This window comes from Listeria rocourtiae subsp. hofi, from assembly GCF_963575615.1.
Lineage (GTDB): Bacteria > Bacillota > Bacilli > Lactobacillales > Listeriaceae > Listeria_A > Listeria_A hofi.
This window is the reverse complement of the sequence record NZ_CAUYTL010000012.1, coordinates 1-57,671: the sequence shown is the minus strand read 5'-3', so window position 1 is coordinate 57,671 and position 57,671 is coordinate 1. Positions and strand designations below refer to the sequence as shown.

Annotated in this window: 58 protein-coding genes and 1 riboswitch (1 of these 59 running past the window's edge); of the genes, 40 read left to right on the top strand and 18 right to left on the bottom strand. The window is 40.2% G+C overall.

All coding sequences use genetic code 11. The features are described from left to right. The 14 genes from R8925_RS07390 to R8925_RS07325 all read left to right on the top strand — a co-directional run. On the top strand, nt 1–194 hold the 3' end of the coding sequence (locus R8925_RS07390; RefSeq protein ID WP_430535246.1) for a Crp/Fnr family transcriptional regulator. It extends 466 nt beyond the left edge of the window; 194 of the gene's 660 nt are visible here — the last part of the coding sequence; the start codon falls outside the window, past its left edge; its stop codon occupies nt 192–194. A gap of 116 nt (nt 195–310) precedes the next feature. After that, nucleotides 311–3,952: a toxin Cry1Ac domain D-VI-related protein gene (locus R8925_RS07385; RefSeq protein WP_430535245.1), complete on the top strand. Its 3,642-nt coding sequence runs from the start codon at nt 311–313 to the stop codon at nt 3,950–3,952. A gap of 66 nt (nt 3,953–4,018) precedes the next feature. Next, nucleotides 4,019–4,519, top strand: a complete 501-nt coding sequence (locus R8925_RS07380) for a DUF4352 domain-containing protein (RefSeq protein WP_430535244.1) — start codon at nt 4,019–4,021, stop codon at nt 4,517–4,519. Nucleotides 4,520–4,521: 2 nt separating this feature from the next. Beyond that, nucleotides 4,522–5,187 carry a YveK family protein gene (locus R8925_RS07375; protein WP_430535243.1) on the top strand — a complete coding sequence of 222 codons (666 nt, stop codon included), beginning with the start codon at nt 4,522–4,524 and terminating at the stop codon, nt 5,185–5,187. 17 nt (nt 5,188–5,204) lie between these two features. Next, nucleotides 5,205–5,894 (top strand): CpsD/CapB family tyrosine-protein kinase, encoded by a 690-nt coding sequence (locus R8925_RS07370; protein ID WP_430535242.1) that lies wholly within the window; start codon nt 5,205–5,207, stop codon nt 5,892–5,894. A 22-nt stretch (nt 5,895–5,916) separates the two neighbouring features. After that, nucleotides 5,917–7,356 carry a polysaccharide biosynthesis protein gene (locus R8925_RS07365; RefSeq protein ID WP_430535241.1) on the top strand — a complete coding sequence of 480 codons (1,440 nt, stop codon included), beginning with the start codon at nt 5,917–5,919 and terminating at the stop codon, nt 7,354–7,356. 12 nt (nt 7,357–7,368) lie between these two features. Then, complete coding sequence (locus tag R8925_RS07360) at nt 7,369–8,541, top strand: glycosyltransferase family 4 protein (protein ID WP_430535240.1); 1,173 nt, start codon at nt 7,369–7,371, stop codon at nt 8,539–8,541. 17 nt (nt 8,542–8,558) lie between these two features. After that, a complete protein-coding gene (locus tag R8925_RS07355) occupies nt 8,559–9,830 on the top strand; it encodes a nucleotide sugar dehydrogenase (RefSeq protein WP_430535239.1) in 1,272 nt (423 codons plus the stop codon). A 1-nt stretch (nt 9,831) separates the two neighbouring features. Beyond that, a complete protein-coding gene (locus R8925_RS07350) occupies nt 9,832–10,995 on the top strand; it encodes a glycosyltransferase family 4 protein (RefSeq protein WP_430535238.1) in 1,164 nt (387 codons plus the stop codon). A gap of 1 nt (nt 10,996) precedes the next feature. After that, nucleotides 10,997–11,581 carry a sugar transferase gene (locus R8925_RS07345; RefSeq protein WP_430535237.1) on the top strand — a complete coding sequence of 195 codons (585 nt, stop codon included), beginning with the start codon at nt 10,997–10,999 and terminating at the stop codon, nt 11,579–11,581. Next, a complete protein-coding gene (locus tag R8925_RS07340; protein ID WP_430535236.1) occupies nt 11,574–12,722 on the top strand; it encodes an aminotransferase class I/II-fold pyridoxal phosphate-dependent enzyme in 1,149 nt (382 codons plus the stop codon). The genes R8925_RS07345 and R8925_RS07340 overlap by 8 nt, the downstream gene beginning before the upstream one ends. Before the next feature lie 22 nt (nt 12,723–12,744). Continuing rightward, nucleotides 12,745–14,175: a hypothetical protein gene (locus R8925_RS07335; RefSeq protein WP_430535235.1), complete on the top strand. Its 1,431-nt coding sequence runs from the start codon at nt 12,745–12,747 to the stop codon at nt 14,173–14,175. Then, nucleotides 14,168–14,695 carry an acyltransferase gene (locus tag R8925_RS07330; RefSeq protein ID WP_430535234.1) on the top strand — a complete coding sequence of 176 codons (528 nt, stop codon included), beginning with the start codon at nt 14,168–14,170 and terminating at the stop codon, nt 14,693–14,695. Before R8925_RS07335 ends, R8925_RS07330 begins: the two co-directional genes overlap by 8 nt. Continuing rightward, entirely contained in the window at nt 14,692–16,575 is a 1,884-nt protein-coding gene (locus tag R8925_RS07325; RefSeq protein WP_430535233.1) for a NeuD/PglB/VioB family sugar acetyltransferase, read from the top strand. The genes R8925_RS07330 and R8925_RS07325 overlap by 4 nt, the downstream gene beginning before the upstream one ends. A gap of 39 nt (nt 16,576–16,614) precedes the next feature. Here R8925_RS07325 and gdhA read toward each other — a convergent pair whose 3' ends face one another. After that, nucleotides 16,615–17,988, bottom strand: coding sequence for an NADP-specific glutamate dehydrogenase (gene gdhA / locus R8925_RS07320; protein ID WP_430535232.1), 1,374 nt, complete (start codon nt 17,986–17,988; stop codon nt 16,615–16,617). A gap of 257 nt (nt 17,989–18,245) precedes the next feature. Between gdhA and R8925_RS07315 the strand changes: the two genes are divergently transcribed. Continuing rightward, nucleotides 18,246–19,046, top strand: coding sequence for a 2OG-Fe dioxygenase family protein (locus R8925_RS07315; protein WP_430535231.1), 801 nt, complete (start codon nt 18,246–18,248; stop codon nt 19,044–19,046). Between the two features lie 26 nt (nt 19,047–19,072). Beyond that, nucleotides 19,073–19,408, top strand: a complete 336-nt coding sequence (locus R8925_RS07310) for a hypothetical protein (protein WP_430535230.1) — start codon at nt 19,073–19,075, stop codon at nt 19,406–19,408. Between the two features lie 877 nt (nt 19,409–20,285). Here R8925_RS07310 and hisC read toward each other — a convergent pair. From hisC to hisZ, 10 genes are read right to left on the bottom strand one after another with little or no spacing between them, the layout of a single operon-like run. Beyond that, nucleotides 20,286–21,368 (bottom strand): histidinol-phosphate transaminase, encoded by a 1,083-nt coding sequence (hisC, locus tag R8925_RS07305; RefSeq protein ID WP_430535229.1) that lies wholly within the window; start codon nt 21,366–21,368, stop codon nt 20,286–20,288. A 14-nt stretch (nt 21,369–21,382) separates the two neighbouring features. Then, entirely contained in the window at nt 21,383–21,697 is a 315-nt protein-coding gene (gene hisE / locus R8925_RS07300) for a phosphoribosyl-ATP diphosphatase (RefSeq protein WP_430535263.1), read from the bottom strand. A gap of 2 nt (nt 21,698–21,699) precedes the next feature. Further along, on the bottom strand, nt 21,700–22,020 hold the full coding sequence (gene hisI, locus R8925_RS07295) for a phosphoribosyl-AMP cyclohydrolase (protein WP_430535228.1): 321 nt from the start codon (nt 22,018–22,020) through the stop codon (nt 21,700–21,702). Then, nucleotides 22,017–22,778, bottom strand: a complete 762-nt coding sequence (hisF, locus tag R8925_RS07290) for an imidazole glycerol phosphate synthase subunit HisF (protein ID WP_430535227.1) — start codon at nt 22,776–22,778, stop codon at nt 22,017–22,019. Before hisF ends, hisI begins: the two co-directional genes overlap by 4 nt. Next, nucleotides 22,768–23,493 carry a 1-(5-phosphoribosyl)-5-[(5-phosphoribosylamino)methylideneamino]imidazole-4-carboxamide isomerase gene (gene hisA / locus R8925_RS07285; protein WP_430535226.1) on the bottom strand — a complete coding sequence of 242 codons (726 nt, stop codon included), beginning with the start codon at nt 23,491–23,493 and terminating at the stop codon, nt 22,768–22,770. Before hisA ends, hisF begins: the two co-directional genes overlap by 11 nt. Continuing rightward, nucleotides 23,472–24,092 (bottom strand): imidazole glycerol phosphate synthase subunit HisH, encoded by a 621-nt coding sequence (gene hisH / locus R8925_RS07280; RefSeq protein ID WP_430535225.1) that lies wholly within the window; start codon nt 24,090–24,092, stop codon nt 23,472–23,474. Before hisH ends, hisA begins: the two co-directional genes overlap by 22 nt. After that, nucleotides 24,093–24,677: an imidazoleglycerol-phosphate dehydratase HisB gene (hisB, locus tag R8925_RS07275; protein ID WP_430535224.1), complete on the bottom strand. Its 585-nt coding sequence runs from the start codon at nt 24,675–24,677 to the stop codon at nt 24,093–24,095. Next, the gene (gene hisD / locus R8925_RS07270) at nt 24,664–25,962 is read right to left on the bottom strand and encodes a histidinol dehydrogenase (protein WP_430535223.1); all 1,299 of its coding nucleotides are present in this window, start codon (nt 25,960–25,962) and stop codon (nt 24,664–24,666) included. Before hisD ends, hisB begins: the two co-directional genes overlap by 14 nt. Continuing rightward, a complete protein-coding gene (gene hisG, locus R8925_RS07265) occupies nt 25,959–26,597 on the bottom strand; it encodes an ATP phosphoribosyltransferase (protein ID WP_430535222.1) in 639 nt (212 codons plus the stop codon). The genes hisD and hisG overlap by 4 nt, the downstream gene beginning before the upstream one ends. Continuing rightward, nucleotides 26,594–27,766 (bottom strand): ATP phosphoribosyltransferase regulatory subunit, encoded by a 1,173-nt coding sequence (gene hisZ, locus R8925_RS07260; RefSeq protein WP_430535221.1) that lies wholly within the window; start codon nt 27,764–27,766, stop codon nt 26,594–26,596. The genes hisG and hisZ overlap by 4 nt, the downstream gene beginning before the upstream one ends. A gap of 218 nt (nt 27,767–27,984) precedes the next feature. Here hisZ and hisJ point away from each other — a divergent pair, with 218 nt between their 5' ends. Beyond that, nucleotides 27,985–28,815 (top strand): histidinol-phosphatase HisJ, encoded by an 831-nt coding sequence (hisJ, locus tag R8925_RS07255; protein WP_430535220.1) that lies wholly within the window; start codon nt 27,985–27,987, stop codon nt 28,813–28,815. 122 nt (nt 28,816–28,937) lie between these two features. Here hisJ and R8925_RS07250 read toward each other — a convergent pair whose 3' ends face one another. Beyond that, complete coding sequence (locus R8925_RS07250) at nt 28,938–30,233, bottom strand: NCS2 family permease (protein WP_430535219.1); 1,296 nt, start codon at nt 30,231–30,233, stop codon at nt 28,938–28,940. A gap of 88 nt (nt 30,234–30,321) precedes the next feature. Then, a riboswitch (purine riboswitch) is annotated at nt 30,322–30,423 on the bottom strand. A 160-nt stretch (nt 30,424–30,583) separates the two neighbouring features. On the opposite strand from R8925_RS07250, the gene R8925_RS07245 reads away from it, so the two are divergent. Together R8925_RS07245 and R8925_RS07240 are read left to right on the top strand one after the other, a co-directional pair. Continuing rightward, nucleotides 30,584–31,981 carry a glycoside hydrolase family 1 protein gene (locus R8925_RS07245; RefSeq protein ID WP_430535262.1) on the top strand — a complete coding sequence of 466 codons (1,398 nt, stop codon included), beginning with the start codon at nt 30,584–30,586 and terminating at the stop codon, nt 31,979–31,981. 42 nt (nt 31,982–32,023) lie between these two features. Continuing rightward, nucleotides 32,024–32,752, top strand: a complete 729-nt coding sequence (locus R8925_RS07240; protein WP_036070369.1) for a GntR family transcriptional regulator — start codon at nt 32,024–32,026, stop codon at nt 32,750–32,752. Between the two features lie 26 nt (nt 32,753–32,778). Here R8925_RS07240 and R8925_RS07235 read toward each other — a convergent pair whose 3' ends face one another. Next, nucleotides 32,779–33,837 carry an Lmo2079 family surface lipoprotein gene (locus R8925_RS07235; RefSeq protein WP_430535218.1) on the bottom strand — a complete coding sequence of 353 codons (1,059 nt, stop codon included), beginning with the start codon at nt 33,835–33,837 and terminating at the stop codon, nt 32,779–32,781. A gap of 367 nt (nt 33,838–34,204) precedes the next feature. On the opposite strand from R8925_RS07235, the gene sufC reads away from it, so the two are divergent. From sufC to R8925_RS07180, 11 genes are all read left to right on the top strand, one after another. Then, on the top strand, nt 34,205–34,990 hold the full coding sequence (gene sufC / locus R8925_RS07230) for a Fe-S cluster assembly ATPase SufC (RefSeq protein ID WP_430535217.1): 786 nt from the start codon (nt 34,205–34,207) through the stop codon (nt 34,988–34,990). An 18-nt stretch (nt 34,991–35,008) separates the two neighbouring features. Continuing rightward, a complete protein-coding gene (gene sufD / locus R8925_RS07225) occupies nt 35,009–36,301 on the top strand; it encodes a Fe-S cluster assembly protein SufD (protein WP_430535216.1) in 1,293 nt (430 codons plus the stop codon). Nucleotide 36,302: 1 nt separating this feature from the next. Further along, the gene (locus R8925_RS07220) at nt 36,303–37,529 is read left to right on the top strand and encodes a cysteine desulfurase (RefSeq protein WP_430535215.1); all 1,227 of its coding nucleotides are present in this window, start codon (nt 36,303–36,305) and stop codon (nt 37,527–37,529) included. Further along, nucleotides 37,526–37,969, top strand: a complete 444-nt coding sequence (gene sufU, locus R8925_RS07215; protein ID WP_430535214.1) for a Fe-S cluster assembly sulfur transfer protein SufU — start codon at nt 37,526–37,528, stop codon at nt 37,967–37,969. The genes R8925_RS07220 and sufU overlap by 4 nt, the downstream gene beginning before the upstream one ends. 24 nt (nt 37,970–37,993) lie before the next feature. Further along, on the top strand, nt 37,994–39,388 hold the full coding sequence (sufB, locus tag R8925_RS07210) for a Fe-S cluster assembly protein SufB (protein ID WP_430535213.1): 1,395 nt from the start codon (nt 37,994–37,996) through the stop codon (nt 39,386–39,388). A 336-nt stretch (nt 39,389–39,724) separates the two neighbouring features. Beyond that, the gene (locus R8925_RS07205) at nt 39,725–40,213 is read left to right on the top strand and encodes a hypothetical protein (protein WP_430535212.1); all 489 of its coding nucleotides are present in this window, start codon (nt 39,725–39,727) and stop codon (nt 40,211–40,213) included. A 78-nt stretch (nt 40,214–40,291) separates the two neighbouring features. Continuing rightward, nucleotides 40,292–40,975 (top strand): ATP-binding cassette domain-containing protein, encoded by a 684-nt coding sequence (locus R8925_RS07200; protein ID WP_430535211.1) that lies wholly within the window; start codon nt 40,292–40,294, stop codon nt 40,973–40,975. Next, nucleotides 40,920–41,894 (top strand): hypothetical protein, encoded by a 975-nt coding sequence (locus tag R8925_RS07195; RefSeq protein ID WP_430535210.1) that lies wholly within the window; start codon nt 40,920–40,922, stop codon nt 41,892–41,894. Before R8925_RS07200 ends, R8925_RS07195 begins: the two co-directional genes overlap by 56 nt. 413 nt (nt 41,895–42,307) lie before the next feature. After that, nucleotides 42,308–44,182: a glycosyl hydrolase family 18 protein gene (locus R8925_RS07190; protein ID WP_430535209.1), complete on the top strand. Its 1,875-nt coding sequence runs from the start codon at nt 42,308–42,310 to the stop codon at nt 44,180–44,182. Nucleotides 44,183–44,368: 186 nt separating this feature from the next. Beyond that, the gene (gene uvrC, locus R8925_RS07185) at nt 44,369–45,457 is read left to right on the top strand and encodes an excinuclease ABC subunit UvrC (RefSeq protein ID WP_430535208.1); all 1,089 of its coding nucleotides are present in this window, start codon (nt 44,369–44,371) and stop codon (nt 45,455–45,457) included. A 103-nt stretch (nt 45,458–45,560) separates the two neighbouring features. Continuing rightward, entirely contained in the window at nt 45,561–47,801 is a 2,241-nt protein-coding gene (locus R8925_RS07180; protein ID WP_430535207.1) for an ATP-binding cassette domain-containing protein, read from the top strand. 41 nt (nt 47,802–47,842) lie between these two features. On the opposite strand, the gene R8925_RS07175 is transcribed toward R8925_RS07180, so the two are convergent. Beyond that, complete coding sequence (locus tag R8925_RS07175) at nt 47,843–48,133, bottom strand: antibiotic biosynthesis monooxygenase family protein (RefSeq protein WP_430535206.1); 291 nt, start codon at nt 48,131–48,133, stop codon at nt 47,843–47,845. Nucleotides 48,134–48,189: 56 nt separating this feature from the next. On the opposite strand from R8925_RS07175, the gene R8925_RS07170 reads away from it, so the two are divergent. The 4 genes from R8925_RS07170 (at nt 48,190) to R8925_RS07155 (ending at nt 50,377) form a co-directional block, all read left to right on the top strand. Next, entirely contained in the window at nt 48,190–48,594 is a 405-nt protein-coding gene (locus R8925_RS07170) for a DUF6157 family protein (protein WP_430535205.1), read from the top strand. Between the two features lie 17 nt (nt 48,595–48,611). Next, the gene (locus R8925_RS07165; RefSeq protein ID WP_430535204.1) at nt 48,612–49,457 is read left to right on the top strand and encodes a DUF72 domain-containing protein; all 846 of its coding nucleotides are present in this window, start codon (nt 48,612–48,614) and stop codon (nt 49,455–49,457) included. Nucleotides 49,458–50,022: 565 nt separating this feature from the next. Next, nucleotides 50,023–50,208 (top strand): hypothetical protein, encoded by a 186-nt coding sequence (locus R8925_RS07160; RefSeq protein ID WP_430535203.1) that lies wholly within the window; start codon nt 50,023–50,025, stop codon nt 50,206–50,208. A 46-nt stretch (nt 50,209–50,254) separates the two neighbouring features. Then, a complete protein-coding gene (locus R8925_RS07155) occupies nt 50,255–50,377 on the top strand; it encodes a hypothetical protein (RefSeq protein WP_430535202.1) in 123 nt (40 codons plus the stop codon). A 39-nt stretch (nt 50,378–50,416) separates the two neighbouring features. Here R8925_RS07155 and R8925_RS07150 read toward each other — a convergent pair whose 3' ends face one another. After that, nucleotides 50,417–50,791, bottom strand: a complete 375-nt coding sequence (locus tag R8925_RS07150; protein ID WP_430535201.1) for a DUF1634 domain-containing protein — start codon at nt 50,789–50,791, stop codon at nt 50,417–50,419. Beyond that, nucleotides 50,792–51,631, bottom strand: a complete 840-nt coding sequence (locus tag R8925_RS07145) for a sulfite exporter TauE/SafE family protein (protein WP_430535200.1) — start codon at nt 51,629–51,631, stop codon at nt 50,792–50,794. A 150-nt stretch (nt 51,632–51,781) separates the two neighbouring features. Here R8925_RS07145 and R8925_RS07140 point away from each other — a divergent pair, with 150 nt between their 5' ends. The 4 genes from R8925_RS07140 (at nt 51,782) to R8925_RS07125 (ending at nt 55,606) form a co-directional block, all read left to right on the top strand. Then, nucleotides 51,782–53,158 carry a bifunctional metallophosphatase/5'-nucleotidase gene (locus R8925_RS07140; protein ID WP_430535199.1) on the top strand — a complete coding sequence of 459 codons (1,377 nt, stop codon included), beginning with the start codon at nt 51,782–51,784 and terminating at the stop codon, nt 53,156–53,158. Continuing rightward, nucleotides 53,155–53,433, top strand: coding sequence for a YutD family protein (locus tag R8925_RS07135; protein WP_149024253.1), 279 nt, complete (start codon nt 53,155–53,157; stop codon nt 53,431–53,433). Before R8925_RS07140 ends, R8925_RS07135 begins: the two co-directional genes overlap by 4 nt. A gap of 27 nt (nt 53,434–53,460) precedes the next feature. After that, on the top strand, nt 53,461–54,225 hold the full coding sequence (locus R8925_RS07130) for a TIGR01457 family HAD-type hydrolase (RefSeq protein ID WP_430535198.1): 765 nt from the start codon (nt 53,461–53,463) through the stop codon (nt 54,223–54,225). Nucleotides 54,226–54,298: 73 nt separating this feature from the next. Next, a complete protein-coding gene (locus R8925_RS07125) occupies nt 54,299–55,606 on the top strand; it encodes a hemolysin family protein (RefSeq protein WP_430535197.1) in 1,308 nt (435 codons plus the stop codon). Nucleotides 55,607–55,629: 23 nt separating this feature from the next. Here R8925_RS07125 and R8925_RS07120 read toward each other — a convergent pair whose 3' ends face one another. Both R8925_RS07120 and R8925_RS07115 read right to left on the bottom strand, forming a co-directional pair. Next, nucleotides 55,630–56,130, bottom strand: coding sequence for a phosphatidylglycerophosphatase A family protein (locus R8925_RS07120; RefSeq protein ID WP_133621027.1), 501 nt, complete (start codon nt 56,128–56,130; stop codon nt 55,630–55,632). A gap of 43 nt (nt 56,131–56,173) precedes the next feature. Beyond that, nucleotides 56,174–56,410, bottom strand: a complete 237-nt coding sequence (locus R8925_RS07115; protein ID WP_430535196.1) for a NifU family protein — start codon at nt 56,408–56,410, stop codon at nt 56,174–56,176. 580 nt (nt 56,411–56,990) lie between these two features. On the opposite strand from R8925_RS07115, the gene R8925_RS07110 reads away from it, so the two are divergent. Continuing rightward, nucleotides 56,991–57,314, top strand: a complete 324-nt coding sequence (locus R8925_RS07110; protein ID WP_036073652.1) for a YuzD family protein — start codon at nt 56,991–56,993, stop codon at nt 57,312–57,314. An 18-nt stretch (nt 57,315–57,332) separates the two neighbouring features. Next, the gene (locus tag R8925_RS07105; protein WP_430535195.1) at nt 57,333–57,566 is read left to right on the top strand and encodes a YuzB family protein; all 234 of its coding nucleotides are present in this window, start codon (nt 57,333–57,335) and stop codon (nt 57,564–57,566) included. Nucleotides 57,567–57,671: the final 105 nt, after the last annotated feature.

Sequence of the window (57,671 nt, the reverse complement as noted above, 5' to 3'; positions counted from 1 at the left end):
TTGAACAATTAGGGACACAAGTTAGTCAGTATAAGTTTATTCTACCAAAAGGCTTAAATACTCATTACATTGCAGCATATTGTGGTATGAGCAGAGTGAGTGTTAATAGGATAATAAGAGAATTAAGAAAAAACAAAATGTTAGAAAAAAATAGAAAAAATATTTTGGAATTCAGAAAATATAAAACGATATAGTGTATACATGGGTTTATAAGTATATCCCAACGCGCCTAAAAAACTTAAATATAAAGAGAGGATAAAGGCTTATAAAAAATAGCCGGGCGGGAAAATATAAATCTAAGGAGAAAAAAATGCAAAAAAAACAAATTCCATTTAATGTAGTTCCAACTAAAAAGGTTAAGAAAATTTTCTTTTCAACAATTGCGACAGTAACTGTACTATCACAAATGTTAACAGTGTACCCCGCAATTAGCTTTGCCGCAGAGATAGATTCTGAGGCAACCACAGCAACAGTAGCGACAGAAGTAGGAGATTTTGCGACGCTGAAGCAACTTATTGAAACAGATAACGGTATTACTAATATTATTTTAACTGCCGATATTACGATGACATCAGCTATTCAAATTAACAGTAAAAAAACTGAGCTAACGATTGATGGGAATGGTCACAGCTTAACTGAAAGTAAGACAACTGTTAACGGTCAGGCACAAACAATTTATACCTACACTGGCGCTTCTCTAAAAACGCTGAATGTGAAAAACATGGTTATTCGTGGAACACATTACTATGGTCCATTTACGGTATATGACGGCGTCCAAGGTGTAACTCAGAATTTTGAAAATGTTGATTATGCTGGGCCACAATTTGTCTACAATTTGCATGGTTATGTGAATTTTACAGGCACAAACAAAATTGTTACTAGTAAACCAATCGATAACTTAGGTACATTGAATGAAATGGTAGAGGCAACGGGTGTTACGATTGCAGGTGATTTTACGGCAGAGCATAATACAACTGGGAAAACAGCATTTTCACTATATAGTGCGGTTGGTACAGTCGGAGATCCGTATTTCATAATTAAAGACGGCGCAAAAGTGAATATAGATTCTAAAGGTAGCTCTGTTTTTTGGGCTACTGCTGATAAAGCAGATTTTACAGTAGGGAAAAATGCTCAATTAAATGTAACGACATCTGACGAACTATTTCAAGCAGCTATGGAAAATGTTTTATTTGACACTAATTCTACAACGTTAATTAATCGTATTGGTGTGAGTTCAGCAGCACTTATGCCTGTATCACGTACTTTTACAGTTAACCAAAATGCAAGTTTAAAAGCGATTCAACCAGCAACAAGCACTTCACACGTTATTACTACAACATTAGCAGATGCAGCAATTACTTTTAATAATCCAAGAGATTTAGACTTAGACGCGAATGGAACTGGATCAGGACGTGTATTCTCGACAGCTAAAAACACAATGATTAAATTCAATAATCTTGATGAAATTGCAGTATATGGTCAAACTAATAAAACTTCTATCCCAGACAAAGCTTGGTATAATGCTACATTTAGTGTATTGGCAAGTGGACAAGCTGGTGTGGTTCAAGCAGGGGCAGTTTCGACACCAGGAGATATCCAAACTACATTTATTATGGCAGATGCAAAACATATTTCAATGACTGGTACTGTAATAGTAGCAGAAAAAACAGTGAAAGAACTATTCAAAAATGATGATCCAGCAACAGATGAGATTAAAGATACGACAACTCAGGCTTCAATTGATGCAGCACAAAAACTAGTGGATGGTGTAACGGATCCTACAAGTAAAGCTGCGCTACAAAAAGACGTAAATCGTGCACAAGAGCTGTTAGACGCACGTAATGCAGCAAGTGCAGAAAAAGCACGTCAAGAAGCAGCACTAAAAGCAGTCAATGAGCTATTCAACAGCGACAAACCATCAACAGACGCAATCAAAGACATCACGAACCAAGCAGCCATTGATGCAGCGCAAAAATTAGTAGACGCAGTAACAGATGAGGCAGTAAAAGCCCAATTACAAAAAGATTTAGATCGTGCGCAAGAATTACTAGATGCACGTAACGCAGCAGCATCATCAGAGCAAGAGCGTCAAGAAGCAGCACTAAAAGCAGTCAATGAACTATTCAACATCGACAAACCATCGACAGACGCAATCAAAGACATCACGAACCAAGGTGCAATCGATGCAGCGCAAAAATTAGTAGATGCAGTAACAGATCCAATAGTAAAAGCAGCATTACAAAAAGACTTAGATCGTGCGCAAGAATTGTTGAACGAGCGTAATGCAGCAGAAAAGGCACGTCAAGAAGCAGCGCTAAAAGCAGTCAATGAACTATTCAACAGCGACAAACCATCAACAGACGCAATCAAAGACATCACGAACCAAGCAGCCATTGATGCAGCGCAAAAATTAGTAGACGCAGTAACAGATGAGGCAGTAAAAGCCCAATTACAAAAAGATTTAGATCGTGCGCAAGAATTACTAGATGCACGTAACGCAGCAAATGCAGCAGAAAAAGCAGTTAATGAATTGTTTAATAATAATACTCCAACAAGCCCAATTAAAGATACGACAAACCAAGGGGCTATTGATAATGCTCAAAAAGCAATTGATAAAGTAACAGACCCAGTAAAAAAAGCTGAGTTGCAAAAAAATCTTGATAAAGCACAACAAGAATTAAATGATCGTAATAATTTTGTACTTGTAAAGCCAATACTAAATCCAATGACAGAAGCGGATACGGTATTCAGTGGGAAGCTAGACGTATCTAAATACAATCCAGGTACAATCCGTATCTACATCAACAATGCACCTGCAACAGTGGTAGCAGTCGATTCAAATGGTAATTTCTCTTACAATATTGGACATCGGAAAGCAGGCGATGTTATTGGTGTAGACTACAAAGATCGCACAGGTCAGTATAACGCAGATACAAACACATCCATTACAGTAACACCAGTATCGAGCAATATCTCTATCAATAAGATGACCGAAAATGACGATACCATCACGGGTAAAACAACACCAAATGCAAAAATTAGATTCGTTATAAATGGTCAAGCGGTGAATATCGGGTATGCTGATGCGAATGGAAATTATGCTCTATATGTTGGAAAACAAAAAACAGGTACAGTTGTTGGAGCTGAACTTTTCAATGTATCTTCCAATGAGTATAAAGAAGCTGTGACAACGACAGTTATTGCAGTCAATGTAACAATTACACCGATGACAAATGCAAATGACACTGTAACAGGAACTGCACCTGCGAACGCTAAACTAAGATTTTTAATCAATGGTGTGGCAGTAAACGTGGGAACAGCAGATGCACAAGGTAATTACAGTAAGTATATTGGTACACAGCTTGTAGGAACAAAAGTAGCTGTAGAAATGTTGAATCCCGAAACAGGTAAGTATGAGTTGGCGAAAGAAACAACAGTAACTGGCGCTCCAAAGAGTACAGAATATACGGTAAATGCAATGACAACCAGTGATGATACATTAAGTGGTACAGCTCCAGCGGGTGGGAAGCTAAGATTCTCTATCAACGGTCAACTAATCAGTATCATTACAGCGGATGCATCAGGTAAATACAGCAAGTTTATTGGTAATCAAAAACAAGGAACGGTTATCAGTGTAGAGCTGTTAAACGAAAACACAAATCAATATACACCAGCAAAAGAGATTACGGTTTCAGCACCAGCAGATATGTCAGCACTTGCGCCAGTTATCAACACAATTGTGGAGGGAACAGGCGTGGTATCAGGCACAGTACCACAGAATGTAACAACAGTAAGAACATGGGTGAACGGTGTTACACAAGTGATGGTGCCAGCAACAAATGGCACGTTTACTTGGACAAAAGCCAATCTTAAAGCTGGCGATGTGGTAAAAGTAGATTATAAGGATGCAACAGGCAACTGGATATCTTCTGAAAAAGTAGTGACAAAATAAGCTAGATGAAACAAGCTGGGATGGGTACGCCCTGTCCCAGTATATTAGCTAAAGTGAGGTAGACGAATGAAAAAATGGAAATTAGGGCTCGTATCAATAATGGGAATAGTTTTTTCACTAACAGCATGTGCGAATGCAAATGACGATACTAAAGCCTTGAATAAACAAATAGAAACAAAGCAAGAAGTGACAGTGAAACCTACTGCAAATAAACAGTTTAAGTTAAGAGATCACGTAGATCTATTAGGACTTATTGTTACTTTTGAAAAAGCAACCTATTTGCAAGATGACAAGGGAGATAAGAACGGCGTTTTGCAAATCGCTATGAATGTGGAAAATAACTCTGCTGTAACTCGAGGATTTACAACAATTGATATGGAGATTAAAGATAAAGATGGCAAAAAATTAGCTATTTATCCAAGTGAAAATTTAGGTGAAAAAATTGAAGCAGGCATGAAAGTGAAGGGGGCAGGTTACTTTAAAGTGAATGGAAATGGGCCGTATACTATCATCTACAAAGATCAAGATTCTGATATTAAAGCATCATGGAAAGTAGAGGTTAAATAGCAGTGGAACAAAAAACGATAGAGTTCTCAGAGTTCCTATATGTTCTGAAAAAGTGGCTTTGGCTTGTCATAATATTAGGTGGAATCGGTGCTATCAGTGGATTTGTCATTGCCAAAGAGTTTATTACCCCAACTTATGAATCAAAGTCACAGCTGGTCATTAAACAGGAGAATAAAAAAGACACAACAACAACGGCAGAAACACAGAGTAATATCCAACTCGTTAACACATACAAGATTATTTTGGTAAGTCCAACAGTCCTGAATGAAGTAATTGAGGAACTTAAATTAACTAAAACCACACAACAATTAGCAAAACAAATAATGATAGAAAACTCCAAAGATTCCCAAGTTTTGACTGTTAATGTTTTGAATGAAAATCAGGAAATCGCAGAACAAATCAATCAACAATTAATTAAGACCGCTATTGGTAAGTCGAAAGAAATTATGTCTGCAAATAATATTCGAGTTTTGACACAACCGACAGAAAATAAAGTGCCTGTGAAGCCAAATAAAGCAATGATTATAGGCATAGGATTTTTAGGAGGGATATTTATCGGTCTAACTATTGCTCTATTAAAAGAAACAATGCGCCAAAGTATTCGCGATGAAAAAGAACTGAGTCATATCATTAGAGCTACTCATTTGGGCAATGTGAATCAATTTTGATAGGAGGCATAAGGTGAATGAAGAAGCTAATATCTCGAAAAAAAACAAAAAAAGCACTCAATACACTTGCGCAGATAGCAGACAATAGATCGCTAAATGAACAGTTTCGAATTATTAGAACAAATATTGAATTTGTAGCAATGGGGCGAAGTATGGTATATCTCATTACATCAAGTATACCAGGAGAAGGAAAGTCTACTATAACTTCTAATATCGCAATGGCTTTTGGGCAGCAAGGTAAAAAAGTTTTACTGATTGATGGCGACATGAGAAGACCAACACAGAATAAGTTATTTCAAAGGATGAACCACACGGGACTTAGTACATTACTTGCTAATCAGCACACGCTAGACGAAGCAATCCAACCTCTTGATAAGTATAATATTGATTTTATTCCAAGTGGACCTGTACCTCCTAATCCAGCAGAATTACTTGCTTCTTCTCACCTCGATAATCTACTGGAAGTGTGTAAGGGCACATATGATTATATTTTTATTGATAGTCCACCTCTCATCGATATTGCAGATGGGCCAATTTTAGCAAGTAAAGTTGATGGGACATTTCTAGTTGTGCGTGCATACCGCACCTATAAAGCAGAAATTCAGAAGAGTGTACAGATATTGCAACAGGCGAATACGAAAGTTATGGGATATATACTAAATGATGTAAAGAAACAAGGCCAAAGTAAGAACTATTACGTTTATTAAATGATAAGGATGCGTTTATAAAATGGAGCAAATTAATTTTAAACAAATAAAAAATACGTTAATACTTGGTGCAGGCGATACGGGTCATATTATTGCTAAAAAGATTATAACAGAGCAAGAAAAAACATTTCGATTGTTAGGTTTTCTAGATGATTCTCTTGAGAAGCAAGATATGAGTTTTGCGGGTGTTTCTGTCATCGGGACATTATCAGATCTGCCAAAGCTACTAAAACTCTATGATATAAAATTAGTCATTGTTGCCATAACTAGCATGGATAAGGTCATTTTTGACAAAATTGAAGTCATTTGTAAGCAAACAAAAATAGCGCTTAGACGTGTCCCATGCCTCGAAGACTTACTTTTAAAAAATGAGCCGCTCATTGACTTTGCAGATATTCCAGAACAATCTTTGCTGAATCGTGAACCAGTTCAATTAAATGACGCGGATATAAAACGACAATTACATCAGCAAACGGTGCTAATTACAGGTGCAGGAGGATCTATCGGCTCTGAGATATGTCGCCAATTGTTGAAGTATGAACCAAAATCGCTTATATTGCTTGGTCATGGTGAGAATAGTATTTATCTGATTGAACAAGAGTTGCGAGAAATCGCTGGGAATACAACGTTGGTGCCAATTATTGCGGATATTAAAAATCGACAACAAATGCATGAAATCGTGGGAGAATACGCTCCAAATGCGATATTCCACGCGGCGGCACATAAGCACGTGACATTGATGGAGGCCAATCCACATGAAGCAATCAGCAATAACGTGATTGGAACGAGGAACATTAGTGAAGCAGCTGATCGATTTGGCGTACAATCGTTTGTGATGATTTCATCAGATAAAGCAGTAAATCCAACTGGCGTCATGGGCGCTTCTAAACGAATGTGTGAAATGATTATCCAAGAATTCGCACAAAAAAGTGATACTAAATTCTCGGCGGTTCGTTTTGGGAATGTGCTTGGTAGTCGCGGAAGTGTTGTCCCAATGTTCAAAAAACAAATTGCTAAGGGCGGCCCAGTAACCGTAACAGATCCACAAATGACGCGGTTTTTCATGACCATCCCTGAAGCGGCGAGCCTCGTTTTACAAGCTGGTGTTTTCTCACAAGGTGGCGAAATCTTTGTTTTAGATATGGGTGAGGAAGTCAAAATTCTAGATTTAGCAAAAAATATCATCCAGTTATCAGGCTATTCTTTAGATGACATCGAAATTAAATTCACCGGTTTACGTCCAGGCGAAAAACTATATGAAGAATTATTGCTAGAAAATGAACTGGAACCTCAACAAATATTCCCCAAAATCTATATTGGCAAGACTAAGTTTGTGAGTTTTGAAACATTGCACACTATTTTAGAAAATGGTGATTCGTGGACAAAAGCGGAACTGCGAGAAGAAATGTTAGCACTCGCGAATAATAAGCCTGTAACGCAAGAAGAAAATTTGAAAGTCTAGGTGGTGAGTAGTTTGAACTGGTTATTTGCACACGATAATCGATTTTTAGAAGCTGTGGATGGGCAGGTTTATTCGGAAGTTGCCTTCTCGTACAGTAATTGGGAACGCTATGTGAAGCATATAGATCGGCTCACTGTCATCGCTCGTGTGGAACCATTGGGAGATTTGGATACCGAATTTTTAAACCTTTCAAGTGGTGAAGGCGTCACGTTTGAAGGCATGCCAAATCCATATGGAATCCGAGCTTTTACGCCATTTCCACGAGGATACAAAACGATGCTTGCGGCAGTTGAAAAAGCGGATGGCGTCATCGCTCGTTTGCCTTCAGAAATCGGCTATATGGCAGTCAAAGCAGCTCGGAAAACGAATACGCCATACTGTATTGAAGTGGTTGGCGATGCTTATCATGCGATGGCAACATATGGTGATTGGAAAGGGAAGCTATACGCCCCTTTTGCAGAATGGAAGATGAAGCGGAGCGTTAGAAAATCTCAAAGTACACTATATATTACGGATAAACATTTACAAGAACGTTATCCGACGATTGGGCAGAGTGTATCTTGCTCCAATGTAGAACTTCCCAAACTAGCAATGGATACGATTGAGCGACGCCATGAAAGAAATACGAAACCAACAGAGAAATTGATTATCGGCATGAATGGTTCGCTATCTTCGCCTTATAAAGGTTTTGAGACAGCTTTTGAAGCGCTGGCAAGCATTAAGTCAGACTTACCTCCATTTGAGTTTCGAATTTTAGGACGAGGGTCAAAAGAAGCGTGGCTTGGAGTGATAGCTCAGCTTGGATTAGCAGAACATGTTGTTTTTTCCGGAACATTGCCCCACCATAGCGTTTACGAGTGGCTAGATGATATCGATATTTTCTTGATGCCAAGCAAAACGGAAGGGCAAGGAAGGGCGTTAATTGAAGCTTTATCCAGAGGTTGCAGTTGTTTAGGATCGAATGTTGGCGGTATTCCAGAACTCATTACAAAAGAACAATTGCACGAGCCAAATGATGCTGCTGAGCTAGCTGAGAAATTAGCCAAACTTGCAACTAGCCAAGAGCAACGACAACAATATGCTAAGTTAGCCTTTGAACGAGCAGCGACTTTTCAAAGTGAGCGATTACAAGAAATCAGGCACCAATTTTTCCAAGATTTTAAAAGCACCATACACAACAAATGAAATGAGGAATTATAATAATGGCTAGAAAAATTGCAGTCGTAGGTCTAGGCTATGTCGGTTTGCCAGTAGCGGTAGCATTTGGACAAAAGGAAACCGTAGTTGGATTCGATATTAACGAAGCGCGCATCCAAGCACTTCAAAATAATAGTGATACGACAAAAGAAGTAACGACAGAAAATCTGAAAAAAGCAAAGATTGAGTTTACGTCAGATGCAAAAAAATTACAAGAATGCGATTTTATCATTGTAGCTGTACCAACACCGATCACCAACGATAAACAACCGAATTTAGCGCCGTTAATTAGTGTTTCCCAGACTATTGGTGAGAATCTGGCGGAGGGAACGATTGTCGTGTACGAATCTACCGTATACCCAGGTGTGACCGAAGAAGAATGTGTACCAGTCCTCGAAAAATACTCCAAACTAAACGCAGGTCAAGATTTTTATGTAGGCTATTCCCCAGAGCGAATTAACCCCGGCGATAAGAAAAACACCTTTTCCTCTATTAACAAAATTGTATCTGGTCAAACAGAATCGGTAACAGAAATTATTTATGAGACGTACAAGTCTGTGATTCAGGCGGATGTTTATAAAGCAAGCAGCATCAAGGTAGCAGAAGCCGCGAAAGTGATTGAGAATACGCAACGAGATCTAAATATCGCTCTTATGAACGAATTTGCGATGATATTTGACAGGTTAGACATCGATACATCCGAAGTGTTAGCTGCAGCAAAAACAAAATGGAATTTCCTACCCTTTGCGCCAGGTCTTGTCGGTGGGCATTGTATCAGCGTTGATCCGTATTATTTAACACACAAAGCGCAGATGCTGGGCTACGATCCGCATATGATTTTAGCTGGTCGCAGAATTAATGATGGTATGAGTCACTTTATCGTTTCTAGCCTTATCAAAAGAATGATTGCCGCGGATTTGCCAATTAAAAATAGCGTCGTTACGATTTTAGGTGTCACTTTTAAAGAGAATGTTCCTGATATGAGGAACTCCAAAGTGATGGATATTATCGCAGAATTAAAGCAATTTGGTATCAAGGTACAGCTTTCAGATACAGTATTAGCGGCGGAAGGGACGAGGCTTGATGATGAACTGGTACCTTTCGCGGAATTGAAACCAAGTCATGCAGTTATTATGGCGGTACCTCACGCAGAGTACGTTACAGCAGGTTGGGAAACATTAGTTGATTTAGTCGCCCCAAATGGTATTTTCATGGATGTGAAGGGCGCATTAAACAGTTCGGAAAAACCGAGTAACATCGACTACTGGAGATTATAATATGGCCAAATTACTAATGGGAGTGACGTCATCGATTAGCTTGCAATTGCTCCGAGGCCAGTTAGAATACTTTAGCAAACAAGGATATGACATTCATCTAATCTGTTCGCCTAGTGGAGAGATAGACCAGGCGCTACCCGAGAATATCACCGTGCACAACGTACGAATGACGCGGGAAATAGCACTATTTTCTGATTTGTTGTCATTACTCCAAATTATCATGATCTATTTAAAAGTAAGACCAGACATTACTAATGTATCCACACCAAAAGCGAGTTTACTATGCATGATAGCGGCATTTCTAACACGTACGCCGGCAAGAATTTACTCTGTCATTGGACTAAGATTTGAGACTTGCACAGGGAAAAAACGAAAGCTATTACGCTTCATTGAAAAATTAGTATGTAAACTGAGTACGGTATGCATTGCTGTTAGTCCTAGTTTGAAGGAAGTTTTAGTAGAAGAACGGCTAGCACCCCGAGAGAAGATTTGCGTGTTGGGATCAGGGAGTTATAATGGGTTAAATTTAGAGGAGTTCCAATTGGATGAGTCGAAAGTAAGTAGTTTGAAGAAACGATATTTGCCGGATAATCAGGGTAAGGTTATTGGCTATGTAGGACGATTGACGAAAGATAAAGGTATCGATGATTTGGTGGCTACTTTCACGGAACTTTCTATGGAGCAAGAGAATCTTACACTACTTTTAGTTGGTGATTTTGAAGCGGGTGATATGGTTGCACCGCTTACTAAGAAGAGGATAGAGGAGAATCCGCACATTATAAAAACAGGATTTGTTTCAAAAACAGCTTCTTTTTATCGCCTGATGGATGTGTTTATTTTACCGACTTATCGGGAAGGTTTCGGAAATGTCATTCTAGAGGCTGCAGCAGCAAATGTGCCTGTTATTACAACCAATGTGACAGGGGCAAAGGATGCGATTGTTCCAGATGAAACAGGATTACTAATCGACGCGGGCGATATAATTGCTATGAAAAAGACATTGCTGACACTTTTGGAAGATAACGCGTTGGCTGAGAAGCTTAGCAGAAATGGTCACGTGCGAGTTAGTAGAGAATTTAAATCTGAAATTATTTGGCAACAGTTAGAAAGGTTGTATAGCGAATTGGAGGCCGATAAGCAAGATGTATATGAAGTGGAAAAATAAGATGGATCGATGGATAGCGATTGTGATGTTATTGTTGTTAGCGCCATTGTTAATTGTAATCGCCTTACTCGTATGGGTGAAGTTAGACAAGAAAATCTTTTTTGCTCAGGAACGAGTAGGTTTGCATGAAAAAATTTTTAAAATATATAAGTTTAAAACGATGACAGACGAACGGGATGCAGAAGGTCAATTATTACCGGATAATGAACGGCTAAATTCATTCGGAATCGCATTACGAAAGCTCAGCTTGGATGAATTGCCACAATTAATTAATGTTATTAAAGGAGATATGAATTTTATTGGACCGCGACCGCTGTTAAAGGAATATCTCGCTTATTATACAGAAGAAGAGAAGAAGCGACACAATACTAAACCTGGCCTTAGCGGTTGGGCACAAGTAAACGGGCGCAATAGCATCAGCTGGCAGGAGAAGTTCCAATTAGATATCTTTTATGTCGAAAATCAGTCGCTTAAGCTAGATATGTTCATCTATAAAAAAACGGTTTTGAAAGTAATTCGCCGAGAAAATGTGAATACATCAGATCAAGTGACAATGGAAAGGTTGGACGAGATTAAACATGCTTAAAAAAAAGAAAATGATTCCTTTAGCGGTACCTCATATGAGTGGAATGGAAGAGGCATACATTCAGAAAGCTTTTCAGGAGAATTGGATAGCACCGTTAGGCTCCAATGTAGATCAATTTGAAGCGAGCTTGGCTGCCTATAATCAAGTTTCAGATGCAGCGGTCGTTTCATCTGGAACAGCAGCGATTCACCTAGCGTTAGAACTTTTGGGAATTAGAGCAGGAGATACGGTATTTTGTTCGACATTCACTTTTGTTGCGAGCATTAATCCAGCACTGTATCTCGGCGCTAAGCCAGTATTTATTGACTCTGAGGAAGAAACGTGGTGTATGTCTCCATATGCCTTACAAAAAGCGTTAGAAGATGCAAAAGCTAAGAACCAGTTACCAAAAGCTATCATCGTGGTACACATTTACGGACAATCTGCGAAAATGGATGAAATTATCGCTTTGGCAGATGAATACGGTATTCCGGTAGTAGAAGATGCGGCAGAAGCACTTGGTAGCACGTATCAACAGGCTCCACTTGGAACATTCGGTGACTTTGGAATCTTTTCTTTTAATGGTAACAAAATCATTACAACATCTGGTGGTGGCGCACTAGTAGCTAAACAACCAGAAAAGATTAAGAAAACGCGTTTTTTAGCAAGTCAGTCGAAAGAAGAGGCGCCGTACTATTTGCATCATCAAGTGGGTTACAATTATCGCTTGAGTAATGTACTCGCAGGTATTGGTATCGCTCAAATGGAAGTTTTGGATGAGCGGGTAGCAAAAAAGCAAGCTATCTTTGCAGCATATAAAGAGGGCTTTAAAGATATTCCTAGTGTGACAATGATGCCTGAATTAGAGGAAGCAAAGGGAAATCGATGGCTTTCAGCAATGACATTTTGCGATGAAGCTGTTAAAAAAACACCAAACGATATAATGGAAGCTTTAAAGGAACAAGGGATTGATAGTCGATTATTATGGAAGCCAATGCATAAGCAGCCACTTTTTCAAGATGCTCCTTTTTATGCGCATGAGACGGGTGATGTAGCAAGTAAACTATTCCAGACGGGACTATGTTTGCCATCCAGTACGCAGATGACGCAAGAGGAACAGGACTATGTAATGGACGCGGTAAAAACAATCATCAGCAAATAATGTGAAGGATGTATGACTCAATATGCCAATAAAAATTCCGAAACAATTCTATACGATAGCGCTAAACTTTATCATGCTAGGTATCGGTGGTTTTGTCACCTTTTATGTAGCGAACTATGCCAATGCCAGTGGTTACGACCAATTATTTTTATTACCTTTGACGTATACCATCTGTTTCCTAATCTTATTTTCAAGGGTATTATTCCGGCGATTTCAAGTATTTATTATTGTTTTTACCGGGATTGGGTTTGCCAGATTTGTACTGCTACCTTACTTTATTGTATTTAATGATTATTACGGAGGCAGATCACCGGAACCGCCACTTGCTGGATCGATGGAAACAGCGATTTATCTCATGGTGTATGAGTTGGTTATCGTGACGATTGTTATTGGGATTTTGGATTATTTACAAAATAAAAAGTACCGGCCGAGAGATAAGAAACAGCCATTTGACGGGACGAAAAGCTATTTTGGCTATATGATATTTACTGCGGTTGCTTTGCTAGCTGCGGTAGGAATACCTGGCGTTATTTCATCGATTAGCTTCTTTATTCCGAAGCCTGATTTAGTGGATGTAATGGAAGGCAGTAATGTGATGGTCATGCTTGGTGGTTATATGTTTATTTTAGCGAAACAGCTCCTCTTTATTATTGTTCTGTGGTGGGCATATAAGAAACATAAAGCAACAAGCCAGTTACTTTATGTCTGGATTGCGATAGGTGCGCTCTTTGTTAACATCGGAATTTTTATTGGTACGAACCGTTCGGATATTGTACTCGTTACGATTGTTAGTTTAGTTACGTTTCGATTGTTGTTCCCTAAGTATTTCAAAATGGTTGTATTCCTTGTTATTGGGATGCTTGTTGGAATTCTTATCATCATGAGTACAGTGCGAAATATTGCTTCGATATCAGGTGGTACGAGTGGTATTACCGATTTTACGGATAATTTACAAGTGTATTTTGGTGGGCCGTACAATGTGGCGATGGCACTTGAAACAAAATTGATTTATCCAGAGGCGCAACATTGGAGTGTATTATTTTTCGATATTTTCCGACCAATGATTGGGGTCAATATGTTGGTGAAGGACTTGCCGTTTGAGTATTCGAATATTTTCTTTAATCAGCGTTACTTTTATTCGGATCACGCGACGCAAATTTTGCCAATGATTGGCCAAGGGAACTTGTTTTTTGGATATCTTTTGTCACCATTACTATCTGTGCTAGTCGTATGTCTCGCTTATTTTATCCAATCCAAAATTGATCAGACACGTTCTATTGAGATGTTCTACTTCCTGACGTTAGTTTGTACGCGGATGGGCATGTTGATGGGGCAGAACACGATGAATATTATCAATGATCTTAGCTATAACTTGGCGCTATTTTTAATCGTATACTACGTGAATCGAAAAATTGTTTACAAGAAACGTCTAGGAGATGTTCACTATGAATAAGAAAAAATTGTTTTTCCGATATGTGTTACCAATACATTGCATCCAATTGATTACTGCCTTGATGCCAAATACGGATGTTACGACTAAAATTCGTGGTCGATGGATGCGCCCTTTTTTCAAGGAATGCGGCGCTAATTTCAGAATTGGATCACGGGTTATTATTAACCGGCCAGACTTGATTAGTATTGGAGATGATGTGTACATTGCGCATCAGTGTTATTTGAATGGTACAGGTGGTTTGAAGATTGAACGGAATGTATCGGTGGGCCCGATGTGCGTCATTGTGACATCGAAACATGTCTATCAAGATGGTGCGGTTTCGATGGAGTCTAATGCGGCGGGTGTCGTTATTGGAAAAGGTTCATGGCTAGCGAGTCATGCCGTTATTAATGCTGGCGTTACGGTGGCAGAAGGGACGACTGTTGGAGCGAACGCTGTTGTGACGAAGAATTTTGAACCACATACGATTATTGGTGGAGTACCAGCTCGAGTTATTCGCGCGCAGGAAATGTCTCTATGAGTTTTGCTACACAAATGTTTAATAACGCATTCTTCCTGACTTTTGTGAAAAAAGGGTTCGTTGTTCTTAATGGAATTATCAGTCTGATGCTGGTGGCGAGATATTTTGGACCTGCAATGCGCGGGGAATATATGTTTATCGTCAATGTTGTAATTGTAGGGACAACGATTCTTAACTTGGGTATCTCACTTATTTATCCGCATTTTAGAAAGCAAGATAAGCGTGCCAAAAATCTCTTTGTAAGTTACTCTTTTCTTCAATTTTTTCTGTATTTGATTATTTCTTTGCTTATTATGGTGATTACGAAAAATGTGATTTTAGGTATAAGTGCTTTGCTGATTAGTGTGAATGTGTTGAATTTACAAGTGACACAAATTAATTTAGTGGAAAATTTGAAGCAGCAGTCCATGATTATTATTATTTCATCGCTCATAAATACGAGCTTGATTACCCTTGCTTTTTTCCTGACGAGTGAAAATTTGTATCTGATTTTGATTATTTTCGGATTGAAGAGCTACGTATCGATGTTTTTTTCTTTAGTGTCATTGTGGGATAAGGATTTTAAGTTTACAATTGTTCCGGTTAAATATAAGAAGATGACAATGCTAGCCTTTCTCCCGTTATTGACCTCTTTCTTGATCGCGATTAATTATCAGGCAGATATTATTATTTTGAAAGTGATGTCTGTGGATTTTTATCATATTGGGTTGTATAGTACAGGCGTTGCGCTTGCGGAGTATTCGTGGATGATTCCGGATATTTTTAAAGAGGTTATGTTCCATCATAATGCGCGTAAGGATGACGTGAAGCGAATGACATTTTCGATTCGACTAGGTTTCACAGCGGTTGTTCTTGTTGCAGTGCTGGTTATTGCATTTGGAAAACCAATATTGGGGTTATTATTTGGGCCCGATTTTGTGGCAGCATATCCGATTGTAGTCTTCATGTTTTTGGCAGTTCCTTTTATGGTCTATACGAAAATTATTGGAACATTGTTTTCAGCTAACGGTGGGTGGCGTTTTTACTTCATTACATTGCTTATTAGTGTATTATTAAATATCGGCTTAAATGTAGCGCTAATTCCATTCTTTCATATTTATGGTTCTGCATTTGCTTCGGTTATCTCCTATGCCTTTTGTGGGATGACAATGGTGCTTTGGTTTAAACGGAAATATCGTGTGCCGTTTCGCGATGTATTGTTTGTGAGATGGGCGGATCTGCAGAAGGTGGCGCCATTTTTGTTTAGAAAAAAATCATCGGTGGAATCCCTTGTTATTATTGGTGACGGAGGTCATAGTAAAATTGTTCAGAATATCGTTCGGGAAAGTGGAACCTACCAATTGACGGAGGTATGGGACGATAAGTATCATGAACCTATGATGCGAGAAGGGATTGTGTATACATCATTGGATGAAAGCTTGCATGGTTTGACGCAAATGAATAACGATGTGGTCTTTTTTGTAGCAATTGGTGATAATGAAATTCGGAAAAAAATCGCCAGAACTTTGGCTTTGGCTGGAAAAAGATTTGCAGTGATTATTCATCCGACTGCTTTTGTAGAAGCAACTGTAAGAATCGATGAGGGCAGTTTAGTGATGGCAGGGGCAATTGTTCAGGCACATACGACGCTTGGTAAACATGTGATTGTAAACAGTGGCGCTACCGTGGAACATGATATTTCAGTTGGCAATTTTGTTCATTTTGCTCCTGGAAGCGTTGTGACAGGCGGATGTACTGTGGCAGATAGTGTGTTGATTGGTGCTGGGAGTGTTGTGGTGCCAAATCTAAGCATTGGGGAGAACGTCGTTGTAGGTGCGGGAAGTACGTTAACACGTAATATTGAGTCGACACTAGAATACAGTAGAAAAAAGACCGAATAGTGAGGGAATCACCCCATCATTATACGGTCTTTTTGGTGTTTAGATAATACCTTCTGTCAACATACTATCAGCAACTTTTAAGAAGCCGGCAATGTTGGAACCAACGACTAGGTTTCCAGAGGCATCGTAAGCAGATGCTGTGGCGCTAGCGTTTTTGTAGATATTTTTCATGATAGATTTCAGGTGAGAATCAACTTCTTCAAAAGTCCAGCTCATGCGGATGCTGTTTTGAGCCATTTCTAAAGCTGATACGGCAACACCGCCAGCATTTGCAGCTTTAGCAGGTCCGAATAAGACGTTGTTCTCTTGGAATATAGCAACGGCATCGAGTGTGGATGGCATGTTCGCGCCTTCTGCTACTGCAATAACACCATTCTTTACGAGTGTTGCGGCTTGATCTGCATTGATTTCATTTTGTGTTGCGCAAGGCAGAGCGATATCGGCAGGTAGTGACCAAATATCTCCGTCTGCTACAAAGGTGGCACTTGGATGGTGCGTTGTATATTCGCTGATACGTTTACGCTCTTGTTCTTTTAATTGTTTCACGGTTGCGACATTGATACCGTTCTCGTCTAGGATATAGCCACTTGAATCGCTACATGCAATGACTGTCGCGCCAAGCTCATGGGCTTTTTCGATAGCATAAATCGCGACGTTACCTGAACCAGAAACGATGACTTTCTTGCCTTTTAGAGAATCATTTTTGTCTTGTAGCATTTCTTGTGTGAAGTAAACGACGCCGTAACCTGTTGCTTCGGTACGCGTTAAGCTTCCACCGTAGTTCAGACCTTTACCAGTTAGCGTGCCGGCATCAAAGGCGTTTAAGCGCTTGTATTGGCCGAAAAGGAAGCCGATTTCGCGAGCGCCGACACCGATGTCCCCGGCTGGTACGTCTGTATTTGGACCGATATATTTCTGTAATTCGGACATGAAGCTTTGGCAGAAGCGCATAACTTCATTATCTGATTTACCTTTAGGATCAAAATCGGAACCACCTTTACCGCCACCGATTGGCAAGCCAGTCAAGGAGTTTTTGAAAATTTGCTCGAATCCAAGAAATTTGACGATGCTGCCGTTTACAGATGGATGGAAACGAAGTCCGCCTTTATATGGACCGATAGCGCTATTGAATTGTACGCGGAAACCACGGTTGACTTGGACATTGCCGTTATCGTCTACCCAAGGGACACGGAATGTGATAAGTCGTTCTGGCTCGGTCAATCTTTCTAGAATTCCAGCTGCCTCATATTTCGGCTCTTTCGCTAAAACAGGGACTAAGGATTGTAAAAACTCTTCTACTGCTTGGTGAAATTCATCTTCGGAAGGATTGCGTTTTTTGATTGTTTCAAAGATACGCGCCGTGTAGTCTTCGGCAGCCTCGACTTCTTTTGACACTGTTGTTGGTTGTACCATATTGAATCGCTCCTCGTGGTTTAATTTTAAGTGAGAATAAACGTATCATTGAATGGGATATAATTGCCTGCGTTTGTTCTTATTTTTCAGGATTCGCTGTTCTGAAATTTCACTTATAATGTTAGTTTACATGAAATATGATAAGGATACAAGACAAAAAAACGATTTTTCTGATTTTTTTAACAAGATGCGCAATTTACAAACGCTTTCTTTGAGTGGCTTCGGAATGTTACAATGTAAGGGAGTTTTGAAAAGAAATGAGGGAATGGATAGTGTACAAAGATGAAATGTTAGAAAAAGGCTTTATTCGATTCGATGCTGGAGCGGATATTGGGCATTTATATAAGAAGGAAGCGAGTTGGGTTAAGGAGCAGTTTGCTGAAATTGAACAGGCTTTTGAAGATTTGCCGGTAGATGCTTATGCTTCTGGGCTTCATCGCTATCGCCGTTTTTCGCGCGCGGTTATTTTGCCTTGGTCGAATCAGGTGGAATGGTTGCCGGCGATGATTGATGCGGATGGAGAGGAAGTCGCGGAGTATTTTCAAGGGGCATTTAATCCAGAGTTTAAGGATGCATATCGCAGTTTTCCGATGTTACAAAAGGAGATGCTGGAAAATGAGCTCTTGAAGCGCATTATTCAATTTGATTTTGCACAGACGTATTGGGAAAAAAGAGATTTAGTGATGCCAGTGAATGTCGGTGTGCATTTTGTTAAGTTAAAAGTGGAACGTGATGGGGATGAGGCTGTTTCGTCGCCGAATTGCTTGCATCGCGATGGTGAGCCGTTTACGTTTGCCCATTTGGTGAAGCGTCAGAATGTTGTTGGTGGTCAGAATGTAATTGCGACGGTAGCTGATGTGGACCAGTTTCCTGAAAATATTGATGCCCAGCATATTTTTGCGGATTTCGCGTTAACAGAAGCTTTGGAATCTTATGGGGTTGCGGATATAGCTGTGAGTCACTATGTAAGTTCGGTACATAAGGGAACAGGTGACGAGGCTGGAGAGCGTTCGATGATTTTGATTGATTATCAGCCGACTGTTGTGAAGCCGATATAGAGAAACATAAAAGGGAGACAGTAATTATGGAAAGTAAGTATGCATGGATTATTGGGATTTGTTTAATTATTGCGGGGTGTACAATTGGAGGTGGGCTGGCTGATTCTGGTGATTATATGGATGAAGGGCCTAGGCAGGTAGAAATTTCAAATGAAAGCCCGATTGATGTTCAAGTGGGGAGTTTAGAGCCGAAATTACTAGATGAATATAGTGCGATGATTTATTTAGGCATTGGTGATGAAGAGATGGGGCTTTTGAAGAAGGCTGGGAGCTTGCCTAGCATTACGATAAAAGGTTATGTTTATTATCCTAGAGAAGCTTTGGACAAATGGCTAACGGAAAACGTAGGGAAGACATTTTAACTAAGAAATACAACTAAATGCTAGGATGTGAGTGATTATTATGAAGAAGTTTGATGCTTCAAAATTAAATCTGATATTGCTAACGATATTGTGGTCTGTTCTTTTGGGAGTTACAGTTGCTAATTATTTTAATGATAGATCGCCTCTAGTTCTTATGCTAATAGTGATTATTATAGTGGGATTGATACTGAATTTTGTGCGTTATTTCATTGCGAATAAGAAGAAATAAGAGAGAGTTACCTGGAGTAAGTAATTCAAGGAATGGTTAATATAATATATTTTCTAATGCGCTCTTTTTTGCTGAAACATTCTACTGATTGGTTTACTTACATGTATATTTAGGAAGTAATTGGCTTGTGGGCGTATGTGTGTGGTGTTGGTTTGTAGTGTAAGAGCCACTGATGGATTACATGCTCAACTGCGTTCGCATGCATATTGCGGTTCTAACTCAGCTAAAGAGGCTTCGTAAGAATCGCAACAACACCCACGGGGGGAACCGTGGGTGCAGTAGGGAGTTTTTTAGGAGTTTGTGGTGACGACGATTTAAAGGGATATCAGGGAAATTTTATGATATAGGGATGTATATATTCTCGGTATGGAGCAAAGCGAGTAATGCTCGTCACTTTTGAATAGGGAATGAGTTTTCTTTTGAAGCGTGTATTAGGTTCTTTAAAAGAAAGCTCATTTTATTTATCGTCGTCGCCACATCATCTTGGGGAAAAGATGAATTGCTCCAATAAAATAAGTATAACTTGAAATGAAAATTGGAAACATCGTTTTAGCTTACAATTTGAAATGGAAATGTGACAGTTTTGTTAGGTTTACTTTGTTTGATGAAAATGTGATGAGAGAAGGCTTAGATATGTGTTAGAAAGTATTATTTTATGTCTAAAATTGATGCTAAGGCTTGGATGCATGCCTGGTTTTCACTAGCTGATCCTATCGTTATTCGTAGCCAATTTGGTTTGAGACCGGCGCGCACGATGAAACCTTTTTGGAGCAGTTGATTGAATAGCTCTGTGGCATCGCGCTCGGCATCAAAAAAGATGAAGTTGGCGTCTGATTTGTAGTAAGTGAGGTTACGTTTGTCTAGGAAATCATACCATTGTTGTAACCCCTTTGTGTTCGCGTCTATGCATTTTTCGACAAATGCTTGATCGGCAAGTGCTGCAGTTGCTGCGGATTGGGCGATGGATGAAGTATTAAATGGAAGCCGTACAATATTAAAAGGTTCTGTTAGTGCGTCTGGGATGATAGCGTATCCGATTCGTAAGCCTGCCAAACCGTAAATTTTGGAGAAAGTACGCATGATGATGAGATTTGGAAAACGATCTAAAAGTGCGAGTGTGTCTGGATATTCTGCTGCTGTGGCGTATTCAAAATAGGCTTCGTCGCTGATGACTAATACATCTTTGGGGACGGATTCCAGTAAAGTTAGGACTTCTTGTTGGCTGGAAATCGTACCTGTTGGATTATTCGGGTTGCAGAGCCAGATGATTCTTGTACGTGTATTGACGGCGCTAGCCATCGCAGTTAAATCAGATTTACCAGTTGTTTCATTTACTGGAATACGGATTGTTTCAGCGCCTTCAATCGTAGCATGTAGTGAATATTGAGAGAATGTTGGTGCAGCTTCGATGATATTATCTCCGGGTTCTAGGACAGCGCGTGAGATGATTTGGATGACGTCATCGAGACCAGATCCAAGTAGAATTTTGTCTGTGGATACGCCGTGAAAAGTGGCAATGTTCTCGCGCAAAATTCTTCCAGCACCGTCTGGATAATAGGATAAGTCAATCGCGCCTTCATTTAAAATTCGCGAGACCGATTTAGACGTGCCAAAGGGATTTTCATTGGATGCTAGTTTGGTGATTTTTTTTAGTCCAAGTTCGCGGCGTACTTCTTCAAGCGGTTTACCAGGTTTATAGGCAGATAGAGTGTTTAGCGATGATTTTACCATATGCTCGAGCCTCCTTATAATTCATCGATTGGCTTGCGATCCTTAGTGACGCTTAGTTTACCTTCACGTTTTTCAAGTTCGTGCGCAATATCTTCCGGTGTCAACCCTTGCTGCGCTAATAGTACGAGGATGTGGTAGGTCAAATCGGCGAGTTCTGACGTGAGTTCTGCATTGTCATTATTTTTGGCAGCAATGACCACCTCTGTCGTCTCTTCACCCACTTTTTTTAAAATTTTATCAAGGCCGCGGTCGAATAAATAATTGGTGTAAGAACCTTCTTTTGGCAAGGTTTTACGGTCTGTAATTTGGTCGAAAAGTTCGGTTAGAATCGTCATTTTTTGGTCACTTCCTTTTCTAAATTAAAAAAGCAACTGTGCGCTCCAGTATGGCAGGCGGCTCCAATCTGGTCGACACGAATTAGAAGTGTATCATTATCACAATCGGAGCGGATCTCTTTAACATGCTGAAAATGGCCAGATGTCGCGCCCTTATTCCAGAGTTCATTACGAGAACGGGAGAAAAACCAAGTCGTGTTTGTATCGAGCGTTTTTTGATAACTTTCGGCATTCATATAGGCGAGCATAAGGACGTCACCGCTCGTATCTTCTACGATAATTGCAGGAATGAGGCCTTTTGAAAAATTAAGTGTCATGGGCGAATGGCAACTCCTTTCTTTTGCAAGATTTGTTTGACTTCTGGAATCGTGATTTCGCCATAATGAAAAATCGAAGCAGCGAGTGCAGCGTCAGCGCTTGTTTTGGCGAATACTTCTGCCATATGATCAGCATTCCCACAACCGCCTGATGCGATAACCGGAACAGAGACAGCTTTACAAATAGCGTCGGTGAGTGCAATGTCGTAACCGTCTTTGGTACCATCGCCGTCCATGCTCGTTAGGAGGATTTCGCCAGCACCTAGTGAGACGGCCTTTTTCGCCCATTGGATTGCATCAAGACCAGTGTCATCGCGCCCGCCGCGACTGTAAACGTGCCAGGAATTATCCTCAGTATGATATTTAGCATCGATGGCGACAACGATACATTGTTTGCCGAATTTGGCAGCACCTTCTGCGATTAAATCTGGGTTTTTAAGGGCGGCTGAATTGAGAGAAATTTTGTCTGCACCGGCTTGAAGTAGTGCTTTCATGTTCGCAACAGAATGGATACCTCCGCCGACGGTAAGTGGAATAAAGACTTGCTCCGCAGTACGTTCCACAACGTCAATCATTGTTCGGCGCTCCTCATGCGTCGCCGTAATATCAAGGAAAACGAGTTCGTCCGCCCCAGCTTCATTGTAAGCTTTAGCGATTTCAACAGGATCACCAACATCTGTTAACGACACGAAATTGATGCCCTTCACGACACGCCCATCTGTTACGTCCAAGCAGGGAATGATACGTTTAGTCAGCAAGGCTCTCCACCTCCGTGATTTCTGCCATTGAAATATTGCCGTTATACAAAGCTTTACCGCAAATTGCACCGTATAAACCGAGCGCTGAAAGTTGCTCCAAATCTTGCTTGTCACTCACACCGCCAGATGCGATAATATCAATGGAAACAGCTTGTTGCAAAGCTTGAAGTTGTTCCAAATTTGGACCTTCCAATGTACCATCTTTTGCAATGTCTGTAAAAATGATTGTTTGCACGCCACTTTTTTCAACTTCTCGCGCGAACGTAAGGTAATCTGTAGCACTCACATCGAGCCAACCAGACGTTGCAACAAAGCCATCTTTCGCATCAATTCCAATCGCGATTTTGGCGCCATAAAGTTTCACGGCATCACGAACAAAATCAGGATTTTCTAGCGCAGCCGAACCAATAATCACACGATCAATTCCTGCTTCTTCAAGGTAAAATGTAATCTGTTTCATCGTACGAATTCCTCCGCCAACTTGAACGGGTAGTTTAGCTGCTTTTTTCATCGCTCGAATAACGTCTAAGTTCACCGGTTTTCCTTCCAAGGCACCGTCTAAATCGACAATATGTAAGTACGTTGCGCCTTGCTTACTAAACGCTGTGGCTTGAGCAATAGGGTCAGGATTCACAACGGTTTCCTGTGCAAAATCACCTTGATAAAGCCGCACACAACGGCCGTCTTTTAAATCTATTGCTGGGAAGATCTGCATGCTATTACCTCCTTAAATCCTTGTAAAATATTGAGTCCTGCTTGCCCACTTTTTTCGGGATGAAATTGGGCGCCATATACGTTCTCATTTGCGATAATACCAGGAACTTCTACTGAATAATTACTCGAAGCCAGTACATATTTTTCCTCACAAACTGCATAATACGAATGTACATAATACATAAAATTGCCGTCTTGATCTTGCGTTAATGGTGAGTGCTGCTTCACCTCTAACCGATTCCATCCCATATGAGGAATTTTAGCTGTATCTGGCAATAATTTTGCGTGACCAGGAATAAGTCCAAGCCCTTGTGTGTAGCCAAATTCTTCACTAGAATCTAGCAATAATTGCATCCCGAGGCAAACACCAAGTAACGGTTTTCCATGCGCCACTGCTTCTTGCAAAACAGGGATTAAATCTCGTTCCTCCAATGCCGCCATCGCTTGTGGAAAAGCACCTACACCAGGCAAAATGATCCCATCTGCCTCCAAAATTATATTTTTCGAAGCAGTTATCGTATTCTCCAAACCAATAAAATCAAGCGCTTTGCTGACACTTTTCGTGTTTCCCGCATCATAATCAATAATGGCAATTCGCATTTACAGCACACCTTTCGTTGAGTTAACGCCCACGATATCAGGATTCACCGTAATTGCTTGACGCAAGGCTCGGCCAAATGCTTTAAACAACGCCTCAATTTTGTGATGTGTATTTTTGCCGTAAAGGACGCGGCAGTGCAGGTTCATCGTAGCATTAAACGCCACAGCTTGGAAAAACTCTTCAACCAATTCCGTATCAAAAGCACCAAGTTTTGGATTATCAAATGCTGCATCAAAAACTAAATATGAGCGGCCACTCAAGTCAAGTGCCACAAAGCCAAGCGACTCATCCATTGGCACATATTCCGATCCGTAACGATTAATGCCAGCTTTATCGCCAAGTGCTTCTTTCAAACATTGCCCAAGAACAATCCCGACATCTTCCGCTGTGTGATGCGAATCCACTTCCAAGTCACCAATCGCCTCACAAACAAACCCAATACGGCTGTGTCTTGCAAACAAAGTCAACATATGGTCAAGAAAACCAACCCCGGTATTAATTTCGCATTTCTCCGGTTGATCAAGATAAATCTCCATTTTAATTGCTGTTTCTGCTGTTTTCCGTTCTATTTTAGCTGTTCTCATTTTCGTTGTCCTCCTCAAATCGAATTTGGATAGCCCGAGCATGCGCCGTCAAGCCTTCTTTTTCTGCCAACATGACAATAGCATCTTTCTCACGTTCCAGTGCAGCTTTTGTGTATGAAATGAACGAGGTTCGCTTGCAAAAATCAGCGACTCCGAGCGGGGAGAAAAAGCGCGCTGTTCCACTTGTTGGTAACACATGATTTGGTCCAGCAAAGTAATCACCAAGCGGCTCTGAGGCATAAGCACCCAAGAAAACCGAGCCGGCATTTTTCACATAGCTCAAATAATCCATTGGGTTCTCCAACTGTATCTCAAGATGTTCCGGTGCAATCTCATTCATAATATCAAACGCATCTTCTAGAGATTCTGTGATAATTACTTGCCCCAAATTAGCAATCGAAGCCCGTGCAATATCTTCGCGTGGAAGGCTTTGCAATTGTTGTTCTACTTCGCCAGCCACTGCTTGACCAAACGATTCACTCGTCGTAATCAGAATCGCGCGCGCCAGTTTATCATGTTCTGCCTGTGATAATAAGTCAGCAGCGACAAAGCGCGGATTTGCCGTCTCATCTGCCACAACAACAACCTCTGAAGGTCCTGCAATCATGTCAATATCGACAATACCAAATACTTCTCGCTTCGCTAATGCCACAAAAATATTTCCGGGTCCGACAATCTTATCCACTTTTGGAATCGACTCCGTGCCAAATGCCAAAGCAGCGATAGCTTGTGCGCCACCAATTTGATATATTTCATCAGCACCCGCAATTTTCGCTGCAGCTAAAATATAGGGGTTTAAGCCGTCGTTTCCAGGTGGCGTCACCATAACAATCCGCGGAACACCCGCAATTTTAGCAGGTAAAATATTCATCAAAACCGAAGAAGGATAGGCAGCTGTACCACCAGGAACGTAAATACCAGCTATCTCAAGTGGGCGAACGAGCTGACCGCGCATCACGCCTTGTTTTTCTGTATCCACGAACCCAGATTGCTTCTGTTTTTGATGATAAGATAAAATATTAGCTTTTGCCTGTTCCAATGCCTCAATAAACTCAGCTTCAACCTCATCTAGCGCACAATCCAATGTATGTTGCGGCACCCTAAAATCCGTTAATTGAATCCCGTCAAACTCCTCTGTTAAGCGAAAAAGCGCCGCATCACCATTCATCTTCACATCCGCAATAATTGCTTTAACAGCTGACTCCGTTTCGGATTGAGCATCCGAATTTGCCACACTATGTAATCCTTGCAAAATCGCCTTTTTATTCCCAGAAATCAACCTCATTTCGCAACCTCCTCAAGTGTATTTTCCAACAAATCAATCAACCTAAAAATTTGCGTTTTATTCCGTTTCAGCGATGCTTTATTCACGATAAGTCGAGCCGAAATATCATACATCGTATCAAAAATAACTAAACCATTCTCACGTAGCGTTGAGCCAGTTTCCACAATATCAATAATTGCATCTGCCAATCCTAAAATCGGGGCCATTTCAACAGAGCCCTCAATTTTGATAATCTCGACATCCTCACCACGTTCGCGAAAATATTTCGTTGCTACCGTCGGATATTTTGTCGCGATAATTTTACGCTTGTAATCACTTGGATCAAAATTGGGCGTCGACGCTAGGCAAAACTGGCATCGCCCAATTTTCAAATCGAGCATCTCGTAATGTTCTTTATCCTGCTCCATCAATACGTCTTTTCCGACAATTCCGATATCCGCAACACCATGCTTCACATACGTTGTCACATCTGGAGCCTTCGCCAAAATAAACGAATAGGGAGATTCTTCACTTTTGAAAATTAGCTTCCGGCTTTTTTCATGTAACATCGTACAGTCCACGCCAGCCTGTTCCAAAAGCGCCACCGCGGATTTCTCTAATCTTCCTTTCGTCAGAGCAATTTGCAATGATTTCATCTCAAAACCTCCTCGTCCAGATCAATTTCGCGCACTGTATGATTACTCACATCAATCACTTTGCTAAACTGCCACTTCTTTGCAAACGCCACACTCTCCGCCAAATCATCGAAAAAACTGAGCGAACTATTAGGCATCTCGGCAAGTACTTCTTCCGCCAAATGCGTTGTCTCGAGCGAATAATGAATAAAAGTTTTCGCATCCGTTGCATCAACCTTCAACGTTCGCCTTTTCAGTGATACAATTTCGTCCACGTTGAGCGCCAAGCCAACCGCCGGCCAATTATCCTCACCAAACTGCGCCAACAGCGAATCATAACGCCCACCACTCAAAAAATGTACCGCCGACATATCTGCATATCCTCGGAAAATCGCGCCAGTATAATAGTGAAGTTCCTGCACCAATCCAATATCTACTGACAAATGTTCTGGTGCGTCTACAACCTGAATAATCGCTTCCATCTGCGCCAATGCCTCTAAAATAAGCTCATTTCTCGTTAGCGCGCGTGCCTCCCGAATCGTATCTACCGAGCCAAACAATCGCGGCAAAGCTAAAATAAAATCGTCCATCACGCTCGGATGGTTTTCCACAAATGCCCGAATCCCAAATAAACTTTTATTTTGCAATACTTGGCGGAAACTCTCTTCATCACTGCCTTGTAAATCCAACGTTTGAATAATCGCTTGATAAATTGCAGCGTGCCCAATCTCAATTTGAAAATCACTAATTCCTAGCTGCTTCAAAACTGCAATCGCGCTCGTAATACACTCAATTTCAGCTTTAATAGAAGCAAAGCCAATAATCTCAATCCCAGCCTGCGTCATCTCATTGCGCTCCCCAACCAGTTCCTCATTCGCACGGAACACTTTTCCACTATATGAAAGCTTAAGTGGTGGCGTCACGCCAGTCGTACTAATAACCCGTCCAATAGGCGATGTCATATCCGGCCGCAGAACGGTCAATCGTCCTTTCTTATCAAAAAAGCGGTATAAATTCATATCGTTAATCGCCGAGAAAACATCGTCAAATTCGATAACTGGCGTCTCAATCCGCTGATACCCACGTGCATGAAACGACCGATTTACCAAGTGTTCCATATCATAAGCCGTTGCCGCTTCCTTAAAAAGTTTATCTCTGGTTCCAATAGGCAAATTTCGATTCCATTTCATAATTCTGAGCTCCTTTTCATCAACTTTATTGTATTACCATATTAGCAGGTTAAAGTGTTTTTGTAAATACAAAAGAATATATCTAAGTATACCAATAAATTTATAGAATATTCGAGAAATAAACACTAAAATAGAGCGAGAAATAAAACAGATGGATATCGATATCATGGCATTTTTGAAAGGAGGAATGATACAATGAAGAAAAGGAGCGATGCAAAATGAAAAAATGGGATGGACATACACATACAGAATTCTGCCCCCATGGTTCGGGAGACAAAGTGGAAGCAATGATTGAAAAAGCGATCATGCTTGGTTTTACGGATTATTCAATTACGGAGCACCCACCGATGCCAGTTGCTTTTGAAGCTGTTATTGCAAATCGGGTGGAAGATATAGCGACAGCAGCCATTCGATGGGATCAACTAGATGCTTATTTTCAACATGCGCATGCTATGAAGCGGAAATATAAAGACCAGATTAGAATTCATGTTGGGTTGGAAGTTGATTTTTTACCGGGATTTGAAGCTGATACGCGGGCATTGTTAAAGGAATATGGCTCGCAGATGGATGATGGAGTACTGTCCCTACATTTTATGCCAGGTGTGGACGGTTGGCGTTTCATTGATTTTTCAGCAGAAGATTTTAAAACTGGCATTTTAGCATATTATAATGACTTTGAGGCAATCCAGAAGGCCTACTACGCGTTGATTCGAGAGTCGTTATTTGCCGATTTGGGCCCAGCAAAACCGATGCGATTGGGACATATCTCGCTCTGTCAGAAATTCCAGCGTTTTTTCTTAGAAGAGGAAACTGCTATGAAAAGTGTTGTGCGACAACAAGTATCGGACTTATTAAAAGATGTAAAAGCCAATGGTTATCAATTAGATTGGAACACGGCGGGACTTTATAAGGAATATTGTGGAGAAACGTATCCGTCACTTGATGTGATACATGAAGCACGCGGATTGGGTATTGAATTGGTGTATGGATCAGACGCGCATAGTTTAGCAGATGTTGGTCGAGGTTACGACTATTACGAGCAAAATTAGAGAGGCAAAGACAAAAACTCATTTTCATGCAAAATAAGCAAGATATCACAAATCCTTTTTTCGAGTAGGATGTGAATCTTGCTTGTCGCCGATTTATTTGGGGTATGTCCAAGCCCCTTTTTTTAAACGACGAATATGAAGTAGCAGATAAACAAAATCATTAAGACATACATAATTGGATGAACTTCTTTGTAGCGTCCTTTGAAGAACATTGTGATTGGGTAGAAAATGAAGCCTAGCGCGATTCCAGAGGCAATTGAAAAGCTTAGAACCATCATTAGAATAACCATGAAACAAGGTACAGCGATTTCGAATTTTGACCAATCAATATGAGCAACATTGCCAATCATTAGGATTCCGACAATGACGAGTGCAGGAGTTGTTACAGCGCTCGTAATGACGCCAAGAAGCGGTGAGAAGAACATTGATAAGGCAAAACAAATGGCAATAACAATCGCTGTCAATCCAGTACGACCACCGACAGCAACGCCAGCTGTTGATTCTACATAAGAAGTCGTTGTAGATGTTCCTAGAATCGAACCGACAATCGTTGCCGAGGAATCAGCAAACAAAGCACGGCTCGCACGCGGTATTTTATTATCCTTCATAAACCCTGCTTGGTTTGCAACAGCCACGAGTGTTCCCGCGGTATCAAAGAAGTCAATGAAGAAAAATGTCAGAATAACAATCAACATCTGTGGCGTGAAAATATCGCCAATATGGAAAAGCGCTTGTCCAAACGTAGGTGAGATATCTGGAATAGGCGCCACAACTTGTGTGGGAATATCGATGAGCTGAAAAATCATGCCGACAATAACAGTCGAAGCCATCCCAATAAAAATCGCGCCATTTATATTTAATGTCATGAGAACAATGGTGATTACGATACCGAAAATTGCCAGTAGTACAGCACTATTATGCAAATCACCGAGTGCCACAAGTGTTGCTTTATTTCCAACGATAATCCCAGCATTCTTCAAACCGAGAAACGCGATGAAAAAGCCAATTCCAGCACCAACAGCAAATTTTAATTCAGTTGGAATCGCGTTAATAATTTTTTCGCGAATGCCTGTTACAGTAAGGATGATGAATACACAGCCGGAGACGAGAACGCCGGATAATGCGGTTTCCCAAGGAATGCCCCACTGCGCACAAACCGTGTACGCGAAAAAGGAACTAAGCCCGATTCCAGGCGCAAGACCAATTGGATAGTTCGCGATAAATCCCATGAGCAATGAACCAACGACAGCAGCCAAAGCCGTAGCGACGAATACAGCACTGATATCCATGCCCGTGGTTGCAAGCGCAGAAGGATTCACAAATAATATGTAAGCCATTGACAAGAACGTTGTTAGTCCCGCCAAAATTTCTGTTTTGATTGTTGTCTTATTTTCTCGCAGTTTAAACAATTTTTCCATAAAAAAAGCCTCCCTGAATTGTGTTGTCGCACATTTTTCAAAGATGAGCCATCGCAAAAAAGAACTGATTTCGCCTTTAAAGCAGAAATCGAGCTATGCTATTGCTCGTAGTTTAGCCATTTACGGTAGCTAAGTAGAAACGTCTGGGCCATATTCCCTGACATATACGACATCTGTTTATTCTATCGTAGTTGGTGACGCTTAGCAAGAGGGGAATAGATGGTGGTATTTTATTAAATCGAGAATTCAAATACATCTTTATTTATATATAAGTTTATACTTTTAAAAAAATAGGGTATAATAAGCATATTAAACGAGCATTTATTGTTCGTCCTTTGGAGGTAGAAATGATGAAATATGAATTTCCGCAAGATTTTTGGTGGGGCAGTGCAGCCTCAGGTCCGCAAACAGAGGGCGCTGCGGATGTAGATGGTAGAAAACCGAGCATTTGGGATTATTGGTATAAGCAGGAGCCAGGCAAGTTTTTCAATAATATAGGTCCAGTGAATACATCTAATTTTTATTATCAATATAAAGAGGATATCCAATTAATGAAGGAAACGGGGCATAATTCGTTCCGGACGTCGATTCAGTGGTCGCGTTTGATTCCTGATGGGGTTGGTGCTGTGAATCCGAAAGCAGTGGAATTTTATAATAATGTGATTGATGAGATGTTGGCGAATGGCGTGGAGCCGTTTATTAATCTGTATCATTTTGATATGCCAATGTCGATGCAGGAAATCGGTGGTTGGGAAAATCGTGAAGTTGTTAGTGCATATGCTACCTTTGCAAAAACGTGTTTTGAGTTGTTCGGTAATCGAGTGAAGCACTGGTTTACATTTAACGAGCCTATTGTTCCCGTTGAGGCTGGTTATTTGTATAATATGCATTACCCGAATGTGGTTGATTTCAAGCGTGCGGCTCAAGTAGCATATCATACGGCAGTGGCTCATGCGCTTGCTGTGAAGGAATATCATGCGCTTGAGCAAGACGGTGAGATTGGCATTATCTTGAATTTGACACCGTCTTATCCGCGTAGTGAAAATCCTGCTGACATTCGTGCAGCGCATATTGCGGATTTGATTTTTAATCGCAGTTTTCTTGATCCTGTAACAAAAGGGGAGTTTCCTGCTGATTTGGTAGAAATTTTGAAGGAGCACGCTATTTTGCCAACATATACGGCAGAAGATTTGGCGATTATTAAGGATAATATTATTGATATTCTAGGCGTGAATTATTATCAGCCGCGCCGTGTGAAAGCTAAGGAATATGCAGCTCACCCCGATGCGCCATTTATGCCAGAACACTTATTTGATAATTATGAAATGCCGTATCGCAAAATGAATCCATATCGCGGATGGGAAATTTTTGAGAAGGCGATTTATGATATTGCCATTAATCTACGCGATAATTACGGTAATATTCCGTTCTTTATTTCTGAAAATGGGATGGGTGTTGAGGGTGAAGACCGTTATCGTACGGCAGACGGCTATATCGATGACCATTACCGGATTGCGTTTATCAAGGATCATTTGAAATGGTTGCATAAAGCGATGGCAGAAGGAGCGAACTGTAAAGGATATCATCTGTGGACGTTTATGGATTGCTGGTCGTGGGCGAACGCCTACAAGAATCGTTATGGTTTGGTTGAGGTGAATTTGGACGAAGATTATAAACGCACGATTAAATCTTCAGGTCGCTGGTATAAAGCATTATCTGATAATAATGGTTTTGAGGATGCAGAGTAATTTTTATGGTAGAATAGAAAGAAAAAAGAGGTGTTTAGCGTCATGGCAAATAATCAGACAAAATATAGTTTTATCGCGGAGGAATTGAAAAAGCGTATTTTCGCAAAGGAATATCCGCTTGATAAACCGATTCCGGATGAAATGACTCTTGCTAAAGAATTTGATTGTAGCCGCATGACGATGAAAAAGGCACTTGAGGTTCTAGTTTTGGAAGGGTTATTGTATCGGAAGCGTGGACATGGGACGTTCATTATTAAATCGGCGCTTGATATGGATCGGCTTAATATTCATAGCCAAGAAGTGAACGGTTTTACGAAATTGTTGGAAGGACGCGATGTAGCGAGTAAAATCGTACAGTTTCAGGTGACATTTCCGGATAAATATGTAGCGGAACGGTTGAATATTGATTTAGAAACGCCGATTTATGATATCGTGAGGGCGAGATTGGTGGATGACGAGCCTTATGTTTTAGAGCATACTTGCATGCCTGTAGCGTTGATACCGGGTGTGACGCAAGAAGTGTTGGAGCACTCGATTTATACGTATATTCGCGAACAATTGAATTTAAAAATTGCTAGTTCCTATAAGCAAATTAGGGCAGATAAGCCAAGCCAGCTTGATTTTGATTATCTAGATTGCTCGGAGACTGATCCGGTGATTGAGGTGGAGCAAACGGTTTATTTGAATAATGGGATGGCATTTGAGTATTCGAAATCCCGTCATCGTTATGATAAATTTGTGTTCACAACGGTGAATATTGCGAGACGATAAAAATAGCTTTGGCCCGAGGGCCAAAGCTATTTTCGTTGTGCGCGGATAATATCGGTCATCAGGTCGTCGAGTTCTTTTTTTGTAATGATATCGGCTTTATTTGGTGATATTGGTATCTTTTCGAAATCTAAAAAATCTATCGTAAAGTTGAATTTCAATTTCTGCTGGTGCTCCTGATTAGCGTAATTAACGACTGTGACTAGTTTTTTGATACCTTTGTCGGAATCGGGTTGTAAAGTCATTACCGTGTTGAGTTGAACGTCTTTATTTTGAATCAGTTTTTTTAGGATTTGCTGTATGTCTTTATTATTACGCGCCCAAGTTGCCTTCGCTTGAGATTCTGTGAGACCAGATATTTCTGAATACAAGCTTATAAAATCGTGATCGGAATAGAATTCTTCTAACCATGCGTTTGCCAGTTCGGCGAGTTCTTTCTTATTTAATGTTAGTTTTATCGTTTTATCCACTGTCTGATAGTGGCTTTTATCCAAGTTATTCAGGTGCTTATAAATCAGAAAAGCCGTTTTTCCTTCGATAGCTTGAAGCTGTCCCGCTTGTTCTTCAACGGTGTTTTCATCAATGACTTGCCCGCTGACGTTTTGGATTGTTTGGAGTAGGTCAATATGCTTGCCCTTTAAATCTTCATTTTCAGACCGTACTTTAGAATATACCGAATCAGTTGCCAAATCCAATAGGTTTGTGACAGGAGCTGTCGTTTGAAAAAAATCATTCGCTGGAATAAAAATTTTCCCCGTACTACCATTTTGGAAGGAGTGGGCGGTTAAATCCATAGCTGGTACGCCACCAACATGAAATAAAAAGGTGTTATAAGTTAAATCGCGTTCTGTATCTCGCGAGGTCTTAACAGTTAGGTGGCTAGCGGTTAGAGCTTTAGGATTCAGTAATCGTAGCTCTTTAAAACCGGATACTTCAACAGGATGCAACGTTAGTGCAGTTGTATATTGTTTATTCTTTACAATATTTCTAAATGATGCCATGAACTCTGATTTCGGCGAGCTACAAGCGGTTAAAAAAATGGCCACCGATAATACAATCAAAGCTAAAGCGATGATGGCTTTCTTCATAAAAATGTGCCTCCATGAATTCTTGTTGCGCATGATTATTAAGTAGAATCTCGAAAACTCCAGAATTGTTACGTTATCATAACCATAGCATATCGCATTCGTTTCGACAATCCCTTTTTTTAAACCTTTTTGGGTGTTTTCGGTGTTACGTTTTGGTACACTGATAGAGACACTACATAGCAGTTTTCTCAAGTACCGTGAAGTGAGTGATAATATGAACGATGGAGGGAGACACGAGTCTATACAACAAAGTGTGAGGATTTTAAAAAGAATGTATTTCGGATAGTTGTAATTAGATTAGAATTATACTAAACTAGAACCATACGTACTGAAAAAATAATGCGAAAAAATTAGGAGGTAATTTTTAATGTCAACGTTGAAAATTCAAGATTTACATGTTGAAATAGAGGGCAAAGAGATTTTAAAAGGGGTTAACCTAGAAATTTCTACTGGGGAAATCCATGCAATAATGGGACCTAATGGAACTGGTAAATCGACACTATCCTCAGCAATAATGGGGCATCCTAAATATGAAGTAACTAGTGGGACAATCGAGTTAGACGGGGAAAACGTTCTAGAAATGGAAGTAGATGAACGCGCTCGTGCTGGACTTTTCTTAGCAATGCAGTACCCAAGTGAAATTAGTGGAGTTACAAACGCCGAGTTCATGCGTGCTGCAATCAATAGCCGTCGTGAAGAAGGTAAAGAAATTCCATTGATGCAATATATTCGCAAATTAGATGAGAAAATGGCCATTTTGGAAATGGACGAAGAGATGGCTGAGCGTTACTTAAATGAAGGTTTCTCTGGCGGAGAGAAAAAGCGTAATGAAATCCTTCAATTGTTGATGATTGAGCCTACGATTGCAATTTTAGATGAAATCGATTCAGGACTAGATATTGATGCATTGAAAATTGTTTCAAAAGGAATTAATGAAATGCGAGGAGAAGGTTTTGGTTGTCTAATTATTACCCATTACCAACGTTTGTTAAATTATATAGAGCCTGACTTTGTGCACGTTATGATGCAAGGAAAAGTTGTGAAGAGTGGCGGATCTGAACTTGCGAAACGTTTAGAAGGCGAAGGTTATGACTGGATTAAGCAAGAACTTGGTATCGAATTAGATGAAGAAGAAACCGTTGACCAAAAATAAGAGAGTGAGGGATAGATCATGACAGAAAATTTAGCTGTAAAAGATGATTTTATCCGTGCTTTTTCAGGCGATTTAGGAGAGCCTGGCTGGTTAACAGAGCTACGGATAAATGCATGGCAACAAGTTTCAGAATTAGCATTGCCATTTGTAGATAAAACGAAAATTGATCGCTGGAATTTCACGAAGTTTGAGGCTTATGCAGCTTTCCAAGCGGGTGTGACAAATGAAGCGTTACCTGATAGTGTGCAAGCTTTAGTGGCAGATGACGCGAATGTATATGTCCAAATTGATAATCGCCCAGCGCGACTACAGTTAAGTCAAGAGCTAGTAGATGCTGGTGTTATTTTTACAGATATTATCACGGCTGCTAAAGAATATCCAGAATTGGTGCAGAAATATTTCATGACCGAAGCGGTGAAAGTAGATGAAAGTCGTTTGACAGCCTTCCATGCGGCGCTTGTGAATGGAGGAATGTTCTTATATGTTCCAAAAAATGTGGAAGTAAAAGAGCCAATTCAAGCAGTTTTTGCGCACGGAAATGCGGTATCTCCACTCGTGAATCATGTTTTATTAGTTGCAGATGATAACAGCGCTGTTACTTATGTGGAGAACTATGTAACACTAGACACGGAGAATAAAGGAATCGTGAATATCGTCGCTGAGGTAATTGCGGAGAGCAATGCGCAAATTAAATTCGGTGCAGTGGACAACTTGGGAAGTGGCGCGACAACTTATGTTAGCCGCCGTGGACATGTTGGAACTGATAGCCGTGTGGAGTGGGCGCTTGGTTTGATGAACGATGGCGACACGATTAATGAAAATACAACGAACTTGATGGGCAATGGTTCAGTAAGTGACGTAAAAACAGTGACGGTTGGGCGTGGTAAGCAAACGCAAAACATTACAACACGTGTAACACATTACGGTTTGGCTTCACTTGGCACGATTTTATCGCACGGCGTAATGAAAGATAGTGCAACCACGATTTTCAATGGTATTGGTCATATTAAACATGGTGCGTCAAAATCGGATGCACAACAAGAATCTCGTGTGCTGATGCTTAGTCCAAAAGCACGTGGAGATGCAAATCCAATTCTTTTAATTGATGAAAATGATGTAGTGGCTGGGCATGCGGCATCTGTTGGTCGTGTGGATCCGTTACAACTTTTCTATTTGATGAGCCGTGGAATTTCAAAAGAAGAGGCAGAACGTCTTGTCATTCACGGTTTCCTAGATCCAGTTGTACGCCAACTACCGATCGAAAGCGTAAAACTTCAATTGAAAGAAGTTATCGAAGGGAAAGTGCGTTAACATGACTCTAACGCAAAAAATTCAGGCTGATTTTCCGATTTTGAAGCAAGAGGTCAATGAAAAACCGCTTGCTTATCTGGATAACGCAGCAACTTCCCAAAAACCGAAGCAAGTTTTGGATGCAGTAATGAAATATTATGAATGGGAAAACGCCAATGTTCACCGCGGCGTGCATACGTTAGCGGCTCGTGCTACTGATGCTTATGAAGGCAGTCGGGCGAAAGTGGCACGCTTTATCGGTGCTCGTGAAACGGCGGAAATTATTTTCACGCGCGGTACAACGACGGCAATTAATATGGTTGCTAACGGTTATGGCGATGCGAATTTGCAAGCTGGGGATGAGATTGTGATTTCTCATTTAGAGCACCATAGCAACTTGATTCCGTGGCAACAGTTGGCGAAACGTACGGGTGCAACGCTTGTTTACATCGATTTGGATGTGGACGCGACAATCACGCTTGCCAATGCGGAAAAGGTGATTAATGAAAAGACAAAAATTGTGGCGATTGCTCATGTTTCGAATGTCATTGGCTCGATTGCACCAGTTCGCGAGATTGCTGATTTAGCCCATTCGGTTGGTGCGGTCATCGTTGTGGATGGTGCACAGGCTGTCCCACATATGAAGGTTGACGTACTGGCACTGGATGCTGATTTTTACGCTTTTTCTGGTCATAAAATGATGGCTCCGACTGGAATTGGTGCGCTTTATGGGAAACGGGAATTGCTTGATGCGATGAACCCAACTGAATTTGGCGGCGAGATGATTGACTTTGTAGAGTTGCACGATTCGACATGGAAAGAACTACCGTGGAAAATGGAAGCTGGGACGCCGAATATTGCGGGTGCGATTGGTCTTGGCGCTGCAATTGATTATTTAGAAGCGCTCGGTTTTGACCTGATTCACAATCACGAAGAAGAATTAACCGCCTATGCAATAGCAGAAATGCAGAAGCTGGACGGTATCACGATATATGGCCCACTAGATGCGAATAAGCGTTGCGGGTTGATTACGTTTAATTTAGAAGGCGCACATCCGCATGATATCGCGACGGTGCTAGATGAAGAAGGCGTGGCAATCCGCGCAGGACATCATTGTGCACAGCCGTTGATGAAGTGGCTAGATACGTCTTCCACAGCTAGAGTAAGTTTTTACGTATATAATACCAAGCAGGAGGTTGACCAGTTTCTCGCTGGCCTCAAGCTAACAAAGGAGTATTTCGGACTATGAGTGGTCGCAAATTAGATCAACTATATCGCCAAGTTATTATGGATCACTACAAAAACCCGCGCAACAACGGCACGCTTGACGACGAAAGCGTTACGATTGACCTGAATAACCCAACGTGCGGTGACGAAATCCATCTTCACCTCAAAGTGGAAAATGAAACAATTACCGCCGCCAAATTTACAGGTAGCGGATGTTCTATCTCAATGGCGAGCGCTTCAATGATGACCGAAAGCATTATCGGAAAATCAGAGAAAGAAGCCCTCAAAATGTCGCGTGACTTTTCAGAAATGGTACAAGGTCATGAACATGATGTCATCGATGAGTATGGTGACGTTGAAGCTTTAGCAGGGGTTGCCAAATTCCCAGCCCGAATCAAATGTGCCACACTTTCATGGAAAGCCATGGAACGCGCCATTTTTGAGTTTGAAGGGAAGAAATAATAAGTTTAAAGGAGGATCTTTACTATGACTGAAATTCCAGAAATGGGCGAATATAAATACGGATTCCATGATAAAGATACATCTGTTTTCCGTAGCGAACGCGGTTTAACAGAAGATATCGTGCGCGAAATTTCAACAATTAAAGAAGAACCGCAATGGATGTTAGATTTCCGTTTGAAGTCTTTAGAACAATTTTATAAAATGCCGATGCCACAATGGGGTGGCGACTTATCTGAACTGAAATTTGAAGATATTCGCTATTACGTCAAACCATCTGATCACACAGTAAATGATTGGGATGAGGTTCCTGATGAAATTAAACGCACATTCGACAAACTTGGTATTCCAGAAGCAGAGCAGAAATATCTTGCCGGAGCTTCTGCACAGTATGAGTCTGAGGTTGTTTATCATAACTTGAAACAAGACTTAGAAGATTTAGGAATAGTCTTTAAAGATACTGATTCAGCACTTAAAGAAAACGAAGATATTTTCCGTGAGTATTTTTCAAAAGTAATCCCGCCAACCGATAATAAATTCGCTGCACTTAACTCTGCTGTTTGGTCCGGTGGCTCATTCATCTATGTTCCAAAAGGCGTTAAAGTGGATACACCGCTACAAGCTTATTTCCGCATTAACTCGGAGAATATGGGACAATTTGAACGTACACTGATTATCGTGGATGAAGGCGCAAGCGTAAACTATGTAGAGGGGTGTACTGCACCAGTTTACACAACGAATTCGCTTCACTCCGCAGTTGTTGAAATCATTGTTAAACGCGATGCCTATTGCCGTTATACTACAATTCAGAACTGGGCGAACAACGTATATAACCTAGTAACGAAGCGTACTTTCTGTGATGAAAATGCGACGATGGAATGGATTGATGGTAACATTGGCTCTAAATTAACGATGAAATATCCGGCAGTTCATCTTCGCGGAGAAGGTGCACGCGGTATGACGCTTTCTATCGCAATTGCTGGTAAAGGACAGCGCCAAGATGCTGGAGCAAAAATGCTTCACTTGGCACCAAATACATCATCAACTATCGTCTCTAAATCAATATCCAAACAAGGTGGTAACGTGACGTATCGTGGAATCGTTCACTTTGGCCGTAATTCAGCTGGTTCTCGCTCCAATATCGAGTGTGACACACTAATTATGGATAATGCATCAACGTCCGACACAATTCCGTACAACGAAATCTTGAATAGCGATATCTCCTTGGAACACGAGGCGAAAGTTTCTAAAGTATCTGAGGAACAACTATTCTATCTTATGAGCCGTGGCGTAACAGAAGAAGAAGCAACAGAGATGATCGTCATGGGCTTCATTGAGCCATTTACGAAAGAATTGCCAATGGAATATGCAGTCGAAATGAACCGTTTGATTAAGTTTGAAATGGAAGGTTCGATTGGATAAATACCATACATCAATATGCACAATGGTGTTAATTGAGAGCAAAAATAATTCTGCAAAATGTTTTAAATCTAGAGTAACCTGCTGATTTTGGGTTACTCTTTTTTTAATACTTTTGATGCTATGAAAATATGCTCTTCAAGCGGTCTCGATTTCCCCATAAATAAATGGGATTATAAGGGCTTTACTTATCTTAAATATTCCCATTATAAATTTGAGTATTAGGCAGAAAATGTTATTATAATTAAAATGAGTGAAATATTTAAAAAATACTTTATTTTATCTATTTTTAATGATACAATCAGGTTGTTAGATAACAACAAAGGAGGAGTAATTGTTATGACAAAGAAAAGTTTTATTTATGTACTTGCACCCCTAATTATGTTTACGCTTACATTTATATCTTCAACAAATGTAAGTGCTACGGTTACCGCTTCGGATTCCACCCAAACATTTTTAAAGGTCACAAGCATTCCGACAGCCGATGATGAATCATCTGGTGCAAGGGCGCTAATGACACGCGCTATATCAAAACCCAAGTATTATAAATATCAGTGGACTCGTGGAAGCAAACCACTAATGTACGTTAGAGATGTTATTCATACAAAAGAAACTTCTTCATACGTAAAAGAAACCTCTAGATACCAACAATCGGGATACATATTACCTTATTATGCTGCACATAAGGGACTAAGTCGGAGTTCGTCTGGTACTAGATGGATTAAGTATCAATCTAAGAAAGTAATGTCTATTAAATACCCTACACCTTGGGGACAAATGACTTTAATTAAGAATAATTTAGTTGATTATCGGACTGTAAAAAATTAAGAATTAAGCAATCACCTATTGGATAATCCAATAAGAAAAAGCTAGTAAGTGCTAGCTTTTTCTTAGAAGGAGGCAAAAATGATTAATATTAGTAATCTAACTAAATATTATAATGAGCAGCAAGTATTAAGAAATATAAACTTGCATTTTGAAAACACGGGATTCTATTTTTTTCTTGGAAAGAATGGAGCAGGAAAGACAACTTTTTTTAAATGTCTTACTGGCTTCGAAAAATTCACTGGAGAAATTAAAGTAGTAGGCGAAATGGAATCGGCTAATTTTTTCGGAGTTATGTTCTCCGATCTAATGTTATACCTAAACCTATCTGGAGAGAACTGTATACGGACACTGTGTATCAAGCCATTGTCAGAATCTGAATGGCAGTTTGTGAGAAGTTACTTTGATGAAGCTAAGTTAAAGAAGCGAGTAAAAAGCTATTCTTTAGGGCAGCAAAAGCTACTTACATTGCTCATTCTAATTGTCAATGATGCGATGGTTCTAGTCTTAGATGAAGTATCTAATGGATTGGATTATGAAACGGCTAATAGTATAAAAGGGCTGTTATCAGAGCTGAAAAAAGATAAAATCATTTTAAGCTGTGGGCATCAATTTGAATTTTATGAAGGCATAATTGATACTTTGTACGTATTAAATAATGGAGAAATCAATGAGGTGAAAGACGAAACACATAATTTGGGAGGAGTATATGAAAAATATATCGGCAGTCATAAAGCAACAATTAAACTACCAACTAAAAGCTAAGTATTTTTCGGTTTTCCTGATTGTCATTGTGCTCTTATGTAGCATTGCTTCTATTTCCCAAGTAGCCTCCTACAAAGAAAGTGTGACTACAGTAACACGTGATTTAGAAGAGGTACAAAAGAGTGATAGTCAGCTAAATTTAGAGGATTTTTTAAAGCAAGATGTTAATGTCACGTACACGGAAGGTGGCGGGCAGCAGGTGGATAATTATATTAAATATGATTTTTCTAAAATGGTAGCACATTATAATGCCAGGCAACCCCTGAATGCGTTTAACCAGCTCTTTACGTCGATTGGCTTTGTCTTTTTCCAATTGATGATAGGCATTTACGGCATATTTTTAGCGTACACAAATATTAAATATTCTGCAGATAAGTTTCTTATTTTACAGTATGGTAAGGCATCCTACTTTTTTGGTCAAATACTAGCAGGAATGGTGAATCTAGGCATTGTCTTGGCACAAATACTTGTTTGCGCCCCCATTATTCAGTGGCTAGTTAATCTATTAGTCCCTATAAAAACACCATATTTATCTTATTTACCAAATAATCAAGTGCTATTTGTAAATAAACTACCGATGGAACTGATAACTATGTTTGTTATCGGAGCTGCATATGTAGTATGTATGTATTGTTTTACTACGCTAGTCAAAAATCAAACAATCCCGCTGCTAGTGATTTTTGTGTATATGCTCATTTTACCGAAATTAGGAGCATATGATTTCAAAAATATCACCTTATATTCTATTCAAAAAGTTTTTAATACATCAGCAGCAAGCCTTGATATGGTACCGGCAAAAGCTATAAACATGCCGATTGCGATTGGCAGCGGTATCCTATTTCTCTGTGTATTATTGGCGGGGACGTTTTGGCTGGACAAAGAAAGGGGATTCTACTCTGGCTATTTTAAAAAGCAATAGCAACCTAATAGACGTCATGATTCATAAATAAGCTATATCGGCAGTGTTTCGATTTTGAGACAAACATCCATGTCAGCAGTGGCCTTTATAGAGGCATGAGCATGTTTCAATATATGAGAAGAAAGAATCATTACGCTAGTGTATTGGTAATTAGATTTCAAAATTGACATTTATATAACTTTCTTCTAATATAAGTACATGGGAATTTTTGATAATAATTTTATGGAAGCGTATTCTTATTTAGGGAATGAGAATATATGTCCGCATACTAGCTAATTAAAACAAAGATGATTCCCAAGCAGCATGGAAGAAACCTAGTGAAAATAGAATGATGTGAGAGGGGGATTTTTGAGGGAATAGCATCAAAGTATCCAACCATGGTAATAAGAATTATTATATTAGGGGGATTTTTCATGACCAAATCATTGAAAAGAAATATTTTGACAGCAGGCTTAGCTCTCATTTTACTACTCACTTCTATAATCGCGTTTACAACACATGCATCCGCTGCATTAAACACACAGCTTAAACCACACGTAAACATAGGTTATTGGCTAGGCGGTAATGGTGGCTCCAAAAAAACATTGGCTCAAGCAAGTTCAGGATGGGATGTTATCAACGTTTCCTTTATTGAGACGAAAGGTAACTATTACACGCCAAATCTATCCATGGATCTCTCAGCAGTCTACTCAGGCACAGAGGCTCAACAGATAGCCGCGTTTAAAGCAGACATTAAAACACTACAAGCACAAGGTAAGAAAATCGTCATTTCTTGCGGTGGACAAAATGGTGTTGTTCATATGGATAACACTGCCCAGCGTGATACTTTCTTGAATGGTGTTAAAAATATTATTAATGAATACGGTTTCGATGGCTTCGACGTTGATTTTGAAGGCAGTTCCATAGCTGTTATGAGCACGGACAAAATTGGCAACCTGACATCACAGCAATCCATAAACCTTGAATATTTACTACGCAATTTGAAAACTACTTACGGACCTGACTTCATTATTTCTGCAGCTCCTGAGTACTGCTATGTTCAAAATGGCGCTATTAGTACTGGAAATGGTGGAGCGTTTCTACCGGTTCTTAACGCCGCGCGTGATATTTTGACCTATATTCACCCACAATACTATAACGGTTTCAATGGCGACTTTGCTTGGCTACAACCATCAGCAAATGCCGGTGCACCTTTTGCACAAGTTTACTCTGCAGAAGGATATACTCGCCTTTCTGAGATGCTTATTACGGGATTTGTAACGATGGATAAAGGAACTTTTGCAGGGTTAAGACCGGATCAAGTTGCTTTTGGAGTTCCGTCTACTACCGGTGCAGGTAATGGTGCACAAAGCGTTTCTGTCTATGCATCAGCCCTAAATACGCTACTTGGCAAATACCCTACTTACCGTGGAATTATGACATGGTCGATTGGTTGGGATGAAGCGAACGGCAACAACTTTGTAAACACGATTGCGCCAATTATTAAAGCTGCAAATGATGGAGACCAAACGTCACCAAATGCTAAGGCTCCAACAATCTCTAGCCAACCTACTGACAAAACTGTAAAAATAGGTGAGACTGCGGATCTAACAGTTGTCAGCTCTGTATCTAAAGGGACGCTTAGCTATCAATGGTATAAAGCTGCTAGCAAAGTGAACACTGGCGGTACAGCAATAAGCGGTGCAACAAGCACAACTTATAATGCACCAACAAGCGCAGAAGGTACCAATTATTACTACTGTGTTGTAACAAATACGGATAACAGCGCGACAGGTACCAAGACAGCAACAACGACAAGTAATGCAGTATCTGTAGTCGTTAGTAACACAAGCAATGCCGCAATACCTACTATTACTAGCCAACCAACTGATAAGTCGGTTACTTTGGGGGGGACAGCATCGCTTTCAATTGGAGCTAATGTACCACAAGGAGCACTTAGTTATCAATGGTATAAGGCTTCTAGTAAGGTGAACACTGGCGGTACAGCAATAAGTGGCGCAACAAGTGCAACTTATAATGCATCAACAAGTGTGGTAGGGACAAGCTATTACTATTGCATCGTAACCAACACAGATAGTTCGGCGACAGGAACAAGCACTGTATCGAGCAATGCAGTGACAGTAATAGTAAGCTCATTACCAGCTGGAGATACATGGAAGGCTGACGCTATTTACGTTGCAGGCGATACTGCGATATACCAAGGAAAAACTTACAAAGCGAAATGGTGGACACAAGGAGACGTTCCTGGTGTAGGTGAATGGGGCCCGTGGGAACTAGTTATACAGTGAGATAAGCTAGCTTGAAATGCAATAATAATCGCAGAGTCTTTTTCTGAAGTTCGATGTTAACTTCTCTAAAAGGCTCTGTTTTTGTCTAGCCGAGACGATGAATACAGTTGGCTGTTTAGCAAACTTTACAAAAACGCTAGCAAAGTCTAAAATGAAAGAGCCGATGCACGTTTTGGAGGTGTAGCTGTGGAGACAGAGTTAAAACAAAAATTAAAAACATTACCTGAATTACCCGGTTGCTACATATATCGGGATAAAAAAGGTGAAATTTTATATATTGGGAAGTCTAAAAATCTAAAACAACGTGTGAAATCTTATTTTACGAAAAAGCAGATGGGAAAAACTGCGCGTTTAGTTCATAACATTCATGATTTTGAGCTGATTATCACGGATACGGAACAAGAGGCTCTAATGCTTGAAATGACGCTTATTATGAAGTATCAGCCACCATTTAACGTCATGTTGAAAGACGAAATCCAATACATCTATCTCAAAATAACGAACGAAAAAAATCCACATCTCGAATTGGCGAAAGAAATAGCAAAGGATGGCGCGCATTATTTTGGCCCATATACTAGTCGCTACAAGGCAGAAGAAACACTGGAATTGCTACAGAAAATCTATCCTTTATGCCATTGCAACGGGAAAAAAGGTCGTCCCTGTTTTTACTATCATATCGGCATGTGTATTGGACCATGTGCACGGGATGTCGCAAAAGAAGAATATGAAGCTCAGATTAACAAGATTACCAACTTTTTAAATGGTGGGTATCGGGATGTGAGAAATGAAATTGAAACTCGAATGCATCGTCAAATAGAGAATCTAGAATTTGAACGCGCAAAGGAAAGCCATGAAATGTTGCATGTTCTAGAGCGCGTGACAGAAAAGCAAAAAATATGGCCACGTGATTTTTATCATCGAAATCTGATGAATTTTGTCGAGCATGACCAATTTTGTGCTATTCAGCTGGTTTTTGTCCGGAATGGAGCTATCGTTGGACGGAGCTCTAAAGTTTTCGAGTTTGTTGGCGAGGTGAATGACATGATAGAAAGTTTTCTCATGGCTTTTTACAATCATCCAAATCATCTGCGTCCAAAAGAATTACTAGTTCCAGATCAACTAGACGCTAAATTATTAGCACAATCTTTGGATATAAAGGTGCGAATACCAAAAAAAGGCGAGAAAAAAATACTATTAGAGCAATTACAAAAAGATGCACAAACAGTTCTAGATGCTCATTTAAAAATGCTTCATTACGCGGAAAGAGAAAGATGAATAGTTTACTTGACTCAGCATTGATGAATCAACTATAATGTAAAGCTGGGCTGATTTCAAAAACTTGATTTCGGCCTAAATGTATCTAATGAGGAGGAGTTTCATGAAACAGGAATACATCGAATTAATAGGTGCACGCGAAAATAATTTGCAAAATGTCTCACTCAAAATACCTAAGCGGAAAATCACTATTTTTACTGGGGTGTCTGGGTCTGGAAAGTCTTCTATCGTATTTGGAACGATTGCAACAGAGTCACAAAGACAATTAAATGAAACGTACAGCAATTATATTCGGAATTTTCTGCCTAAATATCGCCAACCAGATGCGGATCGAATTGAGAACTTGTCAACATCCGTTATTATTGACCAAAAGCGATTAGGCGGTAATTCACGTTCAACACTCGGAACAATCACAGATATTAATCCGATTATTCGTCTCCTTTTTTCAAGAATTGGGAAGCCGGAAATTGGTGGATCGAACTTATTTTCATTCAATGATCCGGCCGGGATGTGTCCGGATTGTCATGGACTTGGTCGGAAAGTAACACTTGATTTAGATAAATTCTTAGATAAAACCAAGTCGTTGAATGAAGGCGCGATTTTATTTCCGACTTTTGCAGTCGGAACGTGGTATTGGAATTTGTATTCATTTTCTGGTTTTTTTGATAATGACAAGAAGCTTGAGGATTATACAGCAGAGGAATGGGATAAATTTCTATACGCGAAAGATATTAAGTTTAAAATTGATATGCCAACGGGTGAAATGAATGCTACGTATGAGGGGATTATTGAGAAATTTGATCGGCTTTATATTAATAAGGACGGTGAAATGGGAGAATCAACAAAGAAACGCGTCGAGTTGTTCACCTCAGAGGTACATTGTCCAACATGCGATGGGACGAGACTTTCTCAGCAAACGCTTAGCTGCAAAATAAATGGGTATCATATTGCGGATTATACGGCTCGACAAATTGACGATTTGATTCCAATTCTTAAAGAAATTACAGATTCAGTTGCAATGCCGATGGTAGATAGTATTGTGGAGCGATTGCAACATTTGATTGATATTGGGCTAGATTATGTGAGTTTGGATCGGGAAACGACAACGCTCTCTGGTGGGGAATCGCAGCGAATTAAGATGGTTCGTCATTTGAATAGTAGTTTAACGGATTTGCTTTACATTTTTGATGAACCGAGTGTTGGACTGCACCCGCGAGATGTTCACCGTTTGAACGAGCTACTCCAAAAGCTCCGAGACAAAGGAAACACCGTGATTGTAGTAGAACATGACCCTGATGTGATTAAGATTGCCGATCACGTTGTGGATATTGGCCCCCATGCTGGAAAAAATGGTGGACAGATTATGTTTGAAGGAAGTTATGAGGACTTGCTTCAATCGGATACATTAACCGGGAAGCATATGAACAATAAAGCAGAAATAAAAGCAATGGTACGTGAGGCAAGTAGCAGTTTGCCAATCATTCAAAGTTCTCTTCACAATTTACAAAACGTCCGTGTATCGATTCCAAAAGGTATTTTGACCGTTGTAACTGGTGTTGCCGGTTCTGGAAAAAGTACGCTCATCAATCAAGTATTTTTAAAAGAAAATCCAGATGCAATCGTGATAGATCAATCTGCCGCACATGCTAATGTTCGCTCGAATTCCGCAACTTATACAGGCATCATGGACACGATTCGCAAATTATTTGGTGAAACAAATCAGGTGAGCCCATCTTTGTTTAGTTACAATTCCAAAGGCGCGTGCCCTGAATGCAAAGGGCTTGGCGTCGTGTCGATGGATTTAGCATTTATGGAAGCTATTAGAACATCGTGTGAAGCTTGCGGTGGGAAACGTTTTCAAGAAGAAATTTTGCAATATAAAGTAGCTGGCAAGTCAATCAGTGATGTGTTGGAAATGACTGTCTTGGAATCATTGGATTTCTTCCAGCTTAAAAAAATCACGAAAAAACTAGAAGCTATGCGTGATGTTGGCCTTGGCTATATTGCGCTAGGACAATCGCTGAACACGCTATCAGGAGGGGAATGTCAGCGGTTAAAACTCGCCAATGAGTTGCACAAAAAAGGGAGCATTTATATCATGGACGAGCCGACAACTGGGCTTCATATGTCAGATATAACGCATATTATGGAAATCATGAATCATTTAGTGGATAAAGGAAATACGGTGATTGTGATTGAACATAACCTAGATATCGTGAGAAAAGCTGATTGGATTATTGATCTTGGTCCAGAAGGTGGGAGTAAAGGTGGCAAAATCTTATTTGAAGGCACGCCACAAGATTTAAAGATGTACGGGAAATCTATAACTGCTCGCTATATCTAAAGCTGAACTTGAGGGAACTAGTCCCCTCAAGTTTTTTAGTATTAAATAATTCGTGTAAAGTGCTTCACTTTGGGGAAAGGGTTATAATAATGATGGAGGAGCTTTTTCCAATCTTCATAAGCATCCGATGTTCGAAAGCCTTCTGTATGAGCTTCTAATGTTTCCCACTGAACGAGTAATAAATATTCCGTTTCATTTTCTAGGCATTGATGTAATTCATGTTGGATATAACCAGGCATGGAACTAATAATTTCTGACGCAGTGGAAAAGTCCCGCTTGAATTGATTTGTATCGCCTTGTGTGACATGCAGTAGAGCGCTTTCTAGAATCATGATAACATTCCTCCTTTTTGCTATTGTACAATAAAAATTAGAAGTAGGTGCAAAAAATGAATTTAAACTATTATAATACCTTTATCTTGGTCGCAGAAGACAGTAAAGCTGATCATGGTATAATTCCAAATACGAAACGGCCAAATAAAACGGTTGGCGAGATTCAATTTGAACTTTTAAATAGTCATGATTATAAATATACGCAGGAGGAAGTGCTGTTCGAGACGCATATGTTGCATAAAAATATTCCAGAGGGAGCACGTGAATCAGAAAGAGCAGCTTTTTTTGGGAAGAGTCAGGCCTGTATGCGGACGTCGCCATTGGGTAAGCGATACGGATGGGGGTTGCATTTTAATCAGGATGGTTATGTGAAATTGGTGGCGGTGGATAATCCGGAATATTTGAAGTTGGCGAATCAGAAGGATTTGATGATTACGCGAGCAATGAAATCTAAACGATAGAGAGGGGTAGTTTTGCAATGATAACGATTGGACTGACGGGATGGAGCGATCATGAAACATTGTATTCGAGCACGAGTAAGCACAAACTAGAGGACTATGCAGGAAATTTTCCGATGGTGGAAGTGGATACGAGTTTTTATGCGATTCCTTCACCACTTACGACGGAGCGATGGGTGGAAAGGACGCCAGAAGAATTTTCATTTGTCGTGAAGGCTTTTCAAGCGATGACAAAGCACAAGGAATGGCAGCAGTATTATGATTCGGAAACAGAGATGTACCGTCGTTTTATGGATGCGATTGCGCCAATGAGTGAAAGTGGGAGACTTAAAGCGATTCTATTTCAATTCCCGCCATATTTTGGTTGTACGAAAGAAAATGTAACTTACTTACGAGCAATTCGTGAAAAAATGGGAGACTTGCCACTTGCCATCGAATTTCGGAATAAGACTTGGTATACGGAGACGAATACGCCACAAACGCTGGCTTTGCTAAAGGATTTAGGTTTTATTCATACGGTTGTTGATGAGCCTCAAGTTGGAAATGGTAGCGTACCGATTGTATTGCGGGCAACGAATGAAGCGATGACTTTAGTGCGTTTGCATGGGAGAAATAGCGCGGGATGGATGAAAGCGAATAGTCCGGAATGGCGCGAAGTTAGGACGCTTTACCGTTATAATGAAGAGGAAATCAATTATTGGGCAGAAAATATTAGACATTTACAAAAACATTCCAAAGAAGTGATTGTGATTTTTAATAATAATTCTGGCGGGGATGCAGCGGATAATGCGAAACAACTTCAAAAAGCATTAAATATTTCCTATGAAGGGCTTGCACCAATGCAAATGAATTTATTTGATATATGATTTTCGAGGAGTACGGGACAAAACTCATTTTCATACAAAATAAGCAAGGTATCACAAATCCTTTTTTTCGAGTAGGATGTGAATCTTGCTTGACACAAATCGAGCGAAAGCGTTTGTATTCAGGGGATTTTGTGGAAGCCGGAAGCGGAGTGTACGACTGTACATGAGAACCGGAAGTCCGCCAAATTCCTGAATGCGAGCGCTTGTCGCCGGTTTATTTTAGGTTATGTCTCAGACCCCTTATTGTGCGTTTTTAACATGTACAGTGCTGTAGAAAAATTTCTAATCCTTATTAAAAAGCTTTTTCACTCTTTTTGAGTAAATCATTTGATAAACGTTTCTAATTGTGTTGCTATAGAGAGACAAAATAAAAGGAGAGATAAATATGACGAGAAAAAACAATACACATACCGTTCCTCCGACATTGGACAGGATTATAGTTTCTAGTGAATTAGACATTTTGAATAAACTGAGGGAATCACAAGAGGATAAGCAAAATAATCGTATGGTTACTTCAAGTATTGGTTGGTCAAAGTTGAGAGCTAATAGTAAGCAGGTTTAGTATATGAGTAGTAATATTCAAATAGAGTGGTCAGATGCTTTTCAGGAGGGTGTAGCCTCTATTATTCATTATTTGGATTACCAGTATTGCAGTGTGAGGCAGAAGGATAAATTTTTTGAGAAGCTTATGAAAGTTGAGTCACGATTAACCATTTTTTCCAATGATGGGAGTGGTTTTACAGGATTCTAAATATTCTCGTGAGTATCGTAAGGTTAGGATTGGTAAGGCCTATCTAGTGTTTTATGAAGTGCTATTGGACAAGAAAAAAGTAGTGTTGCATCGAATGTTGGCACAAGAGCAGAATTATGATGTATTAATTCGAGAAGAAATGCCGATTTATAACAATGAAAAACAGTAGTTTAGCTCTGATTTAATGGAGCTTAACTACTGTTTTTGGTTACTCTTTAGTGCCAATTAGGAAACTGATTGCTAAAATGATGAGAACGATTGCTGTTATTGCAACGTACAGGTAATCCTTCTCTTTTAAGAATGTGGCAAGGGATACTAAAACGCGTAGTACGGGGGTTAAAATAAGGCAGAAAAGCCCGAACATAATAATCGCATACGGTTTGAATTCGCCAATTCCGGTAAAAATATCTGTCAGTGTTGTTGGATAGGTAGTTCCAGGATAACCGCTTGTCCCGGTAAACATCAGAAGTAATAGGCCGATGAGAATAACGGCAGCGCTAAGTAGAACACCAATACGTAGTAATCCACTAACAACAGCTTCTACACGGTGCATTTCTTCGCCACTTGTTGATTTATCAATCATTTAGATCCACCCCAATCCTTCTAAAATCATTTGTAATGCTACGTAAATCAAAACAGGAATAAATACGAGGCGAATGACTTTACTTTTTAGTCTTTGCATAATTCTTGTGCCGATTGTTGCTCCAACTAGGACACCGATTGCGACAGGGCCAGCAATCATCGGATCGATATCACCGCGGAATAGGTAAACGGTGGCACTTGCTGCTGCTGTGACGCCCATCATTAAATTGCTAGTTGCACTAGAAACTTTGAGTGGCATTTTCATGAATACATCTAATGCCATAACTTTAAAAGCACCGCTTCCGATACCGAGTAGGCCGCTAGCAATCCCAGCTCCGTACATAACACTAAATCCTGCAGGGACATTTGCGACTTCATAATCTATTTGTTGACGTAGCGCTTTATCATAATAGGTATCGTGAAGGCGTAGCTTTGTTGCAATTGGGTCAGGCTTCACGTTTGTTGGGAATTCAGAACCGACTTTTTTAATCATAGTAATGGCGGAGTATAGAAGTAGAAGTCCAAAAATCATATAGAGCGCTGTGGCAGAAAGGAGTCCACCAACAAATGCTCCGGTGATGGCGCCAAGTGTAGTTGCGATTTCAAGAAACATGCCGACACGTAAATTGGTGATACGATCTTTTATGTAAGCGATAGCTGAGCCACTACTCGTTGCTATGACGGAAATAATACTGGCACCAATAGCATATTTAATATCGATGCCAAATAGAAGTGTAAGCGCGGGTGTGACGATAATTCCACCGCCAAGGCCAAGTACAGAGCCCAGCACGCCTGCAAAAACAGCAATAAGTAAAAGTGCAAAAATTTGATAGATATCCAAGGAATAAGCCCCTCCTTTATTATATATTGTTCATCATACGCCTTTTTGTGATAATTGAAAAGGGACATAAGGAACAAAAATAGTTTTGTGACGTGTCAAAAGCAACCATTTAGGCTACAATAGAAAGAGAAGGAAGAAGGGGATGTTATCATGAAACGTTTAACGATTTGGCATACAAATGATATTCATAGTCACCTGGAGAAATGGCCACGCATCTTTACTTTTTTACGCGAAAAACGGTTGGCGATGCAGGGTGATTTATTTTTTGATATTGGCGATTTTATTGATCGTATGCATCCATATACGGAAGGTTCGATGGGGCAAGGAAATGTATCCTTGTTAAACGCTTTGCCGTATGATGCGGTGACAATTGGTAATAATGAGGGCGCGGCACTTGGACATGAAGAATTGGCGCATTTATATGACGATGCAGTATTTCCAGTGGTTTGTTGCAACGTGTATGAAGATCAGGCGCAGACGGAGCTAGCGCGTTTTGCGAAGGGTCATATTTATATTCAGCAGGAAGGTGTCAAAATTGCGATTATTGGCGCTACGGCTTGCTTTACAGAATATTATGAGTCATTAGGATGGGGAATTGAAGAGCCGATTCAAGCGATTAAACGCGAGGTTAGTAAGGTTCAGGCAGATGTTACGATTTTGCTTAGCCACCTAGGTTTGCCATTAGATGAAAAAATTGCAACGGAAATACCGGAAATTGATCTTATTTTAGGCGGGCATACACATCACTTGTTGGAACATGGTAAAGAGGTCGATGGTGCTTTGCTTGCTGCGGCTGGCCGTTGGGGCGAATATGTAGGAGAAGTGACGTTAGAATTCGATGAAGTAACAGGGGGATTGTTGTCAAAACAAGCGCGTGTGCATGCGGTCGCGGATTTTCCAGCTCCTGTGGATGAAGAGGATCAGATTATGGCTTTTCAAGAACAAGGCGAGGCAGAATTGAGTCAAAAAGTAGTTGCACTTCCGCATCAGTTAGAGCATAATTGGTTTAAAAGCTCCGAGATTTCAGAATTATTTCATGAGGCAGCTTGTGAGTGGACTGGTGCAGATACGTTCTTGACGAATGCGGGTATTTATATGACGGATTTGCCAACAGGAGTTGTGACAGCATATGATATCCATCAGCTGTTGCCACATCCACTAAACTTTATTGTGCTTTCGATGACGGGCATCGAGTTGGAAGTTTTAATTCAAGAGATTGCAGAAAAAGAGTTGGAATTGCGAGATATACCATTACGAGGCTTTGGCTTTCGTGGAGAAGTTTTTGGATCGATTTTGACGAAGCGGATGACATTTGATGTAGCATTGAATGTGGCTTTGTGGGATGGTGCTGTAATTGACCCCGATAAAATATACCGTATTGCGACGCACGATACGTTTGTTTATGCGCCATTTTTCCCGATTATTAAACGGGTGGCAGTAAAAGAAGTATACACGCCGGAATTGTTGCGTGATGTGATGACTTGGAAATTAAAAGAAAAGTACGGCGAAGGAGGTCAAATGAAATAATGATTACGATTCAGAATACAACATATGAAATTATTGAGGATAACCGGGAAGCATTTGATGAAGAGGCTTTAACGGAGCGATACAGCGATATTTTAGCGCGCTATGATTATATTGTTGGGGATTGGGGTTACGATCAGTTGCGATTGAAGGGTTTTTTTGACGACGACAACAGAAAAGCAACATATGATACAAAAATAAGTACGTTAAAAGAGTATTTATATGAGTATTGTAATTTTGGGTGTAAATATTTTGTGATTAAAAAAGTAGTGAAATAGGCGGAGCAAGGAAAGAGGTAAGTAGTAGTGAAATATGATGGGTATTTAATTGACTTGGATGGGACAATGTATCTTGGAAGTGAACCAATACCAGAAGCGCAGAGCTTTATTGAGAAGTTGGATCAGGCGCACATTCCATATTTGTATGTTACGAATAATTCTTCAAAAACACCGGAACAGGTAGCGGCTACTTTGCGAAAATTCGATATTCCAGCGACAACGAATCAAGTTTTTACGACATCGCAGGCGACGGTTCAGTTCATGTTGGAGCAGGTGAACCGAAAGAAGAGGGTTTATTTAATTGGTGAAGAGGGCGTTAGACACGAAATCCAGAAGGCTGGTTTTGAATTGACGTCTGAAAACCCTGATTTTGTAGTGATGGGAATTGATCGTGATATTAACTACGAGAAATTGGCAACTGCAACGATGGCAGTTCGAGCGGGTGCAATGTTTATTTCGACAAACGGTGATGCCGCAATTCCGACTGAGCGAGGCTTACTACCTGGCAATGGTTCTATCACATCTGTTGTGACGATAGCAACGGGTGTGAAGCCGGTTTTTATCGGAAAACCAGAAGCAATTATCATGGAGCAAGCAATCGCAAAACTTGGCGTGAAGAAAGAGCGTGTTATCATGGTTGGTGATAACTATGAAACGGACATTTTAGCAGGAATCCGATTTGGTATCGATACGTTGATTGTGCATACTGGTTTTACCTCACCAGAACAGTTAGCAACGAAAGAAGTACAACCGATTCATCGCGTTATGAATTTGTCAGAATGGGAATTATAAGAAGACATAAATGAGGGCGGGTACTGATTTTTGGTGTCCGTTTTTTATTAGTAAGCGAGAGAGGTGCGGAGATATGGTGGCATTAAACGATATTTTTGTTGTTTTTCTAATTATAATGACGGCTTTTTTTGTGGCGAGTGAATTTGCAATCGTTGCAATAAGAAAACCTGCTGTGCGTCAACTTGTGAAGAGTGGAAATCCGCGTGCGAAATATGTGGAAAAAGTGACAGCAAATATGAATGACTATCTTGCCGCCTGTCAATTGGGAAACACGCTCGCAGCTCTTGCTATGGGATGGGTTGGGGAGGAAACGATGCGTGGCTGGTTGCAACCGCTTTTTGATTTGCTACCGATACCCGCTTCGATTGAGGGGCCAGTCTCAATTTTTGTAGCGTTTATCTTGATTACGTTTTTGAATGTAGTTTTAGGCGAATTGGCACCGAAAACGTTCACGATTCATAGCACAGAAAAAGTAGCGATGTTTATAGCGCGACCACTAATTTGTTGGTACTACATAACTTTTCCACTCAATTGGTTGCTCAATCGCTCGGCAAACTTTATCACGAGAATGTTTGGTGTGAAATCAGGGAATGAGCATATGGACCGAATAACGCCCACGGAGCTGAAAATTATATTTGAGGATAGTTATCAGCAAGGGGTATTGAATCCGCAAGAATTCCGCTATATGCAAAATATTTTTAAGTTAGATGATATTCCGGCACAGGAGGTCATGATTCCACGTACGAAAATGATTACGATTAGTAGATCGGATTCTGTGCAGGATTTATTAGAAATGACGGCGCAAGAGACGTATCATATTTTTCCTGTGATGGAAGGACGGGACAAGGATTACATTATTGGTATGATACAAGTAAGTGTTGTGATGGCAAGCTTGGGGCGCGATTTGGCAATTTTAGATCAACCAATTGAGAAATTCATGACGCCAGTAATGCAAGTTTTTGAAGGGATGAAGTTACAGGAATTATTGATTAGAATGCAACAAGAAGGGGCGTCTTTTGTTATTTTGATGGATGAATACGGTGGGACATCAGGGTTGGTCACGTTGGAGGATATAATGGAGGTTATTGTTGGGGACATGGAAGAGGCAACATCTCCAAAAGGAATTAGAAAAGTCGCGGAAAACCATTTTGTTATACAAGGCAATGAGCCATTGGTATCTGTTGAGGAAGAGCTTGGAATCGAGCTAAATAGTCCTGGCGTACATACGCTTTCAGGTTGGTTATTATATCAAAAATTTGATTTGGAAACAGGGGATTTTTTAGAGGAATCCGGATGGCGTTTTACAATTCAAAGCATAAATAAAAATTCAATTCGGCAAGTTGAAATTACAAGCATAGCTAAAGAAACATCGCAGGAATAAGTTGCGACGTTTCTTTTTGGTCTTTATTGTACGATATCATCATGATAACTGTGCGCCAACCTACTTGCAGCAGCTGCAGCAATCGCGCCCACAATATCATCAAGAAACGTGTGGACCTGCTTGCCATCATGTTCATTTAATTTTTCTAGGATACCAGGTTTTACTTTATCAATGTAACCGTAATTTGTGAATCCGATAGAGCCATAAACGTTGACGATAGAGAGGGCTAAAATCTCATCGACGCCATACAAGCCTTCATCAGCACCAATGATATTTTGAAGCGGTTGGACAAGCTTTCCTTCTTCCGCTAGGACATCCAGTTGAATCCCCGTTAAAATCGCATTTTGAACCTCACGTTTACGCAAAACACGTTCCACATTCTCGCGACAAATATCAAGGCTTAACGCGGAATGATATTTTTTTTGCAGGAATAGAACTAGGTCGGCGATATCATCGATGGTAACTCCACGTTCTATGAGCCATTCTCTCGCTTTTTTTTCTAATTCACTTTGTTTCTCGACCATTCGTATCTCTCCTAACTCAAACAAAATCGATATCAGCTTTCTTTTAAAAAACTTGAACAACCTCTTTAAAACCCATTACTCTTTCAGATAAGGTGAGTTCAATTCCCATTTTTAAAGTCATATCAGAACTAGGGCACGTTTCGCAAGCCCCCAATAAACGAATTTTTACAATGCCGTCTGGTGTCACTTCAACAAGTTCATAGTCGCCACCATCTCTAACCAAAAACGGTCTAAATTTCTTAAGAGCAGTATCCACTTCCGCATACATTTCGCTATTCATGGCATTCGACTCCTTCCTAACTGTGAATAATTCTCACTTACACTCCTATTATAACAGCCTTAGCAAAAAAAGAAAGGGATAGTGTTTGGGGAGCAATGATGATTATGGAGACGGACGTACAGCAGGAAATGTGAAATATGTTTTAAAATTCAACTAGAAAATTTATATACTGAAAAATCGCCGAGCCAATCTTTCTGCGTAAGACGAAAATTGTGCTTCACCCAAATCGAACGCTTGCCGCCGATTTAACTGTAATATACTTCTATACAAAAGGAAATGCCCCGTCCCTAAGGCTCAAGAAGGGACGAGGCAAGTTTATATAGTCAGATGGGTAAATCTGACTAAAAAAAGGGAGTGTTACTTTTATGTTAACCGTGTGGATTAAGCACGGTAACAAACAATAAAATCAGTGTCCTTAATGCACTGCTTGAACGCACTAAAGTAACTATAGGTAAGTATAATATAGACAGAATAAACTGTCAACAAATACATGTCTAAATAATTTCATAATTCAATTAAGAAACCGGTTTACTCGCTTTTGAAGCCCGTATTTTGTAGAATGAAAGAGAGGTGAGCAAAGATGGAAAAAGAAGCGAAAATTTTTGTTTATGGATCGTCTAATATCTGTGCTAGTTGTGTTGGGTCTCCATCTTCTAAAGAAACGGAGGAGTGGCTCAGAGCAGCGATTGGTCGCAAGTTCCCTGAACAACCTTTTCAAGTGGAGTATGTTGATATTTTTGCCCCACAGGAAGAAGCGGAAATGAAGCGCATCGCGAAAATGATTGTAGAAGAAGACTATATGTATCCTGTGATTGTGATTGACGGCCGTGTTATAGCAGAAGGGAATCCGCGTCTGAAGGATATTTATGCAATGATGACAGATCGTGGTTATCAACCAGCATAAATTGGATGGGAGGTAATCATGAATCCAATTGTTGAATTTTGTGTAAATAATTTAGCTTCAGGTGCGCAGGAAGCCTTTGATAAGTTAGATGCAGACGCGAGTCTGGATGTGATTGAGTATGATTGCTTAACGTACTGTGATTTATGCGCTTCTTCTATGTTCGCGCTGGTGGATGGTGAAGTGGTGCGAGGAGAGACACCGGAAGACTTAGTTGCTAATATTTATCAATTTTTAAAGGATAATCCATTTTAACAGAAAAAAGCTAATTCCAAAGAGTATGTGATGTGCACCCCAAAAGTTAGACCAAAAATCTAACGTTTGGGGTGTTTTGCTGTGGCAAAGTATGATGCATCATTT

Excerpts from the sequence above, each read along its gene's own strand:
- R8925_RS07385 (WP_430535245.1), top strand. The coding sequence starts at position 311 with ATGCAAAAAAAACAAATTCCATTTAATGTAGTTCCAACTAAAAAGGTT.
- R8925_RS07380 (WP_430535244.1), top strand. The coding sequence starts at position 4,019 with ATGAAAAAATGGAAATTAGGGCTCGTATCAATAATGGGAATAGTTTTT.
- R8925_RS07370 (WP_430535242.1), top strand. The coding sequence starts at position 5,205 with ATGAAGAAGCTAATATCTCGAAAAAAAACAAAAAAAGCACTCAATACA.
- R8925_RS07365 (WP_430535241.1), top strand. The coding sequence starts at position 5,917 with ATGGAGCAAATTAATTTTAAACAAATAAAAAATACGTTAATACTTGGT.
- R8925_RS07355 (WP_430535239.1), top strand. The coding sequence starts at position 8,559 with ATGGCTAGAAAAATTGCAGTCGTAGGTCTAGGCTATGTCGGTTTGCCA.
- R8925_RS07350 (WP_430535238.1), top strand. The coding sequence starts at position 9,832 with ATGGCCAAATTACTAATGGGAGTGACGTCATCGATTAGCTTGCAATTG.
- R8925_RS07345 (WP_430535237.1), top strand. The coding sequence starts at position 10,997 with ATGGATCGATGGATAGCGATTGTGATGTTATTGTTGTTAGCGCCATTG.
- R8925_RS07340 (WP_430535236.1), top strand. The coding sequence starts at position 11,574 with ATGCTTAAAAAAAAGAAAATGATTCCTTTAGCGGTACCTCATATGAGT.
- R8925_RS07335 (WP_430535235.1), top strand. The coding sequence starts at position 12,745 with ATGCCAATAAAAATTCCGAAACAATTCTATACGATAGCGCTAAACTTT.
- R8925_RS07330 (WP_430535234.1), top strand. The coding sequence starts at position 14,168 with ATGAATAAGAAAAAATTGTTTTTCCGATATGTGTTACCAATACATTGC.
- R8925_RS07325 (WP_430535233.1), top strand. The coding sequence starts at position 14,692 with ATGAGTTTTGCTACACAAATGTTTAATAACGCATTCTTCCTGACTTTT.
- gdhA (WP_430535232.1), bottom strand. The coding sequence starts at position 17,988 with ATGGTACAACCAACAACAGTGTCAAAAGAAGTCGAGGCTGCCGAAGAC.
- R8925_RS07315 (WP_430535231.1), top strand. The coding sequence starts at position 18,246 with ATGAGGGAATGGATAGTGTACAAAGATGAAATGTTAGAAAAAGGCTTT.
- R8925_RS07310 (WP_430535230.1), top strand. The coding sequence starts at position 19,073 with ATGGAAAGTAAGTATGCATGGATTATTGGGATTTGTTTAATTATTGCG.
- hisC (WP_430535229.1), bottom strand. The coding sequence starts at position 21,368 with ATGGTAAAATCATCGCTAAACACTCTATCTGCCTATAAACCTGGTAAA.
- hisI (WP_430535228.1), bottom strand. The coding sequence starts at position 22,020 with ATGACACTTAATTTTTCAAAAGGCCTCATTCCTGCAATTATCGTAGAA.
- hisA (WP_430535226.1), bottom strand. The coding sequence starts at position 23,493 with ATGCAGATCTTCCCAGCAATAGATTTAAAAGACGGCCGTTGTGTGCGG.
- hisH (WP_430535225.1), bottom strand. The coding sequence starts at position 24,092 with ATGCGAATTGCCATTATTGATTATGATGCGGGAAACACGAAAAGTGTC.
- hisB (WP_430535224.1), bottom strand. The coding sequence starts at position 24,677 with ATGAGAACAGCTAAAATAGAACGGAAAACAGCAGAAACAGCAATTAAA.
- hisD (WP_430535223.1), bottom strand. The coding sequence starts at position 25,962 with ATGAGGTTGATTTCTGGGAATAAAAAGGCGATTTTGCAAGGATTACAT.
- hisG (WP_430535222.1), bottom strand. The coding sequence starts at position 26,597 with ATGAAATCATTGCAAATTGCTCTGACGAAAGGAAGATTAGAGAAATCC.
- hisZ (WP_430535221.1), bottom strand. The coding sequence starts at position 27,766 with ATGAAATGGAATCGAAATTTGCCTATTGGAACCAGAGATAAACTTTTT.
- hisJ (WP_430535220.1), top strand. The coding sequence starts at position 27,985 with ATGAAAAAATGGGATGGACATACACATACAGAATTCTGCCCCCATGGT.
- R8925_RS07250 (WP_430535219.1), bottom strand. The coding sequence starts at position 30,233 with ATGGAAAAATTGTTTAAACTGCGAGAAAATAAGACAACAATCAAAACA.
- R8925_RS07245 (WP_430535262.1), top strand. The coding sequence starts at position 30,584 with ATGAAATATGAATTTCCGCAAGATTTTTGGTGGGGCAGTGCAGCCTCA.
- R8925_RS07240 (WP_036070369.1), top strand. The coding sequence starts at position 32,024 with ATGGCAAATAATCAGACAAAATATAGTTTTATCGCGGAGGAATTGAAA.
- R8925_RS07235 (WP_430535218.1), bottom strand. The coding sequence starts at position 33,837 with ATGAAGAAAGCCATCATCGCTTTAGCTTTGATTGTATTATCGGTGGCC.
- sufC (WP_430535217.1), top strand. The coding sequence starts at position 34,205 with ATGTCAACGTTGAAAATTCAAGATTTACATGTTGAAATAGAGGGCAAA.
- sufD (WP_430535216.1), top strand. The coding sequence starts at position 35,009 with ATGACAGAAAATTTAGCTGTAAAAGATGATTTTATCCGTGCTTTTTCA.
- R8925_RS07220 (WP_430535215.1), top strand. The coding sequence starts at position 36,303 with ATGACTCTAACGCAAAAAATTCAGGCTGATTTTCCGATTTTGAAGCAA.
- sufU (WP_430535214.1), top strand. The coding sequence starts at position 37,526 with ATGAGTGGTCGCAAATTAGATCAACTATATCGCCAAGTTATTATGGAT.
- sufB (WP_430535213.1), top strand. The coding sequence starts at position 37,994 with ATGACTGAAATTCCAGAAATGGGCGAATATAAATACGGATTCCATGAT.
- R8925_RS07205 (WP_430535212.1), top strand. The coding sequence starts at position 39,725 with ATGACAAAGAAAAGTTTTATTTATGTACTTGCACCCCTAATTATGTTT.
- R8925_RS07200 (WP_430535211.1), top strand. The coding sequence starts at position 40,292 with ATGATTAATATTAGTAATCTAACTAAATATTATAATGAGCAGCAAGTA.
- R8925_RS07195 (WP_430535210.1), top strand. The coding sequence starts at position 40,920 with ATGAAAAATATATCGGCAGTCATAAAGCAACAATTAAACTACCAACTA.
- R8925_RS07190 (WP_430535209.1), top strand. The coding sequence starts at position 42,308 with ATGACCAAATCATTGAAAAGAAATATTTTGACAGCAGGCTTAGCTCTC.
- R8925_RS07180 (WP_430535207.1), top strand. The coding sequence starts at position 45,561 with ATGAAACAGGAATACATCGAATTAATAGGTGCACGCGAAAATAATTTG.
- R8925_RS07175 (WP_430535206.1), bottom strand. The coding sequence starts at position 48,133 with ATGATTCTAGAAAGCGCTCTACTGCATGTCACACAAGGCGATACAAAT.
- R8925_RS07170 (WP_430535205.1), top strand. The coding sequence starts at position 48,190 with ATGAATTTAAACTATTATAATACCTTTATCTTGGTCGCAGAAGACAGT.
- R8925_RS07165 (WP_430535204.1), top strand. The coding sequence starts at position 48,612 with ATGATAACGATTGGACTGACGGGATGGAGCGATCATGAAACATTGTAT.
- R8925_RS07160 (WP_430535203.1), top strand. The coding sequence starts at position 50,023 with ATGAGTAGTAATATTCAAATAGAGTGGTCAGATGCTTTTCAGGAGGGT.
- R8925_RS07150 (WP_430535201.1), bottom strand. The coding sequence starts at position 50,791 with ATGATTGATAAATCAACAAGTGGCGAAGAAATGCACCGTGTAGAAGCT.
- R8925_RS07140 (WP_430535199.1), top strand. The coding sequence starts at position 51,782 with ATGAAACGTTTAACGATTTGGCATACAAATGATATTCATAGTCACCTG.
- R8925_RS07125 (WP_430535197.1), top strand. The coding sequence starts at position 54,299 with ATGGTGGCATTAAACGATATTTTTGTTGTTTTTCTAATTATAATGACG.
- R8925_RS07120 (WP_133621027.1), bottom strand. The coding sequence starts at position 56,130 with ATGGTCGAGAAACAAAGTGAATTAGAAAAAAAAGCGAGAGAATGGCTC.
- R8925_RS07115 (WP_430535196.1), bottom strand. The coding sequence starts at position 56,410 with ATGAATAGCGAAATGTATGCGGAAGTGGATACTGCTCTTAAGAAATTT.
- R8925_RS07110 (WP_036073652.1), top strand. The coding sequence starts at position 56,991 with ATGGAAAAAGAAGCGAAAATTTTTGTTTATGGATCGTCTAATATCTGT.
- R8925_RS07105 (WP_430535195.1), top strand. The coding sequence starts at position 57,333 with ATGAATCCAATTGTTGAATTTTGTGTAAATAATTTAGCTTCAGGTGCG.